Source organism: Rhizobium indigoferae, assembly GCF_034554815.1.
In the GTDB taxonomy this organism is placed as follows: domain Bacteria; phylum Pseudomonadota; class Alphaproteobacteria; order Rhizobiales; family Rhizobiaceae; genus Rhizobium; species Rhizobium leguminosarum.
The window spans coordinates 3,433,134-3,490,458 of record NZ_CP140635.1 but is presented as its reverse complement, the minus strand read 5'-3'; the positions used below and the strand labels follow the sequence as shown (position 1 = coordinate 3,490,458).

The window sequence follows — 57,325 nt, the reverse complement described above, 5'->3', positions numbered from 1 at the left end:
TATATTTTTGATATCCACATTTCTATTATTGCTTATTTTTAACTCATGAAGACTTTTTAATAAGCACCTGTCTTCAATCGTACAATCTATCTTCGATTCCGTCGAGATTTTGATTTCGATTGCTGATGTATTTTTGTTTTCAACTAAATGTAGACTTGATCTTTACGCTATCTCTCTGGGATGTTATTTGACACCCACATTAAGACAATATAAATGATGCAGTGCAGCATTTCCTATGGTTATTCGAGTACTCGGAGTTATGCTCATGGATGGGGCGACACACGCATCAGCTCGCAGGGCCGGCCTCGGCAAGACGGCGATATCGGCTAACGGCAGCATTCATCTCAACAGCCGCATCGTCATCGACGACGAATTTCTTTCCTGCCGGTCGAGCGTCCGGCGTTTCCGGCGCGGCGAGGTCATCGCCGGGGCCGGCGTCCTCGTCGATACCTTCGCTCGCGTGCATTCGGGGGTGGTCAGCGCCAGCACGATGCTGCCCGACGGCAGGGAATTCATCGTCGAGATCATTCCGAAATCCGGCCTCATCGGCGAGCTCGAGGTTCTGCGCAGGCAGACGTTGAGTCTCGAATACCGAGCCGGTTCCAACTGCGAACTGCATTTCTTCGAAGGCCGGCTGCTGCGCGACATGTACGCCAGCGATCCCTGCTTTCGCGAAAAGGTCTTCTCCAGGGCGCTGGCGCGTATTTCAGAGCTCGAACTCCGGATCATTGCAAATGCGGCGTCGAGCCTGCAATCGAGGCTGGCCAGCACGCTGCTGCGGCTCTCCGCTGTTTACGGAAAAGATGCGGCAAACAGCGGGGACGAACTGATCATCTCGCAAAATGACCTGGCCGCAACGCTGCCGGCGTCTCGCGAGAAGGTCAATCAATGCCTGCGGCGCCTGCGGGAAAGCAAGATCATCGACGGGGGGCAGGGCAAGATCCGCATTCTCAACCGCAAGGCGTTGGAGGCCTGTGCCAACGGCGCGGTTTCGGTGAAGTGATGCGCCCATCGCTTCCCGGGGTTCTCCGATCTGCCACAAGCGTCGGCCGCTTTCCCGGCCCCGGCACGACAAAGATCGATCGCGTGGTCATCATCGACGACTATTCGGTGGCCAGAGGCGGTGCGACGGCGCTGGCGGTGCTGTCCGCCAAGCTTTTTCGGGGGCTCGACATCCCCGTGACCTATATTTGCGGGGATGACGCCGCCAATGCGGAGCTTGTCGCCATCGGAGTCTCAATGGTCGGGCTGAACAGCCGCGACCTGCTCAGCGCCGAGCGTGCGAAGGCTTTCGTGACCGGCATTCACAATGGCGCCGCCGTTCGTATGGTCGCGAACTGGATTGCCGCAGAGGACACCGCCAATACCGTCTACCATGTCCATGGCTGGCACCAGATCCTGTCTCCCGCGATTTTCAAGGCGCTGGTGCCGGTCGCCAGACGATGCGTGGCTCACGCGCATGATTTCTTCACGGCCTGCCCCAACGGCGCCTTCTTCGACTATCAGGCGCAGGAAATCTGCCTTCGACGCCCGCTCGGCGGAAGCTGCATCGCGACGGCCTGCGACAAGAGAAGTTATTCGCACAAATTGTGGCGGGTTGCCCGCGGCTCCAATATCCTCCGGCTGCTGAAGGATCAGGCCGATTTCGGCCGGATCATCCTGCTGCACGAGAAGATGGCCGGCTTTCTCGTCGGCGCCGGATATCGGCCCGAACGGCTGACGACGATCCGCAATCCCGTCGCTCCGCTATCCATCAAACGCATCGAGGCGGAGGCCAATGAGGAGTTCGTCTTCATCGGGCGGTTGGATGAGGAGAAGGGCATTGAGGACGCCGTGGCCGCCACGCGCAAAGCCGGCGTCAAGCTCTGCGTGATCGGGGACGGGCCGCTGATGCCGCTGGTCGCAGCTTCGGGAGATCACGTCAGGGCCGTGGGCTGGCAGTCGCATGCGGAGATCGGCCCGACCATCCGCAAGGCGCGCGCCCTGTTGATGCCGTCGCGCTATCCCGAGCCGTTCGGCCTCGTCGCTATCGAAGCGGCCAGGAGCGGTCTGCCCGTCATCATGTCGCGCAGCGCCTTTCTCGCCGAAGAAATGCAAAGAGCCGGCATGGCGCTTGCCTGCGATACGGCTGACGAAAGCGCCTTTGCCGATACTTTGACGAGATTTGGCCAAATGCCGGCGCATGAGGTCCGCGCCATGAGCGAGCGGGCTTTCCGGCTGTCGCCGGATCTCGCCTCGACACACGAGGAATGGCGCGACGCGCTTCTTGCCGAATACCAAAGCCTGATTTCGACGAATGCGGTTCCCGAGCTGACAGACGGTGTGGCGATACAAGGAGTATTGAGTTGACTCTTAAAGCAACAACCTCTCTTCCCGACGCGAGAGCATTTCTCGGCGATGCGCCGGTGATGGCGAAAAGACGTGTCACGGAGGCCGGAGGCGCGAGCGATACCAAGCAGCTTCGTGTCGCCATCGTGCATTATTGGCTGGTTTCGATGCGCGGCGGCGAGAAAGTCGTCGAAGAGCTGTGCCGCATGTTTCCGCAGGCCGACATCTTCACCCTCGTCTGCAACCGGGATCGCATTAGCGATTTTCTGAAGACGCGGAACATCCGCACGTCCTTCCTGCAGAAGATCCCCGGCGCGCAACGGCATTATACCAAGATGCTGCCGCTGATGCCCTTCGCGCTCGAGCAGTTCGATCTGCAGGACTACGATCTCGTTCTGTCGAGCGAATCCGGACCCGCCAAGGGCATCATCACGCGCGCCGACGCGCTGCATGTCTGCTACTGCCACTCGCCGATGCGCTATATCTGGGATCAGTTCCATGTCTATCGTCATGGCCTGCCCTGGGTGGGTCGCGCCTTGATGTCGATCACTGCGCCCATGCTGCGCGCCTGGGACGTGACGACGTCCTCGCGGGTCGATGTGTTCGTTGCCAATTCCGATTATGTCGCAAGCCGCATCCGCCGCTTCTACGACCGGGAATCCATCGTCATCCATCCGCCCGTTGCGACTGACGATTTTGCGGTGGGGAAGGGAAAAGGCGAATTCTATCTCTATGCGGGACAGCTGACTACTTACAAGCGGCCGGATATTGCCGTTCGTGCCTGCACCGAGGCCGGGCGGAAGCTGGTCGTGATCGGCGAGGGAGAGCAATTGGCTTATCTGAAGTCGATCGCCGGACCGACCGTTGAGTTTCTCGGCCATCAGCCCTTCAACGTTCTGCGCGACCACCTGTCGCGATGCCGCGCCCTGTTGTTTCCGGGCACGGAGGATTTCGGCATCCTTCCGGTGGAAGCCATGGCGTCAGGGCGGCCGGTCCTGGCTTTCGACGCCGGCGGCGCCAGAGAAACCGTTTCCTCGCCGCAGGTCGGGTTTCGCTTCGGGCAGCAGACCACGGAAGCTCTGTTGGAAACGATGGCGGCGTTCGAAGAGGTGGAGGACGACATCGATCCGCATGCAATCCGTGCGCACTCGCTGAAATTTTCTTCCGCCGTGTTCCGCGACCGTCTGTCCGGTCTCATCGAGCAACAACTGTCCACCCATGGCGACCGATCCGCCGACGTCTTCAGAAGACGGCCGGGCTGATGGGAAGGACGGAGCTGCCTGTCTTGCCGCTGCGACCGAAACCGTCTCAATCCGCTGACGAGGAATAGAAGATAGATCATGTCAAGCGTATCTCAGAGGACGGCGACGGCGAGTATCTGGACCATCAGCGGAAAATTCCTGGCGCGACTGCTCGATTTCGTCAGCCTCCTGATCCTCGCACGGCTTTTGAGCCCAGCGGATTTCGGCCTGGTCGCCATCGCGACCTCGGTCCTGGTCATCGTCGAGACAATCCTGGACCTGCCGCTGACGCAGGCCCTGATGCGCCAGCCGTCGCCTTCGGACGATATGTTTGCCACGGCCCTTACCCTCAGCCTGCTTCGAGGCGTGGCTATCAGCACGCTGATGATGATCATCTCCTGGCCGATGGCTTTGATCTATGACGATTCCCGGCTTTTCTCTCTTGTCGCCGTGCTCTCCATCGCGCCTGCCATGCGCAGTGTGATCAGCCCGCGCATGGTTCTCTTCATGCAGCGGTTCGATTTCAAACGCGAGTTCGCACTCGATCTCATCACCAAGGGGTCGACGCTGCTATTCGGTGTCGGGGTGGCGGTCGCGACCGGCAGCTATTGGGGGCTGGCGATCGGCGCGGTTGCAGGCCCGACCGCCGCGGCGGTCACCTCCTATGTCTTTGCGCCGATGCGACCGAGGTTCAGCCTTTCCGAGTGGAAGCACTTTCAGGACATGATCAGCTGGAACACCGTCTCGCAGGTGCTGAGTTCGATCAACTGGCAACTGGACCGGCTGCTTTTGCCGCGCTTTACCGGTTTGTCGACGTTCGGCGCCTTCAGCGTCGCCGACAATATCGCCGGTATTCCATACCAGACCTTCGTCGGGCCATTGTTGCGCCCGCTGATGGCGGCATTCTCGACCGTCGACGACCGTCGTAATCTGATCGCTGCCTATCTGAAGGCGACGAACGCGATCACCTTCGTCGCAGCGCCCATCCTCATCGCGCTCGCCCTTCTTGCCGAGCCGGCCGTGCGGATCATCGTCGGCGAGAAATGGGCATCCGCCGCGCCGATTCTGCAATGGCTGTGCATCGTCAGTTTGCTCGGTCTTCCCACGAACATGATGCCGCCATTGGCTATGGTGTTGAACAAAACCCGCTATCTCGCTCTCCGGATGTTTGCCGAGTTCGCTGTCAGGGTTCCGGTCACCATCCTGGGCATTGCCTATTTTCAGGTGGCAGGAGCACTGGGCGCGCGGATCGTGGCGGTGCTTGTCGCCTATGCCGCATCGCTCATCATCACGCGACGGCTGATCGGCGCGACGTTTGCCGCTCAGTTGCACGCCTTTTTACGGCCTCTGGCCGCAAGCTTGCCGATGATCGCTTTCCTGCTGTGGATCGAGCCGATGCTCTCCGCCATGCCTGTCGGCCTCAACCTTGTCGTCAGCCTGGCGCTTTGCGGCGGGGCGGCAGTAGCGATCTTCTGGGCCTTCGCGTTGCTGCTGTGGCAGATTCTGGGAAGGCCCGACGGCATCGAGACCATTGTCGTCCAAAGGCTCATGCCGCGACGAAACGGGGTTCTCACCTTTTGATCGAGACAAGTGTAGTCCAACGATTGGTTTGGCGTTTTCGGAGGAGCAGAATGCGTTACGGGATATCTTCTAAGGCCCTGGGTTTGTTCATCGTTCTCGGTCTGGGGGCGTTGCCCGGCCAGCCCAGCGTGGCTCAGCAACCACTCAATATCAATGCGTATCAGCTAACGTTCGAGGAGAGTTTCGACAGTCTCGACGTCTCGGCCTGGGGAGAGAGAAGCTCCCGCTGGATCGCCCATACGCCCTGGAACGGCGATTTCGGTGACGCCCGTTTCACTGATCCGGCCCCCGGCTTTCCGTTTACCACCGATCAGGGAATTCTGAAGATCGAAGCGCGCAAGGAGGCCGATGGAACCTGGCGCTCGGGCCTGTTGTCGTCGGTGAACCCGAAAGGCGAAGGATTCTCGCAGCAATTCGGTTATTTCGAAGCACGGATGAAGCTGCCGCCGGGCAAGGGCGTCTGGCCAGCCTTCTGGCTCATCGGGCTCGACCGGTCGAAATACACCTCCGAGATCGACGTTCTGGAATATTATGGACGCGCGCCCTACGAATTCAGTATGGGCTTTCATATCTGGCGTCAGAGCCAGGGCGGCCAGAACACCACTGGTGGCCATTGGCAAACCGTCCAGGACGGAATTCTGAACAGCGAATACCACACCTACGGCGTCGATATCCAAGCTGACAAGACGAGCTTTTATCTCGACCGTCAGTTCATCTGGAGCTTCGACACGCCGAAGGAGTTCCACATGCCGTTCTATCCGCTGGTGAACCTGGCACTCGGCTCGGGTTGGCCGATCGATGAAACGCCCAATCCTTCCATTCTGCTTGTCGACTATATTCACGTCTACCAGCGCAAGCCCACCGACGCGGCAAATTGAAAAGCCGGGGATAGCCGTTCCGTCGCTAACGGCCGCAGCTGAGGCCGGTTTGCGGGTCGAAGAGATGCATTGCTTCCTCGTCGAAAAAGAGGGTGAGCTTTTCGTTGTCGCGGATTGGCGTGCGTGGCGGCAGGCAGGCCATCAGGCGCTGATTTCCGGCAAGGGCGGTGACGACGAGTTCCGGGCCGGTCAGCTCTGCCACCTCAAGGATTGCCTCGATCGATGGGCCGGTGCCGTCTGTGCGAAGCGCCTCGGGACGAATGCCGAGGATCAGTTCGCGGTCATTGCCGGCCATCTCGCGGAAGCGGGCGGGCAGGGGCAGGCTGGCATCGGAGCCTGAAAGCGCCAGGCGGCCGTCACGCACCGTTGCCTTCAGCAGGTTCATCGGCGGCGCGCCGACGAAGGTCGCGACATAGAGCGTTGCCGGATGGTTGTAGATCTCCTCCGGCGTGCCCAGCTGCTCGATGCGGCCGTCGCGCATGACGGCGATGCGGCTTGCAAGCGTCATTGCCTCGATCTGGTCATGGGTGACATAGACGACCGTGGTCTTCAGCATCTGATGCAGCCGCTTGATCTCGGTGCGCATCTCCATGCGCAGCTTGGCGTCAAGGTTGGAGAGCGGCTCGTCGAAGAGGAATACCTCAGGCTTGCGCACCAGCGCACGGCCGATCGCGACGCGCTGGCGCTGGCCGCCGGAAAGCTGGCTCGGCTTGCGGTCGAGGAGATTTTCGATCTGCAGGAGCTTTGCGGCATCGCGCACGGCATTGTCGCGCTCCGGCGCCGGCACCTTGCGCATTTCCAGGCCGAAGCCGATGTTCCGGTGCACCGTCAGATTGGGATAGAGCGCGTAGGATTGAAAGACCATGGCGATATCGCGATCCTTTGGATGCACGCTGAGCACCGAGCGGCCGCCGATCCTGACATCGCCGCTCGTCGCCTCGGCAAGGCCGGCGATGATGTTCAGCAGGGTGGATTTGCCGCAGCCGGAGGAGCCGAGCAGCACCAGGAACTCGCCGCTTTCCAACGAGATGTCGATACCTTTCAGCGTGTCGACATCGCCATAGGTCTTGCGGATGTTCTGAATTTCGAGCGCGCTCATCGCACAGGCTCCTCGGGAGATGACGGGCCGCCATAGTTGCGGGGAAGGGTGGATATGGCGCGCGAGGCGACTGCGGTTCCCGCCTGCAGGCAAGAAATCAGCGGCTCATCGCTTGCGAGCGCGGCGAGAAAGGCGGCGTTGAAGACATCGCCGGCGCCGATCGTATCGACGACCTCGACGACGGGTGCAGCCACCGAAACCAGCAGGCCGTCCGGCCCGATCGCGAGAGCGCCGTCCGGGCCGCGCTTGACGACGATGATCGCACCCTCCGGCATATGCGACCTGATGTGACGAGCCGCCTCGACCGGATCGGCAATGTCGGCAAGTGTCGTCGATTCGACCTCGTTCAGCAGCGCGATACCGCTGCGAGAGAGCCATGCGCGTGTCGCTGCGCAATTCTCGTCTGTCCAGCCGTCGAGCGGCCAGCCGGTATCGAGCGCGACGGTGATGCCATGGCTGTCGGCCCAGTCGAAGAAGGCGTCATAATCCGCTGTCAGGTCATCGGTCAGGAACGAGCCGCAGAGAAGGGCGTAGCCGCCCTGCAGCCTAGCGCCGTCGATGACCGCGAAGACATCTGCCAGGCTGAAGCGCGGCAGGTGGCCTTTTGTCGTGAAGAAGGTGCGCTCGCCGTCCGGGTGGGTGATGCCGACGGAGAGCGTCGTTTTCTCAGGACGTACCGGCCACTTGTCGGAACGGTGGCCGAAGGCTTCGCTCAGCCAGCGGCCGAACTGGTCACGGCCGATATTGGCGGCGATCTCGAATTCGACACCAAGCGCTTGCCAGGCGAGCGCGCTGTTGCCGGCAGCTCCGCCGACCCGTAACTCATCATGATCGACGATGATTTCCGTCCCGGCCTTTGGCCAGGGGGCGGCCGGTCCAAGGATCAGGTCGATGTTGACGTTGCCGATGACTGCAAGCGGCCGCATTCATTCGCTCCGGGTGATCTTGGTGGAGCGGACCGGCGTTCCGGCATTCTCCACGCGGGCGTCGGCAAAGGCGATCATCAGCCGCTGGGCGACCGGCAGCATGGCGAAGATCGCAGCAAGACCGGTTGCCCGGGCGAATCGGATCGTCACAGCGCCGGCGACCGACGCTTCGCCCGAGGCGTCGAAAAGGATGACGGGGGCGCCGGTCTCGACAGCGGATGTCGCCATTGCAGTCACCAGGCCGGCCGTCTCGTCGAAGCCGCGGAACAGCACGACGCCAATCTCCGGCCCCAGCATTTCCATCGGCCCGTGGCGCAACTGGCCGCCTTCGAGCGAGAAGCAGGGACGGCGCGACAGTTCCGTCAATCCGAGCGCAAGCGCCTCAGCGATACCCTGCAGCCGGCGGCCTGACGTGACGATGGTCGCGACATTTTGGAGCGCGGTGAGCGCGGCGGCGATGTCATGGTCTTCCGGCGCCTTGAGGGCGGCAATCGCGGCGTCTGGATCTTCGCCGAGGGCGGCGAGGATTGCCAAATGCAGGGCGAAGGTCACCGTCAGGCTCCGGGTCGCGGCGAAGGCAAGCTCGGTGCCGCCGGCGCCAATGAGTGACGGGGCGATTCTCGCGAGGAAGGAGTTGCCTTCGAGCGTCAGGCCGAAGGCCTCCTCCGTGCCGCCGGTTTCGTTGAACCATCGCAGAACCTCGGCGCTTTCGCCGGATTGCGAGGTGACGAAGATCGTCCTGCCGGCGATCGGCAACGGCTGGCCGAGCTGCTCGGACAGCGGCAAGGCGAGGGCATCGATGCCGCGTGCACGGTAGAGCGGCTCGACGGCGCGGTTGACGGCGTGCGAACCGCCCATGCCGATGAGCAGCAGCCTGCCGGTCTTCTTCAGCGAGGCGGCGGCCTTCGCCGCCATCGGCTGGGCCGCTTCATAGGAAGCGATCGCATCGGCATGTTGGCGGGCCATTTCGCGATCGATCGCGGCAAGCCCGGCCGGCCGGGTTCTTTCTGCTGTCATGTTTCATCCCTTGACGCCGCCGCTGGTGAGCCCCGAAATCAGGGCGCGTTGCATGACGAGACCGATCAGCACCGGGGGCAGGGCGGCGAGCACGCCTGCCGTCGCGATCAGTCCATAATCGGAAACGCGGCCGCCGGCGAGATCGGCGATGGCGACGGTCAGCGTCTTGGCGCGCTGGTCCGAGGTGAAGAGCAGCGCATAGAAGAATTCATCCCAGGCAAGCAGGAAGGCAAAGAGGCTTGACGTCGCCATCACGGGGGCGGCGAGCGGCAGCGTGATGATCCGCAGCGTCTGGAACAGGCCGGCGCCGTCGATCATCGCGGCGGATTCGATCTCGCGCGGGATGGAATCGAAACCCGATTTCATCAGCCAGGTGGTAAAGGGCGCGAGAATTGTCAGATAGACGAGGGCGAGGCCGAAGACGTTGTTCAGCATGCCGAGATGGGACAGACCCATATAGAGCGGTACGGCGAGCGCGACCGGCGGCAACATGTAGGTGGCGATCACCATCGACAGCGACCAGCCGACCGAAGGTGTGCGCGACACAGCCCAGCCGGCCGGAATGGCGAGCGCGATGGCGGCGATCGTCGCCATGCCCGCCACCTCGATGCTGTTGCGCAGCGACGAGGTGAAGGCGGCGCCGGCGCTGTTTTCGATCGTCGAGAGCAGTACGCCGTAGCGAGAGAAATCCACCGTCTGCGGCCACCAGCGCAGCGGCTTTGCGGCAAGGTCGGCGGCCGGCGAGATGCTCATGATGAACAGCCACAGGATCGGCGCCAGGATGACAGCGGCAAGCAGCAGCGCGCAGAGATGAATGAAAACAGAAAAGAGTGGGCTCTGGCGTTCCATCAGGCCGCACTCCCGGCAGTCTTGCGCACCAGAGCGGCGTAGCCGGCAGCAAGCAGCGTCACCAGCAGCGTGACGATCAATGCGAGTGATGCCCCCGAGCCTGCCCGCTGGAAGGAGAAGGCTTCCTGATAGACCAGAATCGACAGCGTGCGCGTGCTGTTGGCCGGGCCACCGCGGGTCATGACCCAGATGATATCGAAGACCTTGAAGGCTTCGATCGTGCGCAGCACCAGGGCCACCATCAGCGGGCCGGCGAGATAGGGCAGGATGACGAAGCGGAAGCGAGCGTAAGCGCCGGCGCCGTCGACCAGCGAGGCGGCGGTGATGTCGCGCGGCACGGCCTGGAGTGCGGCCAGTGCGATCAGCGCCACCAGCGGGAAATTCTTCCAGCAGTCGGCGACGATGAGGGCCGCCAGCGCCGTGCCCGGTTCGCCGAGCCAGGAGCGGTAAGCCTCCAGCAGGCCGAGTTGCGTCAGCGCGGCGTTCAGCGCGCCGTATTCGGGATTGTAGATCAACCGCCAGAGCGTGGCGTTGACGACGGTCGGCAGTGCCCAGGGCAGTATCATCAGGGCGCGAAGCGCGGTGCGGCCGCGAAACTGCTGGTTCAGCAGCAGGGCAGCAAGCACGCCGATCACCATTTCGGCGGCCACCGAGACGATCGCGAACCATGCGGTGGTGATCAGGGTGCGCTGGAAATTCGAGCCTGAGATCAACTTCGCGTAATTGTCGATGCCGACGAAGTTTCCTTCCGTGCCGACGAGCTTGGCGTCGGTGAAGGAGAGGCCGACGGTATCGATCAGAGGCCAGCCGATGACTGATATCATGACCACGAGAAGCGGCAGCATCAAAAGCCACGCGCGGGTTGTCAGCCAAGTGCCCGACATCAAGGCGACCCTTCTTCATTCACAGGTTATCGAGATCGAACCGGGCGACGGCGGGCGCCGCCCGGGGTTTCGTGCTTTGCTCAGAGGCCGCTATTGTCGGCGGCCGACTTCAGCGCATCCTCGGGAGAGGACTGGCCGAGCAGCGATTCCTGGATCGCCTGCTGCAGCGCGGTCGAGAGCTCCTGATATTTCGGCGTCGTCGGACGCGGATACATGGCCGCAAGGCCGATCTTGGCGGCGGAGATCAGCTCTTCCTGGCCCTTGGTGACGGCCGGGTCCTCATAGGAGGACGCCCAGATCGGCAGGCTGAGCTTGGCATAGGCATTCTGCGTCGCTTGCGACGTCATGAAGGTGATGTATTTCCAGGCCTCATCAGGATGCTTGCTGGCCGAGGTGATGCCGAGGCCCATCGAGCCGTTGACGGCCGAAGCCTCGCTCTTGCCGGCAACACCCGGCGCCGGCACGACGCCGACCTTGCCTGCGACCTTGCTGTCTTTCGGATCGTTGGCCATGTTGTACATGTAGGTCCAGTTCAGCGCGAAGGCGGCATCGCCGTTTTCGAAGACCTTGCGGACGTCCTCTTCCAGGAATTCCTTGGAATTCGGATTGGTCAGGCCGGAGGAATAGCTGGAGACCATGTATTTCAACGCATCGAGGCCGCCGCCGGTCTGGAAGGCGGGCTTGCCGTCCTTCAGGAAATCGCCGCCAAAGGCGCTGACGAGCGTGGTGTAGTCGCAGATCGCGGCTTCGGCTTGCGACCAGCTCCAGGCGATCGGCGTGGCGAGCAGGCCCTTGTCCTTGATCGTCTTTGCCTGTTCGGTCAGTTCGTCCCAGGTCTTGGGCGGGGTCTTGATGCCGGCCTTTTCGAGGATTTCCTTGTTGTAGAACAGGTATTTGGTGTCGAGGATCCACGGCATGCCATAATATTTGCTATCATATTGCACAGTGGTCCAGGCGCCCGGCAGCACGCCTTTCTTCATCTCGTCGGTGACGCGAGAGGAGACGTCGACCAGCACCTTGTTGGTGGCATATTCGGCCGGCCAGATGACGTCGAAGAGGACGACGTCGTAGCCGCCGCCGGAACCTTGCGCCAGCACCGTCTTGTCGTGCAGGCCTTCATAGGGAACGAATTCGAGGTTGACCTTGATGTCGGGGTTCGCCTTGGCGAAGGCGTCGGTCATGGCGCGCACATCGGCCTCGCTATAGGCGGCCTGCGCCATGAAAAGCGCGTTCAGCGTGGTTTCGGCGAAAGCGGGCGGCGCGAGGGATGCGCCGATCAAGGCCGCACCCAGAAGCGTCTTGTTAAAGGATTTCAGCATTGCAGCCTCCAGTTTTTGACATTTACGCATTGCCGAGGGCGGTCCTCCGCCATCGGTGTTCGAGAAGGCACGCGCAAAAACGTGCCGGTTTGTCGTCTCGGAGCGTCGTCGGAGCGCCTTGCGGGCTCCTGCGTTCCCTGGAACTCTCCGGTTCCTTATTAAGTCAAGTGTCTTGACTTATTACTTCTTCAACATTCTATTGGAGTCAAGAGGGAATTGCACATGAATGACAGCCGCCCGATCCGGGCCAAGAGCGGCACCAATCACGAAGGCACCAGCGCGCATAATCGGCGCGTGATGATCGATGCCCTGAGGATCAACGGTGCGCTTTCACGCGCTGATCTGGCGCGGGCGACGCGGCTGACCAAACAGACAGTGTCGAATATCATCGAGGAACTCGAGCGCGACGGTCTGGTCAGTTCGCAGGAGGCGGTGAGAAGGGGCAGGGGCCAGCCGTCGACACCCTACGGCCTGGTGCCCGAGGGCGCCTTTGCGATCGGCCTGCAGATCGACCGGCATGTGACGCGGGCGGTCGCCGTCGATCTCGTCGGCAGCGTTCTCGTGCGTGATGAGGCCGGCCTCCCACCAGGCGGTCCGTCGAACGGGACGAAGGTCATCCTCGATCTCGTCGCCGGCGTGCGGTCAAAACTTGCCGGGATCGTCCAGCAGTCGGAAAAGCGGCTGGTCGGTCTCGGCGCCGCCATGCCAGGGCCCTTCGGGGTCGCCGGCAGCGGCGACGATCCGTGGATGATGGAGACCTGGCAGAAATTTCCGTTGTTGGAAACGCTGACTGCCGGCACCGGGCTTGATGTCGGCCTGCAAAACGATGCGGCGGCGGCGGCGACCGCCGAGCGCATGGTGGGAGCCGCCCATGGCCTCGACCATGCCGTCTGCCTCTTCGTCGGTTATGGCATCGGCGCCGGCCTCATTCTGAACGGCGAGCTCTACCGCGGCACCAACGGCAATGCCGGCGAGATCGGCATGGCACTGTTGTTTGCCGACGGCAAATCGACGCCGCTCGAACATCGCGCTTCGCTCGCCTCGCTCTACCAGCATCTGTCGATCGATCCCGCCGATCCGGGCCTTTATGCACGGATCAACGATCTCGCCTTGAGGGGCGATCAAAGCATCCACGCCTGGGTCGAGGCGGCAGCAATGGATCTGCGCTGGAGCATCCATCTCCTTGAGACGCTGTTCGATCCGCAGACGGTGATCCTCTGCGGCAGCGCGCCGGAAGCGTTGGTGAACAGGTTGATTGCGGCAATCGGCCCGTTGCTGCCCTCGATCGCCGAGCGTCGTGGCCGGACGCTGCCGCGCCTGCAGCCCGGCATGGCCGATCCTTGGTCGGTGGCGCTTGGTGCTGCCGCCGGACCGATCAGCCGTGCATTCGATCCCCGTTTTGCGGCGATCCTGAAGGATTCCCTTCAATCCTGAGGCCTAAATCCTAAGGTTGCACACCAGTGCAACGGCAAAAATGTCAGCGTTTTTGCAAGTTTCGTTACAGCGGAGTAGGTGAATAACGGCACTCCGTCGTAATATAAATAAATATTAAATATCCCCTAAGAATCCATTGTTTCGAATATAGGTGTAATTTATTGACTGCATGCTGAAGCAATCGGCGAAATTTCTCTAAATATTTCCCCGAGATTGGCGAATAACGACTGTATGAAGGTTTTGTGACAACTGGATTTCGATCATTTCATGTCATGTAATATTCATTGGCCGCGGCAATTTGAACCAGCTAATAGGGCGTGCGCTGAAAGTGCGCGTCCCTTTTACGTTCGAGGTTCTCATGCAAGCCAAGCTTCTCGGCGCCGTTGGCGCCCTTCTCGCTACAGCGTTTCTTGCTGGTCCCGCTGCCGCCGCCGATAAGACCAAGATTGACTTCTGGTTCGGTAATTCCGGTGACATTGCAAAGCGTGTCCAGGAACAGTGCGATCGCTTCAACCAGTCGCAGGCCGACTACGAAGTCGTCTGCACAAGCCAGGGCAGCTACGACGCTTCCCTGCAGAACACCATCGCTGCCTTCCGCGCCGGCAAGCAGCCGACCATCGCCCAGGTCTCCGACGCCGGCACGCTCGACATCATGCTCTCCGGCGCCTACTACCCGGCCAACAAGCTGATGGCCGACATGGGCTACACGGTCGACTGGAACGACTATTTCTCCGGTATCTCCGGTTACTACGCGACCTCGAAGGGCGAGATGTACTCCTTCCCGTTCAACTCCTCGACCGCTCTGCTCTACTGGAACAAGGACGCCTTCGCCAAGATCGGCAAGGATCATGCCCCGGCAACCTGGAAGGAAGCAGGCGAAGACCTCAAAGCTCTGAAGGATGCAGGCTATGCTTGCCCGCTCGGCTTTGACATCTCCAACAACGAAGTTTGGCAGTATATCGAGCAGTTTGAAGCCGTAAACGGCGAAGCAATCGCCACGAAGAAGAACGGCTTTGAAGGTCTCGACGGCGAGCTGGTGTTCAACAAGAACCCGCTTCTCGTCAGCTACGTCAAGGACCTCAAGTCCTGGTACGATAACAAGCTTGCCGTCATCAAGAACAAGGCTGTCGGCCAGACCTTCGTCGAAGCTTTTGCCGCTGGCGATTGCCAGGTAATCCTGACCTCGGTCGGCGACCACGGCAATGTTGGCCGCACCGCCAAGCAAGGCATGAACTGGGGCGTTGCCATGCTCCCGACCTACGGCGACGCCACCCGCCACAGCTCTTATGTCGGCGGCGCTTCGCTCTGGGTCCTGAAGGGTCATTCCGACACTGAATACAAGGCTGCCGCTGCCTTCTTCAACTTCATCGCAAAGCCGGAAGAAGCTCTTACCTGGTCGACGGTTACTGGCTACATCCCGGTTCGTAACTCCGGCTTCGAATATCTGAAGAAGCAGGGCTTCTACGACAAGGCTCCTTATGCCGGCCGCGAACTCGCCATTCAGAGCCTGACCGCTTCCCCGGCTGGCGACGCGGCTCCGCACGGCATCCGCCTCGGTGGCCTGCTGCAGGTCCGCACCGAAATCGCCAATGGTCTGCAGGCAATCTTCGTCAACAATGCCGATGTCCAGGCTTCGCTCGACGGCGCTGCCGAACGCGGCAATACGCTGCTGCGTCGCTTCCAGCAGACCTACAAGAACGTTCAGCTCCCCTGATCGCTTGATATGAGCCGCACCCGGCCCGCGTTTCGCGCGCCGGGTGCGTCTTTGTAAGTTCTTTAGTCGGCCGCGGATGCGAACTCCCCGCCCGCGCCTAAACCCAACCAGGCCGAAAACGACCACTCATGGAAAAGCGAGTCACTTTCTCCTCAACGACGATCGGACTGCTCTTTGCATTTCCGATGCTGTTGCTGATCTTCGTCTTCTTCTATTGGCCGAGCGCACAGGCGCTCTATTGGGCGTTCACGCTCGAGCAGCCATGGGGCGGCGGCAATGCCTGGGTCGGTTTCGACAATTTTAGACAGCTGCTCACCGATCCGATCTATTGGGATTCGATCACCCGCAGCATGACCTTTGGCTTCAGCTCGACGGCCATTGCCATGGGGCTGGCGCTCATCCTGGCGCTTTTGACAGATCGTGAACTGCGCGGCCACAAGGTCTACCGGTCCGTCTTCATCTGGCCTTACGCAATCGCCGCCCCCGCTCTTGGCCTCGCCTTCCGTTTCATCCTGGCGCCGGAGGCCGGCCTTCTGTCGGTTATCAACCACGTCTGGCCCGGCCTCTGGAACCCCGCACTCGATGGCAAGGATGCGATGATCGCCGTCATTGTTGCCTTCTCCTGGAAATATATCGGCTACAACTTCATCTTCTTCCTCTCGGCGCTGCAGGGTATTCCGCGCTCGCTGATCGAGGCCGCCGCAATGGACGGTTCGGGGCCGATGCGCCGGATCTGGGATATCCAGCTGCCCCTGCTGACGCCGACGCTGTTCTTCCTGCTGGTCATCAACATCACCGAGAGTTTCCAGGATTCCTTCGGTATCGTCGACGTCATGACGCAGGGCGGCCCGGCGCGCGCCACCGAGCTCATGGTCTACAAGATCTATTTCGACGGCTTCAGAGGTCTCGACTATTCGGGCGCCGCAGCGCAATCCATCATCCTGATGGTGCTCGTTGTCCTTCTCACCATCTTCCAGTTCCGCTTCATCGAGCGGCGCGTGCACTACAAGTGAGGTCGCGGTCATGATCGAACGCACGCCGATATTCAACTTCATCTGCTATACGCTTCTCGCGCTCGGCATGGTGATCGCGCTTCTGCCTTTCGCCATCGTCATCATCGCGTCGACGCTTGATCTGGAGACGGTCAATCGTGTGCCGCTGCCGCTCACTCCGGGCTCGCATTTCTGGGAAAACGCTGAGACGGCCTGGGTTCGCGCCGATCTCGGCAACAAGCTGTTCCACAGCATCATCTTCGCCGGAACGGTCGGCGCCGGCAAAGTCATGCTGTCTTCCATGGCAGCTTTCTCGATCGTCTACTTCCGCTTCCGTGGCCGGTACGTGATTTTCTGGATCATCTTCATCACGCTGATGCTGCCGCTGGAAGTCCGCATCGTGCCGACCTATTCGATTGCGGCCAACGCGCTGCAGCCTTTCCAGACGATCCTCGACTTTACCGGCATAAGCTGGCTCGTTGCACAGATCACCGGCTTCCAGATCAAGCTCGAATGGGGCCTGCTGAATTCCTATCCCGGTCTCGTTCTGCCGCTGGTCGCAACCGCGACCGGCACCTTCCTATACCGGCAGTTCTACCTGACGGTTCCCGACGAGCTTGCTGAGGCCTCGAAGATGGACGGATCGGGCCCGGTCCGGTTCTTTTGGGATATTCTGCTGCCGCTTTCGCGGCCAAACATGATCGCGCTCTTCACCATCATGTTCGTCTGGGCCTGGAACCAGTATCTCTGGCCGCTGCTGATCACCACCGATCCGAACTTCGGCATCGCCGTGACGCAGCTCAAGACCCTCATCCCGTCCGAATTCGGTCTGCCCGACTGGAACGTCGCCATGGCCGGAACCCTGATCATCATGTCGCCGCCATTGATCCTCGTCATTCTGATGCAGCGCTGGTTCGTACGCGGCCTTATCTCCACCGAGAAGTGAAGGAGTATTCCCTTGGCACCGATCTCCATTCGTGGCGTGAAGAAAAACTACGGCAAGAATCCCGTCGTTCACGGCGTCGATCTCGACATCCAGTCCGGCGAGTTCATCGTCATCCTCGGCCCGTCCGGCTGCGGCAAGTCCACGCTGCTGCGCATGATCGCCGGCCTCGAGGAAATCACTGGCGGTGAAATCGCCATTGACGGCCGCGTCGTCAACCAGCTGGAACCGCGCGAGCGCGGCTGCGCCATGGTGTTCCAGAACTATGCGCTTTATCCGCATATGAGGGTTGCCGAGAATATCGGCTACGCATTGAAGGTGGCCGGCGTCTCGAAGGCGGAGCGGAGTCGGCGCATCGGCGAGGTAGCCAAGGCGCTCAGCCTCGAACCCTTCCTCGAACGCTTGCCGGCCGCTCTTTCCGGCGGTCAGCGCCAGCGCGTCGCCATGGGCCGCGCGATGATCCGTGAACCGAAGGTGTTTCTCTTCGACGAACCGCTGTCGAACCTCGACGCCAAGCTGCGCATCGCCATGCGCGCCGAAATCCGCCGCTTGCACCGCCGCCTCGGCGCCACTTCGATCTTCGTTACGCATGACCAGACCGAAGCGATGACGCTGGCTGATCGGCTGGTGGTGATGAATGGCGGCAGGGTGGAGCAGGTCGGCACGCCGGAAGAGGTCTATCATCATCCGGTCTCGCGCTTCGTCGCGGGCTTCGTCGGCACGCCGGCGATGAACCTGCTCGAGGGCACGATCAATGACGAGGGCGTTTTCGTCTATGATCAGAGCCGCAAGGTCGCGCTGCCGCGCGAACGCGCTGCACCGCTGAAAGGCAAACGCGTCGTACTCGGCATGCGCGCCGAAGCCGCCCGGCTGGTGGCCCCGGATGCGCCCGGCGCCCTCACCGCAACGGCCGATTTCATCGAAGAGCTCGGCGCGAGCCGCGTCGTGCACGCCGATTTCGACGGGCTGCCCTTTGCGGTGGCGCTGACCGAGGCCGTGAAGGTGAAGTCGGGAGATCCGATCGGCATCGCGATCGATTACGACCAGATCCACCTCTATGCCGCCGATACCGGCCGGATCATCGAGAACCCTGTTATGAAAGGCGCAGGCGCCGTCCACGCCTAAAGCGGTCTGCGATGATCCTTGCAGAGCGTTCGGCGGCTGAGGATGTCAGCCGCTTGCTCGAACGTGAATTGCCTATCGGTGGATCGGGTCGATCCACGCGACGTCTTCCGGCTTTTCGACCGGCTCGATGTCGAGATTGACGACGACCGGTTCCTGGCCTGAGCGGACGAGCACGCATTCCAGCGTCTCGTCGCGGCTGGCGTTGATCTCCTGATGCGGCACAAAGGGCGGAACGTAGATGAAGTCGCCGGGACCGGCCTCGGCAGTATATTCCAGATGCTCGCCCCAACGCATGCGGGCCTTGCCCTTGACCACGTAGATGATGCTTTCGAGATCGCCGTGGTGATGGGCGCCGGTCTTGGCATTGGCATGGATCGTCACCGTTCCCGCCCAGATCTTCTCGGCGCCGGCGCGCGCATTGTTGATCGCCGTCGCGCGGTTCATGCCCGGTGTCTGTGCGGTGTTCGGATCGAGCGAATTGCCGGGAATGACCTTGACGCCATGTTCCCGCCAGTCGACATGATGCTGCTCGTGGTCGTCGCTCATGCCTTGCCTCCAGCTTCGATTTGGTCAGTCTAGGCCGGCGCCGGGCGGCGGCCAAGCGGATGCCGCTGGGCTGTTGCACAATATCTCGGCGCCCCGATAGCTTCTATGCACAAAGGAAAGAACGGACCCGATGAGCCATCTCCCGCAGATTGATTACGACACCGCTTCGGAAGAGGTTCGTGCGGCGCATGACGAGGAAATCAGGCTGCGCGGACGGATGACCAACATGAAGCGCACGCTGCTGCATTCGCCGGCCGCCCATCGCATCTATGCAGAGTGGTTCACGCTGCGCGCCGAACTCGACCCCGCGATCAACGACCGGGCGATCTGGATCTTCTCGCATGCGATCTCGAAGGCGGCGCAATCGAAGATCGCCATCACCTTCTTTCGCCGGGCGCTGATCAACAAGGGTTTCAATCCCGACGCGCTGGAGCTTTCCGACGAAGAGGCGCTGCTCTACGCCTTCGGCAAGGCGATCGTCGCCGATTCCAACGCCGTTCCGGCTGAACTCTGGGTAAAGCTGAAAGAGCGCTACGAGACCAAAGTGCTCGTCGATCTCGTCGCCTTCGCCGGCATCATGCTGGCCACCGCCGTCTTCAACAATGTCGTCGAGGTCGATTTCGATCCCGAGCTTGAAGCCTTCGCCGAAGGTGCCAGCTCAGCCTAACCGCCGAGCGAAGCAATCGCGGCCTTGACTGCGCCCACACCGGGCCTGGTCGGCCGGTATTCCAAACCGACGGCGCCGTCATAGCCGTTGGCGAAGATCCAGCCGAGGCGCGGAGCAAGGTCGATGCCGCCGGAACCCGGTTCGTTGCGGCCTGGGTGATCGGCGACATGGACGTGGATGATACGGTCGAGGCGGCCGTTCAGCACCTCTTCGGTACGTTCGTCCATCACTGCGGAATGGTAGATGTCGTAGACGATGCCAATCTCGGGGCGGGCGACGTCATCGATGATATCGAGGCCTTCTCGGGTCGAATCGAGGAAGTAGCCGACATGGTCGATGCGGATATTGAGCGGCTCGACGCCGAGGCGGAGACCGCTGCCTTTGAGGATATCGGCGCCGGCTCTCAGCGTTTCGGTGACTGCCCGGCGCTGTTCTTCGCGAGTCAAGCCCGGGAGATCGTCACCCGCCTGTGCGATCAGCACCGGCGCGCCAAGACGTTTCGCGACAGTGACGGATTCAGCCAGGCCTTTCAGCCAGGCCTGCCGGTTGGCGGCGTCGGTCAGCGCGATCATCGGTTCGGCGACGAGGCTGGTGACGGCAAGGCCGGTTTCCTTCAGCGCTGCCTCGATCGCGTCCAGATCCTTGTCGGTCCAGCGCCAGAATTCGATCGCCGTCAGCCCGGCCGCATGGGCGTGGCGGATGCGATCGGGAAAGCTGTCGCCTTCTTCGGCAAACAGCCACTCTATGCACGCCGAATAACGTCGCATGAAAACTCCTCCCAAGTGTTGATGCAGGCATGCGACAGATCGGAGCTTGCCGCAAGAGGCGTTCGGGCGCTTGACGCCGGGATTCATTGGCGAAACACTCAGCCCATCAGGCCGGGATCTCCGGCCGTTTGCGGAGGAAGACATGGATCTCGGATTGAAGGGAAAGACTGCCGTCATAACAGGTGCGTCGATCGGCATCGGACTGGCGATCGCCGAAGGACTGGCGGCTGAGGGCGCCAACCTCGTGCTGGCAGCGCGCGGCGGCGAACGGCTCGAGGCGGAAGCCGCCCGTATCGCCGAGACATACGGGGTCAGCGCCGCCGCTGTTGTCGCCGATGTGGCAACGGTTGCGGGAACCGAGGCGATCATAGCGGCGGCGGCCGAAAAAGGCGGCGCCGATATCCTCATCAACAATGCCGGCACCGGATCGAACGAGACGGTGATGGAGGCACCCGACGAGAAGTGGCAGACCTATTGGGACTTGCATGTGATGGCCGCCGTCCGGCTGGCGCGCGGCATCGCCCCGCAGATGAAGGAGCGCGGCGGCGGTGTGATCCTGCACAATGCCTCGATCTGTGCCGTTCAGCCGCTTTGGTACGAGCCGATCTACAATGTCAGCAAGTCGGCGCTGATGATGTTTTCGAAGACGCTCTCGACCGAACTCATCAAGGACAATATCCGTGTCAACTGCGTCAATGCCGGCCTGATCCTGACGCCCGACTGGATCAAGACCGCCAAGCAATTGACGGCCGAAACCGGCGGCAACTGGGAAGGCTACCTGCAGAGCGTTGCCAACGAGCACGCCGCCTCCAAACGCTTCGGCAAACCGGAGGAGCTGGCAAACGTCTTCGTCTTCTTGAGTTCGGAGCGCGCGAGCTATTGCATCGGCTCGACCTACTTCGTCGATGGCGGCATGCTGAAGACGATCTGACCGAGACTGCCGGCAGGGCGTGCGGCGGCCGGTCTTTCTCAGGGCTGCCGGGCGTTTCTGTGGACGTTGCCGATACAAGCTATAAATAATAGCTATTTTGTTGTATGTTCACGCTTTTGACGCTATTTGCCTGCTATTGGCAGGATAAATACTGCGATTTCTACAAGGCGACGACGATGCTGACGAAAAAGGGAAAATACGGGCTGAAGGCGCTGGTCGACCTGGCGCGGCTGGCGCCGGGCGAGACTGCCTTCATCAATGACATCGCCGCCCGTAACAATATCCCGAAGAAGTTTCTCGATACCATCCTGCTCGAACTGCGCAATGTCGGCATCCTGCGCTCGAAGAAGGGACCGGGTGGCGGCTATTCTCTGTCACGGCCGGCCTCCGAAATCCGCATCGGCCATGTCATCCGCACGCTCGACGGACCGTTGGCGCCGATCCGCTGCGCCAGCCGTACGGCTTACGAGGCCTGCGACGACTGTGCTGATCCGGAGACCTGTCAGGTGCGGCGCTCGATGACCGATGTTCGGGACGCGATCGCCGCCATTCTCGACAATATGACCCTCGAGCAGTTCGTCGCCGACGGCGGCCGCATCGAAGGCGCCAAGGAACAATTCCCGATCTCCGCCGCCAGCTGATTAGGCGCCGCCGAGCTTCGACATATATTCACCTGCGGTATGCACCAGCTTATCCCGCGGCAGCGATAGCGCGTGAATGCGGGCATTGCGCCAATGGCGGTCGAGATTGAGGCCGATGCCGGCCGATATTTCTCCTGCAAGTTCGAACAGGGCGTTTGCGGTGTCGAGCGCTGTTTCCCCGGCAAGGATTGCGGCGGCCGAGGCGGAAAAATGCGCGTCCGCCATCGCTGCCTCCATAGGATTCACCTGGGCGATGTCGAGTTTGCGGCCAGCCCGTTCCAAGGCTGCCGCCGTCGCTTCGATGCGGATGGCGCGCTCGCCGATTCGGGGGAGGATGGTCGCGCTGCGATCGCCAATCGCGGCCATCAGGTCGCTCCATGCGGCCCGCGCGATGCCCAGGCTGACGCCGGCCTTGAGCAGCAGGCCGAGCGAGATGCCGATCGAATATCCGGAGGAGGGGGCAGGGGCAATCGCATCGGCATTGACGTGAAGCGTGCCGACGATCGCGGTCGCTGATCCATTGGTGCGCTGGCCGAAGCCGTCCCAATCGTCGACCACCTGCACGCCTTCATCATCGCGTGCGAGATAGAGCGTCACCGGGCGGCTGGGCGGGACGGTGGCGGCAGCGGCGATCCAGTCGGCGAATAGAATACCGGGCGCCTGCCGCGTGCGCCCGCTCAGGCGGTAGCCCGGACCTTCGGCGGTAAGCTCGGCCCCATCGGTGAAGGTAGCGGCCGAAAAGCGGTCGCCGAGCAGCACACGGGCAAACAGCGATGCCTTCAAATCCTCGGCAGCCTGGGTGCGGAGCGTTTCCAGTGCGCAAAAGTGATTTTCCAGCGCCTCGCCGATCGAGGCATCGCCCTCGGCGATGATTGCAACGATTTCGGCGAGCAGGGCGTTCGACACGTCGAGCCCTTCATGGTCAGGCGGTACGGCGATTGCCGTCAGCCCCGATACCGACAGCGCATCAAGCTCAGCAAAGGGCAGGATGCGGTTGATATCGCGCTCGCTCGCCTGACGCCGGAATGCGGCGGCGAGATCGCGGGCCGTGGATATCGCCTCCTCTTCGCTTTCGATGCGATGCGCGGGAGGCCTCAGGCTCTCATGAAATTGCGATACCGTTCCCATCGGTCACTCTTTTCTCTATGGGTATAGGAGTGAGGGATTGCCCCGCGAATGATAAGGCCGGTTTTTCTACAAAACCCGTGTGCTTTGAATTTTCTTACCAGCTTGATTGCCCTGTTCTCCACGCTACTTACGGTGAAGTGGGGCTTCCTTAATCGAGAAATATGATGAGCGACTCTCGTGCTCGCAACAGCGAGGTTTCGAAAATGGCACGCCAGCCGAGACCGCGTCTGACGCTGGATATTGCCGCTATCCCAACCTATGCGATCGGCGATATTCACGGTCGGTACGATCTGCTTGTGAAAGCCGAGGCGGCGATCCTGCGCGATGGCGGGCAGTTGCCCGGGCGTAAGCTGATCGTCACGCTCGGCGACTATATCGACCGCGGCCCGGAATCGTCACAGGTCATCGCCCATCTCATGGAGCCACCGCCGGATGGATTCGACCGCATCTGCCTTGCCGGCAATCACGAAGTCGCCATGCTCGACTATATCGACGGCTGGATCTCCTATGACGATTGGATGCAGATGGGATCAGCGGAGCTGCTCAAATCCTATGGCCTCGATCCGGAGCACCTGCCGCTGGTTTTCCCCACCGGCGCGAAGCTCGATGCCTTCATCCGCCAGTCGCTGCCGCGTACGCATATCGATTTCATGCGGGCGATGCCTGTCCTGCTGGAAACCCCAAGCGTGATTTTCGTGCATGCCGGTATCAATCCGAAACTGCCGCTCGACAGGCAGACGGACGAGGATCTGGTCCTCATCCGCCAGCGGTTTCTCGAAAGCCGGGTGCCGCTACCAAAACTCGTCGTTCACGGCCATACGCCGAACGACGAACCCGATATACGGCCGAGGCGGCTCAATATCGATACGCGCGCCTACCGCAGCGGCAGACTCACCGTCGCCCGCTTGTGGCAGGGCAAGGTGCATCTGTTTTCGACCTGACTTCCGTTTCCTCAGCCGGGTGGGATCGTCTCAGACGACCCCTTCCTTGACCGGCTCTGTCTTCGCTGGCTCTACAGCGGCCGGCCGCTTGCGGCGCCAGCCGCGCAGCACGACGTAGAAGACTGGCGTCAGGAACAGGCCGAAGATCGTCACACCGAGCATGCCCGAAAAGACGGCGGTACCGAGCGACTGGCGCATTTCGGCGCCGGGGCCGGTGGCGATGGCAAGCGGCAGAACACCGAAGATGAAGGCGAATGCCGTCATCAGGATCGGGCGCAGGCGAAGATGGCTGGCCTCGATAGCCGCCTCCACCGGCGACTTCCCCTCGTCTTCCGCTTGCCTGGCGAACTCGACGATCAGAATGGCGTTCTTGGCCGCAAGGCCGATCAAGACGATCAGGCCGATCTGCGTCAGGACATTGTTGTCCATTCCCCTCAGAGAGACCCCGATCAATGCCGCGAGCACCGCAAGCGGGACGATGAGAATGATCGCCAGGGGCAGAACCCAGCTTTCATATTGCGCCGCCAGCGCCAGGAAGACGAAGACGACGGACAGGGCAAAGATATAAATGGCGGTGTTGCCGGTGTGGGTCTCCTGATAGGCAAGTTCCGTCCATTCGAAGGTGGTCCCCTGCGGCAGGATCTTCGCCGCCAGCGCTTCCATCTTGGCGATGGCATCGCCTGTCGACGTGCCCGGCGTCGGATTGCCCTGAAGCGGCACCGAGACGTACATGTTGTAGCGCTGGACAAGCGCCGGGCCGCTGGCATCCTGGATGTCCATCAAGGTTCCAAGCGGAACCAGCGCGCCGGTCGCCGACCGGACCTTCAGGGCAAGGATGTCTTCCCGGTCCATGCGGTATTGCCGGTCGGCCTGGGCGCGAACCTGGTAGACGCGGCCGAACGCATTGAAATCATTCACATAGGCGACGCCGAGATTGATGGAAAGGGCGTTGAAGATATTGGGAATCGGCACATTCAGGAAGCGCGCCTTGTCGCGGTCGATCGCCAGGAAATATTGCGGGCTTGCATCGGAGAATGTCGTAAAGACGCCGGTCAGCCCCTCGGTCGTTGCCGCCGCACCCATCATCTGCCGGGCGAGGCCGAGTACGCGCGTCATGTCGGCGTTCTCGAGATCGGAGATCTGCATCTTGAAGCCGCCGGAATTGCCGACGCCACGCACGGATGGCGGTGGGATGGCAATGATGAAGGCTTCCTGGATGCTTTGCAGCTTTCCGTAAAGCTCGCCGATGATCTTGTTGGCGTTCTCCCCGCCCTCTTCACGTTCGGCAAAGGATTTGAACGGGACGAAGACGACGCCGGCATTCGAGGCATTGGTGAACGTTGCCCCGCTGAAGCCGGCAAATTGCACGGCATTGCCGACGCCGGGCACGGTGCGGGCGATATCGCCCACCTGTTTGACGACGGCATCGGTACGCGCGAGCGAGGCGCCGTCCGGTAGCTGTATGACGATGATGGCGTAACCCTGGTCCATGGTCGGGATAAAGCCCGCGGGGACTTTCGTGCCCATGTACCAGGTCGCTCCGAGCAGGCAGACGAAGGTGACCATTGCGGCTGTCAACCCAATCCAGCTGCTGACCAGATGCCGAACGGTCCATGAATAGCCGGAACTCAGCCGATCGAATCCATGGTTGAAGCCGTTTGCAAGCCCCCTTCCCAGACGGGATGCGACATTCATGCGCTTGGTTTCATGGTCATGGGTTTTCAGCAATATACCTGCGAGCGCGGGCGACAGTGTGAGCGAATTCAATGCGGAAATTGCAGTGGTGACCGAGATCGTGACCGCGAACTGCCTGTAGAACTGGCCAGAGATGCCTGGAATGAAGGCTGTCGGCACGAACACGGCGATCAGCACCAGCGAGATGGCGACGACGGCGGTTCCGACTTCGTCCATCGTGACGTGAGACGCCTGCTTCGGCGTCATGCCGCGTGCCAGATTGCGCTCGACGTTTTCCACCACCACGATCGCGTCATCGACGACGATACCGATCGCCAGTACGAGACCGAACAGGGTGAGCATGTTGAGCGAGAAGCCGAAGGCGAGCAGGACGGCGAAGGTGCCGATCAGCGATACCGGGATGGCAATGATCGGAATGATCGCGGTTCGCCAGGATTGCAGGAAGACAAGAACGACGATTGCCACCAGGATGGCTGCTTCTGCAATGGTTCTATAGACCTCGGTGATCGAATCCGAGATGAACTCGGTCGTGTCGTAGACGATACGATATTCCAGACCCGGCGGGAAATTCTGGGATATGTCCTTCATGAGCGTCTGGACTTGATGGGCCGTGTCCAGGGCGTTGGTTCCCGGCCGGGCGAAGATGCCGAGAGCAACTGCGGGATCGTTGTTGAGATAACTGTTGGTGACGTAATCCTGTGCGCCGAGTTCGATCCGGGCGACATCCTGCAACTGCACGAGCCGCCCCGATGTCGTCGATTTCACAATGACATATCGGAACTCGCGCACGTCGGAGAAGCGGCCCTCCGTTCGCACCGTATATTCGAATGCATTCTTGCCGGTGACGGGTGGGGCACCGATCTTGCCGCCTGATACCTGGACGTTCTGATCTCTCAAAGCGGAGACGACGTCATCGGATGTCATCCCGTAGGCGGAGAGCTTTTCCGGATCCAGCCAGATTCGCATCGAATACTGGCGTTCGCCAAAAATCTGCACGTCGCCGACGCCGTCAAGGCGCACGAGAACGTCGCGGATGCGGTTGCGGGCGTAATTCGAGACGTAAAGCTGGTCATAGCGGTGCGACGGCGACAGCAGGTGCACCACCATCATCAGATCCGGCGAGCTTTTGTCGGTGGTCACGCCAAGCCGCTGGACTTCCTCGGGAAGACGGGGAAGGGCGATGGAAACACGGTTCTGGACGAGCACCTGGACCTTGTCGAGATCGGTGCCGAGCTTGAAGGTGATCGTCAGCGACATGGCGCCGTCGGCGCTGGAGTAGGAAGACATATAAAGCATGTCTTCGACGCCGTTTATTTGTTGTTCAAGCGGCGTCGAAACGGTATCGGCGATCGTCTGCGGGTCGGCACCCGGATAAGAGGTGCGCACGACGATCGTCGGCGGCGCTATCTCCGGATATTGGGATACCGGCAATTGCGTGTAGGCAATGCTGCCAACAACGAGAAAAAGGATCGAGATGACGGCCGCAAAGATCGGCCTGTCCACGAAAAAATGAGCAAATCTCATTGTCCGCTCTCCGCGCCGGCGGTTTCGGGCGGAGCGTCCTGCCGTTCCCGCGGCAGTTCGGTCATCTGAGGCGTGATCTTTGCGCCCGGCCGGGCACGCATCAGGCCGTTGACGATGATCGTCTCGGTGCCGTCAAGGCCCTCGCGTATGACGCGGTAGCCGTAGAGACGCGGTCCGGGCCTTACGGGCTTGGTCGACACCGTGCCGTCTGTCCCGACGACATAAACGACGCGCTCATTCTGGTCCGAGCCGATGGCCTCGTCGGGGACGAGAATGGCCTGGTAGGTGTTGGAGGCTTCGACCTGTATGCGACCGAAGAGGCCGGGCTGAAGGACGAGATCGGGGTTAGGGAAGCGGGCACGGAGACGAATGGTGCCACTCTCATTGTCGACCCGGTTCTCGGCGAAATCGAGCTTTCCCTTGAATGGTTTGGCACTGGGATCCGAGATCGTGACGGATACATCCAGTCCGCCACCGCCCTGCTGGAGTTCCTTGCCCAATTTGCGCGCCGTGTCGGCGAAATTCAGCAGGCGGCGTTCATCGACGTCGAAATAGAAATCGATCGGATCGAGCGAAACGATCGTCGTCAGCACAGTCTGGTCGGTCTGCACGAGGTTGCCGGCCGAGATCAGCCGGCGGTCGATGCGGCCGCTGAGCGGCGCCTTGATCTCGGTATATTCCATGTCGAGAGAGGCGCGGTCGGCTGCGGCCTGTGCGCCGCGGACATTGGCCTCAGCCGAATCGAATTCCCGCCGGCGATCATCCAGTGTCTGGGCCGACTGGCTGCCGCTCGCAGCAAGCGATTGCGCGCGTTTATACTGCGCATCGGCAAAGACCAGGGCCGATTGCGCCGATTCGAGTGATGCCTTTGCCTGATTGAGCGCGGTTACGAACGGCCGCTGATCGATGACGAAGAGCAGGTCGCCCTGCTTGACCAATGCGCCGTCCTGGAAGTGGATTTCCTGCAGGTAACCACCGACGCGCGAGCGAACGGAGACTTCGTCGACCGGCTCGAAACGGCCGATGAACTCGTCGCTGTCGACGACATCGCGAACGACCGGCTTGGCGACGGTGACGGGCGGGGGCGGTGGGGCGCTCTGGGCCAGCGCGGGGAGAGGCATGAATGCGGCAATACAGCCAAGCACTACCATCTGTCGAAGCGCGTAAGTCATACCGGTCCTCCAATCTCGACGGCCGATTCACTGCCGCCAACCTCAAGATGAAGTGATGCTGTTCATGTCTTGCTGCTTTGAACGAGGGGCTCTGCCCCCGTGATTCCCCCGGCGTTCAATCCATTGGAAAAGGAAGGCCGGCACGCAATGCACATCAGAAAAATCGTAACCCTATGGAATTGGACTATAAACGGCAGCGGCGAAAAATTGCAAATGCCAATTGGTAACGATTCCGGAATCCATCAAAACGTCACAGAAGCCATCAGCTCTCGACGATCTCATCTCTGCCGGGCGGCAGAGCGGGGAGTTCGGCCCAGTCGAGCTCCTGAGAAATTGAAAGATATCGATCTCGTCGGCGCGGCGCATCGGACGGCGAAAGGGAGGAGCCACAGGATATGCTTGACCGGTCTGCGGCATTTTAGTCGCTGCCGCTGAATCTGCGGTCCATGCCCTTGTGCGACACGCATGCTCAATATATCTACCGATATTATAAGTTTGCTTATAAATAACGGCACAGGTTTTCATGAACGCCACTCCCACCCTCGGTTTCCTTCTCCACGACGTCGCACGGCTGCTGCGCAAGCGGTTTGAGCAGCGCGCGAAGTGCCTTGGGCTGACCCGGTCGCAATGGCAGACGCTTGCCTATCTCTCGAACAATGAAGGCATCCATCAAGGTGGCCTTGCCGAAATCCTCGAAGTCGAGCCGATCACGCTGGTGCGCATTCTCGACAAGCTCGCCGAACGCGGGCTGATCGAGCGCCGCCAGCACCCGACCGACCGACGCATCTGGCTTCTCTACATGCGCGACGAGGCGCACCCGCTGCTCGCCGAAATGCGCGAGCTCGGCGACACCACCCGTGCGGAAGCGTTGCAAGGCGTCTCGGCCGAGCAGCGCGAGCAGCTTTTCCACATCCTATCCGTAATGAAGACGAACCTGGTTCAGGCATGCCGGAGCCCGGTTGACGAGAATGAGACGAACGATGGCTGATCAATCCCCCCTCCGCGTCGTTGCCGACGCCAGTGCCAAGAACCCTGTCGAAGAAAACCAAGAGAAACAGCAGGAAACGGTAGCCGAAGCGCCTTCATCCAATTCAGCGCCGGCTGCCGCCGTGGCTGCGCCTGGCGGCAACAAGGTCCGCCGCCGGCGCAGTCTCACGCGGCCGATCCTGTTTGCCTTGCTGCCGGTGGCGCTCGTCGTCGGCGGTTATTATTACGTCAATGGCGGCCAGGTGATGTCGACGGACAACGCCTATATCCAGGCCGACATGGTCGGGCTTACCACCGATGTCTCGGGTATCGTCGACCAGATCAACGTGCATGAGAACGAGGCCGTCAAGGCGGGGCAGGTGCTCTTCAGCCTGCGGTCGGATTCTTTCAAGATTGCGCTCGATGGCGCCAAGGCGCAGCTCGGCGCGCAGCGCAACCAGATCATGAATCTCAAGGCCAGCTATCAGCAGTCGCTTGCCGAGATCACCCAGGCGCAAGCCGACCTGCCCTATTATCAGGATCAGTTCGACCGGCAGCAAAACCTCGTCAACAACGGCAGCGCGACGCAGTCGGCCTATGACGAAGCCAAGCACAATCTGGAAGCCGCGCAGCAGAAGGTTGCCGTCGCCAAGGCGGAAGCCGCAACGACACTCGCCCAGCTCGGCGGCAATGCCGACCAGCCCGTCGAGGAAAACCCGCTCTACCTGCAGGCCAAGTCGCAGGTCGACAATGCCCAGCGCGAACTCGACCACAGCGTCGCCAAGGCGCCATTCGACGGCATCGTCACCAATGTCAACGCGCTGCAGGTCGGTTCCTACCTGCAGGCTTCGCAGCAGGCCTTCTCGCTTGTTGCCACCGACCATCTGTGGATCGCCGCCAGCCCGAAGGAAACCGAACTCACCTACGTCAAGCCCGGCCAGACGGCCGAGATCTATATCGACACCTATCCTGGCGTGACATGGAAAGGCAAGGTTGAGAGCATCAGCCCGGCCTCCGGCTCCAGCTTCTCACTGCTGCCGGCGCAAAACACTACGGGCAACTGGGTGAAGGTCGTCCAGCGCATTCCGATGCGCGTCAGCATCGAGGACACCGAAGGCAAGCCGCCGCTGCGCGTCGGCATGAGCACGGTGGTCGATGTCGAGACCGGCCATGCCCGCGGCCTACCTGATCTCGTCAACAAGCTTCTGGGTCGGCCTCAGGGCAAGGATCATGAGTAACGCTTCCGCTTCTCCGGCGACGCCGATTGCCAATCGCGGTGCGATCACGGCTTGCGTCATTCTCGCCGTCATCATGCAGGCGCTGGACACGACGATCGCCAACGTCGCGCTGCCCTATATCCAGGGCAGCGTGTCGGCCTCTGCCGACCAGATCAACTGGGTGCTGACTTCCTATATCGTCGCGGCGGCAATCATGACGCCGCCGTCGGGCTTCCTCGCCGCCAAGTTCGGCCGCAAACGTGTGCTGCTCGTCGCCATCGCCGGCTTCGTGGCGGCCTCCGTTCTCTGCGGCCTGGCGCAATCGCTGAACCAGATCGTCGCCTTCCGCCTGCTGCAAGGCCTGTTCGGGGCGTCGCTGGTGCCGCTTTCCCAGGGCATCCTCCTCGACATCTATACGGTCGAGGAGCGCGGCTCGGCCATGGCCCTTTTCGGCGTCTCGGTCATGGTCGGGCCGGTGCTTGGGCCCGTCATCGGCGGCTGGTTGACCGACAATATCAGCTGGCGCTGGGTATTTTATATCAACGTGCCGATCGGCGCGCTCGCCTTCATGGGCATCGTCGTCTTCGTCACCGAGACCAAGAGGGATCTGCTCGCCAAACTGGACTGGTTCGGCTTCGGGATGATGAGCCTCGGTATTGCCGCGCTGCAGCTCTTTCTCGACCGCGGCGAGCAGCTTGACTGGTTCTCCTCGGGCGAGATCGTCGTCGAGGCGCTGATTTGCGCTGCCGCCTTCTATCTGCTGGTCGTGCACACGCTGACGGCGGAGAAATCCTTCGTGAACCCGAAGCTGTTCCTCGACCAGAACTTCTCGATCAGCATGATCTTCATCTTTGTGATCGGTATTACCTATCTCGCCTCACTGGCGCTGATGACGCCCTATCTGCAGACGCTGATGGGCTATCCCGTCATTACCGCCGGCATCGTAATGGGGCCGCGCGGGCTTGGCACCATGCTCTGCATGTTCATCGTCGGGCGGCTGGTCGGCAAGGTCGATACGCGCGCGTTGCTGGCGCTCGGCTTGGGGCTCACCGCATGGGCGATGTATGACATGACCGGCTGGACACCCGACGTCTCGCAATGGACGATCGTCTCGGTCGGCTTCATCCAGGGCGCCGGTCTCGGCTTTCTGTTCGTGCCGCTGACAACGATCGCTTTTTCCACGCTGCCCGCCCATATGCGCGGCGACGGCACCGGTCTCTACAACTTGTCGCGAAACATCGGCTCGGCGGTCGGCATCTCGATCGTCTCGGCGCTGATCGTCGAGAACACGCAGAGCAATCATGAATCGATCGCGGCCTATGTGACGCCGTTCAACCACGCCTTCAATGCGGTGGCTGCGCAGGGGCTCAGCCCGGTGACGGCGGCCGGCCGCGCCTCGCTCAACGAGGTCATCACGCTGCAAGCGACGATCATTGCCTATATGGACGATTTCAAGCTGCTGATGCTGATGTCGCTTGCGGTCATCCCACTGGTGCTGCTGCTGCGCAAACCGAAGGCAGCACCTGCCGTCGACCACAGCGCCGTGATGGAATGAACTCCAGGCGTTGCCGCAATTCCGGACGGAAAACTGCGTCGCGCTTTTCGGCATCATGCTCTAGCGGAACGGCTTGCTGAGATAACGCGATCCCTGAATGCCGAAGCGCCATGGTGCTTCGGCATTTTTCGTGATGCCGATGCGTTTTCCCGAGACGATCGGCACCGGTGCGGACGGCGTGATCGCATAGGGCGGACGATCGAGCAGCCTGTCATTGATCTCGATATCGATGCCGAGTGCCTGGCAGAGCTTGCCGGGGCCGCTGCAGAGCGACGTCAGCATATCGGTGCCGCGCCGCTCGATCATCACAGGGATTCCCGTTTCGGGCTCCAGGGCGCGGATGAGTGCAGCCGAACCCGGATGGCAGACGAAATTCAGGCACCAGTACATCCCGTAGATACGGTAAATATAGACGTTGCCCGGCTTGCCGTACATGGCGCCGTTGCGCTTGGTCGGGCCGCGGAAGCTGTGCGAGGCCTCGTCATCGGGGAAATAGGCTTCGGTCTCGGTGATGCGTCCGCCGACGCCGTCCACGGTCAGATGGCAGCCGAGCAGGTCGAGAGAGACGGTGATCGCATCGCGCTCGAAAAACTTCCTGAGGCTTTCGCCGGTGAGCGTGCCGGCGCCGATTGCGCCTGATATCGTTCCACCATCGGTCATATCAGACGCAGATAACATTCAGCGCGCTTATCGTCATCCCAAAACCGTTTCATGCGTTTGCGCGACAGGGATCAGCGGCCGGCATTCGGATCGCGCATCGGGATCGAGGATGATGTGACGGAGACCGGGTCGCTCGCGGGGAAGGAGTCTTCCAGACCCTCCTCCAGCTCTTCCTCGAGCAAAGCGGGGTCCTTGCTGCGCGCGCCGTCGCCATGGGCAGGTTCGATCGCTGCGGCAAGCAGGGCCTTGGCACGCAAGACGGCAATTTCCGACGTCAGTTCGGGCGTGCTGCGCAGCGTCACGGCAATGTTGTTTTCGCCTTCGCCGCCGAATTCGACGACGAAACCGTCTTCCGTCTGGTAGACGGTGATATCGTTGAGTGCCATGGCCGTTCTCCGAGGGCGCTCATATTAGCAAGGCGCATTTTAGTGAAGCGCGTTTTCGGAATTTTGTCGAGCGAAGACCTTCACCAGCCAATCGATGAAGACGCGCACGCGCGGCGAAAGCTGTCGGTTACGGGGGTAGAGCAGGGAAACCGGTGTCGGGGTCAGCGGAAAATCCTGCAGTACGCGGACCAGCGTGCCCGCGACAAGGTCGTTTTCGGCGTGATAGCGCGGGATCTGGATCATGCCGAGGCCCATCCTCGCCGCTGAAATATAGCTTTCGGCGGCGTTGACCGCGACGGTGGCGGGAATGGAGATGTCACGCACCGTGCCGTCGACGATGAATTCGAGCGGCAACAGGCTGCCGGTGCTGCTGGAGCGGAAGCCAACCATGCGATGGCCGTCAAGCCGGTCAGGGTGCTGCGGCAGGCCATGGGTGGCGATATATTCAGGAGAGGCGAGTGTCACCTCATCGAGCATGGCAACGCGCCGGGCGACCATGTCGCTGTCTTGCGGCGTGCCGACGCGCAGCACGCAATCGATGCCTTCGCGCACCAGATCGACCAGCCGGTCGCCCTCGCTCATGTAGAATTCGATCTCGGGATAGGTCTCTAGAAAAGACGGCAGGCTCGGCAGCACGAAATGCCGGGCGAGCGTGCCGTGCACATCGACGCGCAGCAGGCCCTTCGGCTTGGCGCCGGCGAAAGCGCCTTCGGCATCTTCGATATCGGCAAGGATCGACAGGCAGCGCTGGTAATAGGCTTCGCCGTCGAGCGTCGGGCTGACATGGCGTGTCGTGCGCTGGAGCAGACGCACGCCGAGGCGGGCTTCGAGCTGCTTTATCGCATCGGTGACGGTCGAGCGCGGCAGGCCGGTGTCTTCGGCAGCAAGCGTGAAGCTGCGGCGTTCCACGACGCGGCAAAACACGCGCATGGCATCAAATCTGTCCATCTAGTTGTTCGTAATTCCCGGATAGTGATGCCGGATAATGCCTGATTATCCGCAGAATGAACAGGCGCATCTTCTCCTCATTGAAAACGCGCTGCGGCGCAGGATGAAGGAGAAGGACAATGGCTTCCAAAGAAAACGGCAAGGTGGCACTGGTCACCGGTGCTTCCCGCGGCATTGGAGCGGCAGTCGCCCGACGCCTCGCCAAGGACGGTTTCACCGTCGTCATCAACTATTCCGGCAATGCCGCTCCGGCCGAGGAATTGGTCCAGGAGATCGAGCAGGCCGGCGGCAAGGCGCTGACGGCGAAAGCCGATGTCAGCGAGGCCGAAGCCGTCCGCCGCATGTTCGATGCCGCGGAAGCCGCTTTCGGCGGTGTCGATGTGCTTATCAACAATGCCGGCATCATGATGCTCTCTTCGCTTGCCGAGGCCGATGACGCCAATTTCGATCGGCAGATCGGCGTCAATCTGAAGGGCACCTTCAATACGCTGCGGGAAGCCGCCAAGCGGCTGCGTGACGGCGGCCGGGTCGTCAACTTCTCGACGTCGGTCGTCGGCCTGAAGCTCGAAACCTATGGCGTTTACGCTGCCACCAAGGCTGCCGTGGAAACATTGACGGCGATCATGGCCAAGGAGATGCGGGGCCGCAACATCACGGTCAACGCCATCGCACCTGGCCCTGTGGCCACCGACCTTTTCCTCAACGGCAAGTCGGACGAACTGATCGCCCGCATGGCGAAGATGAACCCGCTGGAACGCCTCGGCACACCTGAAGACATCGCCGCTGCGGTTGCCTTTCTTGCCGGCCCGGACGGCGGCTGGATCAACGGCCAGACGCTGCGCGCCAATGGCGGCGTGATCTGATGAGGGCTGGCGGCTGTCTCGATGCCGCCGCCAATCTCAAACTTCCACTTCAACCAACCCCAATCGAACCCAGAAGGAATAGGATCATGAGCAAGCAAGTCATTATCATCACCGGCGCTTCCAGCGGTTTCGGCGCTCTTACCGCCCGCGCCCTCGCCAAGGCCGGCCATACCGTCTATGCCGGCATGCGCGCCACGGAAGGCCGCAACGCTCCGGCCGTCGCCGATGCGGCTGAATTCGCCAGGGACAATAACGTCGATCTGCGCTCGGTCGAACTCGATGTCGCCTCTGACGCCTCGGTTGTATCCGGTATCGCCAGGATTTTCGCCGATGCGGGCCGCCTCGATGTCATCATCCACAATGCCGGCCATATGGCCTTCGGCCCGGCCGAAGCCTTCACGCCGGAACAGTTCGCCGAGCTCTTCGACATCAACGTGCTTTCCACCCAGCGCGTCAACCGCGCGGCACTCCCCTATCTGCGCAAGCAGGGCACAGGCCTGGTGGTCTGGGTATCGTCGTCGAGCAGCCGCGGCGGCACGCCTCCCTACCTCTCGCCCTATTTCGCCGCCAAAGCGGCGATGGATTCGCTTGCCGTCTCCTATGCCAGCGAGCTTACCCGCTGGGGCATCGAGACCTCGATCATCGTGCCCGGCGCCTTCACCAAGGGCACCAACCATTTCGCCCATTCCGGTTCGCCGGATGATACCGCCCGCGCCGCCGAATATAATGAAGGACCCTACAAGGGCGTGCCGGAACAGGCGCTGCAGGGCCTGGCAGCACTCGAACCTGCTAACGCCGTGCCGGCACGGTAGCCGTCGCCATCGTCGATGTCGTCGGCAAGCCGTTCGGTACGAGGCCGTTCCGCGTCCATATCGATCCATCCGAGGACGGCGCGGAGATCGTCAACGGCGTCGCCGACCGTGTCCGGGCGGAATTGTTCCGCCGCATCGGCCTCGAGGACCTGCTGAAGCCGGCTGCCAGGAATTGAAATCCCGCCCGCCGCTGGCGCGGGAACATGGGAGCCGACCCGTTATCGCAATTATGTGAACGTGATTGCGGAATTTTTCCTTACAATCCTGCGGGGAGTGCGTATATCTGTTTTATCGCGAGAGAGTGGAATTCCCTGCCGCTCTCTTCCGACCTCCAAAGCCTGCCGCGCCCTTGCTATGGTGCGACAGGCTTGATGTTCAAAGTTGTACATTGCGGCCCGTCGAAGGTTTCCCCTGCCTTCCGGGCCGTATTTGTCTTGGCGCTCAGACGTCGTTCAATCTCGCCTCGACCAGAAGCTTCACCAGCCAGTCGACGAAGACGCGCACCTTGTTGCTGAGATGGCGGTTCGGGGGGTAGACGACGTAAAGCGGTAGCGGATCGCGACGCCAATCCGGCAGCGCGCGGACGAGTTCGCCCCTTGCCATCGGCTCGCGCGCCATGAAGATCGGCACCTGCGCGATGCCGAGGCCCGTCAACGCAGCTGTCAGATAGGTGCGGCTATCGTTGACCGAGGCGATGTAACGCGGACTGGTTTCGATCACCTCGTTGTGCCGGCGAAATTCGAAGGGCAGTGTCCGGTTGTTCTGGGCGCGGAAATAGTTGACGGAGTAATGATCAGCCTCCAGATCCTCGGGCCGCTCGGGCAGGCCGAATTTCTGGATGTAGCTCGGCGCAGCACAGGTGATCATCTCGACTTCGGAGACGCGCCGCGCAATCAGCGACTGGTCGGCCGGCGTGCCGGCCCGTAGCGCGCAATCGACATTTTCCGCAAGATAATCGACCGTGCGGTCGCCGACACCGAGGTCGATACGGATGTCGGGATAACGCTGATAGAAATCGCAAAGAGCCGGAACGACGATCCAATCGGCGAAAGCGCCGGCCATCTCGACACGCAGCCGCCCGCTCGGCAGGCTCTGCGAATTGGAGAGGCTGCCATCAAGCTCTTCCAGTTCCGAAATAATCTGGGCGGCGCGTTCGTAATAAAGCGCACCGTCCGTGGTCACCATCACCCGGCGCGTGGTACGGTTCAAAAGCTTGGTGCGCAAATGCGCCTCCAGACCCTGGATGAGATTGGTCACCGTCGCCTTGGGCATGGCGAGCATGTCGGCGGCGCGGGTGAAATTGCCCGTCTCCACGACGCGAATGAAGACGCGCATTGCCGAGAGCTGATCCATCGGTTTCAAATCCGCAGTTTGCGTTGCACCATTGTTCGAAATCTGGAACAGTGTTATCGCGATATAGCTTCTTATTCCTTGGTTGGAATAACAATATCTTTTTTGTAGAAAATGCAAGCGGCAGGCGTTGTCTGCTTGTGGCCGATGCAAAAGAGACCGGAAGCATGACGGTGGAATGGAAAGATATGATGCTGGACAAGGTGGCCATCGGCCCCGTTTCCGCACGCATCTACCAGGGCGCCGATTACGGCAAGGGTCCGCCGATCGTGCTTTACCTGCATGGCGGCGCATTTCTGGACAGCGACAAGAATGTCGACCGGCCGGTAGCGATGAGTCTCGCCAAGGCCGGCGCGATCGTCGTTGCTGCCGATTACAGCAGCCTGTCCGGCAACATATTCCCGCAAGCGTTGGAAGTCTCCTTCTCCGTTTTCACCTATCTCGCCAACAAACGCGCCGGTCTTGGCGACCGCAAGTCGCTGCTTTTCGTCGCCGGCGAAGAAGCAGGCGGCAATGTTGCCGCCGGCGTGGCGCTGAAGGCGCGCGACCAGATGCCGGACGCGCTCGACGGCCAGGTCCTGATTTCGCCGCTGCTCGATCCCTTCATGGGCACGTCCTCGATCCGCAAGGCCGAAGCCATCGGCATGCGCCAACGCTGGACGGAGGGCTGGAGCCACTATCTGAGCGGCGGCGGTTGCCACCCTTATGCGGCGCCTTGCCTCTGTTCGCGTATTTCGGGCGTCGCGCCGGCGCTGATATTCACTGCGGAGGACGATCCTCTGCACGACGAGACAATTGGTTACGGTGCCCGCCTGAAACAGGCCGGCGTCGGTGTGCGTCAGCATGTCCTTCCCGCCGGGACGGGCTGGCCCTCGATTTATGGTGGGAAATCCGACGGAGCGCCGGACTGGCAGGAAAACGTCAGCCGCCATTTCGGAAGCTTCCTTCGGGACGTAAGCGTTCAACCGCAATTGCATTGAAGAAGACCTGATATTTCGGCGGCCTTGAGCCGCAAGGAGAGTACCGATGACGTCCAGAAAGAAGCGCTGGGCCCTTGTGGGCGCCGGCATTGGCCTTGTTGCGTCCGTTTCCGGCGCCGCATTGTTTTTCGAACTGCCGATGAGCACGACCGCCACGGCCGCCTCCGCCCCTGCACAGGCTCCCGCTGTGCCGGTGACGGTTGCCGTCGTTGCGGCGCGCGATGTGACGGCCTGGGAGAATTTCTCCGGCCGTCTGGAAGCCGTCGACCGTGTGCAGGTGCGTTCCCGTGTTGCCGGCGCCATCCTGTCGGTGGCTTTCCGCGAAGGGGCGTTGGTGAAGCAGGGCGACCTGCTCTTCACCATCGACCCGGCCCCCTACCAGGCGAGCGTGGCGCAGGCGCAAGGCCAGGTCGCTTCGGCCGAAGCCAAGGTCAGCCTGGCGCAGACCGAACTCGACCGCGGCCGCAGGCTTTCCGACAACCGCACCATCTCCCAGAGCGATCTCGATCAGCGCCAGAGTTCGCTGGCCGAGGCTCAGGCGGGGCTGCGTTCGGCGCAAGCTGCCCTGCAGTCGGCCCAGCTCGATCTCGATTATACTGAAGTGCGGGCTCCGGTTTCCGGCCGCATCGGCAAGATCGAGGTGACCGCCGGTAACCTCGTCGCGGCCGGTTCGACCTCGCCGGCGCTGACGACGCTCGTTTCTGTCGATCCGATCTATGCGAGCTTCAATGCCAGCGAAGAGATGGTGACGCGCGCGCTTGCCCAGCTTCCGCAGACGGATAGCGCCCTGCCTGCCGTCGAGCAGATCCCGGTCGAGGTCGGCACGCTGACCGACAGCGGCACGCCGATCAAGGGCAGGCTGCAACTGATCGACAACGAGGTCGATGCATCAAGCGGCACGATCGGCGTGCGCGCCGTCTTCGATAATCCGGGCGGGCGTCTCATCCCCGGCCAGTTCGTGCGGGTGCGCATGGGCCAGCCGAAGGCCGAGAACAAGATCGTCATCAGCGACCGTGCCGTCGGCACGGACCAGGACAAGAAGTTCGTCTTCGTCGTCGATGGTGAGAACAAGGTCGCCTATCGGCAGGTCCAGCTCGGCACGCTGGCCGACGGCCAGCGTGTAGTCGAAAGCGGCCTCAACGTCGGCGAAAAGATCGTCGTCAACGGTCTGCAGCGCATCCGTCCAGGTGCAGTCGTCGCACCTCAGATGGAAGAGAAGGTCGCGACCGCGCAGTAAAGACTTTGCCTTCCCCTCCGGGGGAAGGCCAATACCCGAAATGATATGACCCGCCGGCGGCTCCCAAACCGCCGGAGAGGGACGTTGCATCCATGTTCACCCCGGAGAGGGCTTTGATATGAACATCTCCAGATTCTTTGTCGACCGCCCGGTCTTTGCCGGCGTTCTTTCGGTCCTCATCCTGGTTGCCGGCCTGATCGGCCTGCGCGCGCTGCCGATTTCCGAATATCCGGAGGTCGTGCCGCCGTCGATCGTCGTGCGCGCCACCTATCCCGGCGCCAACCCGTCGGTCATCGCCGAAACGGTGGCAACGCCGCTCGAAGAGCAGATCAACGGCGTCGAAGGCATGCTCTACATGGCCAGCCAGGCGACATCGGACGGGGTGCTCAACGTCACCGTCACCTTCAAGCTCGGCACCGACCCTGACAAGGCACAGCAGCTCGTGCAGAACCGCGTTTCGCAGGCCGAACCGCGCCTGCCGGCGGAAGTCCGCGCGCTCGGCATCACGACAGTCAAGAGTTCGCCCAACTTCATCATGGTCGTGAACCTCGTCTCCGACGGGGACAATCACGACATCACATATCTTCGCAACTACGCGACCTTGAACGTCAAGGATCGTCTCGCCCGCATTGCAGGCGTCGGTCAGGTACAGGTCTTCGGCGCCGGCGACTATTCCATGCGTGTCTGGATCGACCCGCAGAAGGCCGCCGAGCACAATCTTGCCGCCAGCGACATCAGCAGCGCGATCAGCTCACAGAACATTCAGGCCGCCGCCGGTATCATCGGCGCGTCGCCGAGCCAGCCGGGCGTGGATCTGCAGCTCAATGTGAATGCCCAGGGCCGCCTGCGCACGCCTGAGGAATTTGGCAACATCATTGTCAAGACGGGCGCCAGTGGCGAGATCACCCGCCTTCGCGATGTCGCCCGCATCGAGCTCGGTGCTGCGGACTACACCCTGCGTTCGCTGCTCGACGGCAAGCCGGCCGTCGCCGTTGCTGTCCTGCAGGCGCCGGGTTCGAACGCGATCGAGATCGCGGACAATGTGAATGCGACCATGGATCAGTTGCAGCTCGCCATGCCTGAGGGCGTCAAGTACGAGATCGTCTACGATACGACGAAATTCGTGCGGGCCTCGATCGAGAAGGTTATCGACACGCTGCTCGAGGCCATTGCGCTCGTCGTCCTCGTCGTCATCCTGTTCCTGCAGACGTGGCGCGCCTCGATCATCCCGCTGATCGCGGTTCCGGTGTCAATCATCGGCACCTTCGCAGTCATGTATGTCTTCGGCTTCTCGATCAACGCGCTCAGTCTGTTCGGCCTGGTGCTCGCGATCGGTATCGTCGTTGACGACGCGATCGTGGTGGTCGAAAACGTCGAGCGTAATATCGAACATGGCCTGTCGCCACGGGCTGCCACCTACAAGGCGATGAAGGAAGTCTCCGGTCCGATCGTCGCGATCGCGCTGGTCCTCGTCGCGGTCTTCGTTCCGCTCGCTTTCATCTCCGGCCTGTCGGGTCAGTTTTATCGCCAGTTCGCGCTGACGATCGCAATCTCGACCGTCATCTCGGCCTTCAACTCGCTCACCCTGTCTCCGGCGTTGGCAGCACTTCTCCTGAAGGGCCATGATCAGCCGAAGGACTGGCTGACGCGGTTCATGGACGCCATCTTCGGTTGGTTCTTCCGCGGTTTCAACCGTGTCTTCGGCGCGGGCTCGAATGCCTACGGCAAGGGCGTGGGTGGTCTCTTGTCGCGCAAGAGCATTGTCATGGTGATCTATCTGGCACTGGTCGGTGCGACCTACAGTCTGTTCAGCTCGGTTCCCGGCGGCTTCGTGCCGTCGCAGGACAAGCAGTATCTGATCGGCTTCGCCCAGTTGCCGGATGCCGCAAGCCTCGACCGCACGGAAGACGTCATCAAGCGCATGACCGACATCGCGCTGGCGCAGCCGGGTGTTGCCAATGCGATCGCCTTTCCGGGCCTATCGATCAACGGCTTCACCAACTCCTCGAATGCCGGCATCGTCTTTGTGACGCTGAAGGACTTCGAGGAGCGCAAGACGCCAGATCTCTCGGGCGGCGCAATCGCCATGGCGCTGAACCAGAAATTCGCAGTCATCCAGGATGCCTTCATCGCCATGTTCCCGCCGCCGCCGGTCAATGGTCTCGGCACGACGGGCGGCTTCAAGCTGCAGATCGAGGATCGTGCGGGCCTCGGCAACCAGGCGCTCGACGAGGCAACCAAGGCAGTGCTTGCAAAGGCTTACCAGACGCCTGAACTCGCCGGGCTGTTCTCCAGCTTCCAGATCAACGTGCCGCAGCTCTATGCCGATCTCGACCGCGCCAAGGCCGAGCAGCTTGGGGTTTCCGTCACCGACGTCTTCCAGACGCTGCAGATCTACCTCGGTTCGCTCTATGTGAACGACTTCAACGCTTTCGGCCGCACCTACAGTGTCCGCGTGCAGGCCGATGCGAAATTCCGCGCCCAGCCGGAAGATATCGGCCAGTTGAAGGTCCGCTCGGCATCGGGTGAGATGATCCCGCTTTCGGCCCTCCTGAAGGTGGAGCCGAGCACCGGTCCGGAGCGTGCGAACCGCTACAACGGCTTCCTCGCTGCCGACATCAACGGCGGTCCGGCACCGGGCTTCTCGTCCGGCCAGGCGCAGGCGGCAATCGAGAAGATCCTTCACGAGACCTTGCCTGCCGGCATCGACTTCGAATGGACGGATCTGACCTATCAGCAAATTCTCGCCGGCAATTCGAGCATCGTCGTCTTCCCCCTGGCGCTGCTGCTGGTCTTCCTGGTGCTGGCCGCCCAGTATGAAAGCCTGACGCTGCCGCTTGCGATCATCATGATCGTGCCGATGGGCGTGCTGGCCGCGCTGACCGGCGTCTGGCTCACCGGTGGAGACAACAACATCTTCACCCAGATCGGTCTCGTGGTGCTTGTCGGTCTATCAGCGAAGAACGCGATCCTTATCGTGGAATTCGCCCGCGAACTGGAGTTCGAGGGAAGAACACCGCGGGAGGCCGCGATCGAGGCCAGCCGCCTTCGCCTTCGCCCGATCCTCATGACCTCGCTCGCCTTCATCATGGGTGTCGTGCCGCTCGTCGTCTCTACAGGCGCCGGCGCGGAGATGCGCGCGGCCATGGGTGTCGCGGTCTTCTCGGGCATGATCGGCGTGACCTTCTTCGGCATCTTCATGACGCCTGTCTTCTACGTGCTGCTGCGGCGGCTGACGGGCAACCGTCCGCTCGTCCAGCACAAGCCGGACGAACACAAGGAAGAAGAGGCGGAGGTCATCCGGCTCGCGGCGGAATAAACGGAATTCAACCTTCCTTTGTCGAGTAAATCGGGCGGGAACTTCGGTTCTCGCCCGTATCGTTTTCAGAGCATGATGCCGAATACTGTGCGCGGTTTTGGGACGACATCATCCGCATCTAAGGACACACCACAAAAATGCGTTACGTCCGTCAAAACGGTTTGCATCGGTGGGCGAGGGGACTATCAAAGACGGACAACAGTTGGGAGGACTGAATGACAGGTTCGAGAAAAGGTGATGAGGGCAGGCGGATCGCCTTTCTCGGCACCGGCCTGATGGGAGCGCCGATGGCTCGCCGGCTGCTCGGCGCGGGTTTTGCGGTCACCGTCTGGAATCGCGATCCCGGCAAGGCCGAGGCGCTAGCGGGAGATGGCGCGGTTCGCGCGGAAACACCGGCGGATGCCGTTGCAGGCGCCGATGTCGTCATCACCATGCTGACCAACGCCGAGGCGGTGAAGGACGTGTTGTTCGACCGCGGAGCGGCCGATGCGATGACGCCTGGCGTTACCGTCATCGACATGAGTTCGATTGCCCCGCATTTCGCCCGTGACCATTCGGCGAGGCTTGCCGACCGCGGCGTCGATCACGTCGATGCGCCGGTATCTGGCGGCGTCGTCGGGGCGGAAGCCGGTACGCTGGCGATCATGGCGGGCGGCGACGAGGACGTGATCGACCGGCTTGCGGATGTCTTTGCCCCGATGGGGCGGGTGACCCGCGTCGGTCCAAGCGGGGCAGGCCAGCTTGCCAAGCTCGCCAACCAGCAGATCGTCGCGGTGACGATCGGCGCCGTCGCCGAAGCGATGATGCTGATCGAAGCGGGCGGTGGCTCGCCGGCGGCGTTCCGAGACGCCATTCGCGGCGGCTTTGCCGAGAGCCGTATCCTGGAACTGCACGGCAAGCGCATGGTCGAACGGCAGTTTACTCCAGGCGGTTCGTCCAGCAATCAGCTGAAGGATCTGAACGCCGCCATGGAGGCGGCCAAGACCCTGTCGTTGACGCTGCCGCTGACGGCGGCGGTGCACGCCGAATTCAGCGAATTCGTCGCCAACGGCAATGGTGAAAAGGATCACAGCGCCCTGCTCCTCCATCTCGAAGAGAAGAATGCCCGGCCGGGAGGAAAGAAGTGACGGACAGCCATTCGCCGAAGCGGCGCCTGCGTTCGCAGGACTGGTTCGACAATCCCGATCATATCGACATGGCAGCGCTCTATCTCGAGCGCTTCATGAATTACGGCATCACGCCGGAAGAGCTGCGCTCCGGCAAGCCGGTCATCGGGATTGCCCAGAGCGGCAGCGATCTCACGCCCTGCAACAGGGTGCATGTCGAGCTTGCCAAGCGCGTGCGCGACGGCATTCGCGATGCCGGCGGCATTCCGATCGAGTTTCCGACGCATCCGATCTTCGAGAACTGCAAGCGCCCGACCGCCGCACTGGACCGCAATCTAGCCTATCTCGGCCTCGTCGAAATCCTCTACGGTTATCCGCTCGACGGTGTCGTGCTGACCACCGGCTGCGACAAGACCACGCCTTCGGCGATCATGGCTGCTTCGACGGTCGATATTCCGGCAATTGTGCTCTCCGGTGGGCCGATGCTTGACGGCTGGCATGAGGGAGAGCTGGCGGGCTCCGGCACGGTGATCTGGCGGATGCGGCGGAAATATGCGGCAGGCGAGATCGATCGGGAAGAGTTTCTTCAGGCGGCGCTCGATTCTGCGCCTTCCGTCGGTCACTGCAATACGATGGGTACAGCTTCAACGATGAATGCGCTGGCCGAGGCGCTCGGCCTTTCGTTGACCGGCTGCGGCGCCATTCCGGCCGCTTACCGCGAACGCGGCCAAATGGCCTACCGTACCGGGCGGCGCGCCGTCGAAATCGTGTTCGAGGATCTGAAGCCGTCGGATATCCTGACGCGCGAGGCTTTCCTGAATGCGATCCGCACCAATTCGGCGATCGGCGGCTCGACCAACGCGCAGCCGCATCTGGCCGCGATGGCGAAGCACGCCGGCGTCGAACTCCATCCCGACGACTGGCAGGTGCATGGTTTCGATATCCCGCTGCTGGCCAATGTCCAGCCGGCCGGCGCCTATCTCGGCGAGCGCTTCCATCGCGCCGGCGGTACGCCGGCGATCATGTGGGAACTGCAGCAGGCCGGAAAGCTCGATGGCAACTGTCGTACGGTGACGGGCAGGACGATAGCCGAGAACCTACAGGGCAAGGAAGCGCGCGACCGCGAGGTCATCAAGCCGTTCGCTGAGCCGCTGAAGGAGCGGGCGGGTTTCCTCGTGCTCAAAGGCAATCTCTTCGATTTCGCGATCATGAAGATGAGTGTGGTCTCGGAGGATTTCCGCCGGCGATACCTTGAAGAACCCGGGCATGAGGGCGTCTTCAAGGGCAAAGCGGTGGTTTTCGACGGTTCCGAGGACTATCACAAGCGCATCAACGATCCCAAACTCGGCATCGACGAAAACACCATCCTCGTTATCCGGGGCGCCGGGCCGATCGGCTGGCCTGGTTCGGCTGAGGTCGTCAATATGCAGCCGCCGGATCATCTCCTGAAGCGCGGCATCCGCAGCCTGCCGACGATCGGTGACGGCCGCCAATCGGGCACGGCCGACAGTCCCTCGATCCTCAACGCCTCACCGGAAAGTGCCGCCGGCGGCGGCCTCGCCTGGCTTCGTAGCGGGGATATCATCCGCATCGACTTCAACCACGGGCGCTGCGACATGCTGGTCGATGACGCAGAGATCGAACGGCGCAAGAGCGACGGCATCCCGCCCGTGCCGGCGGATGCGACGCCGTGGCAGCAGATCTATCGCCGCTCGGTGACGCAATTGTCGGACGGCGCGGTGCTGGAGGGGGCGACGGAATTTCGTCGGATTGCGAAAAACCCGCCGCGGCACAATCATTGAACTTGAGTTGCTAAAGACTGCGAGCCCCTTGATCCAAAAGGGGAAGTCGTAACGAACAGTTCACCTAGTCACTAGTTCGGTCACTAGGACAAGGCTTCATTAATGCCGGCTTGAGACCATATTGCCGTTATACAAGCTTCTAAGGCTGGGACCGCGTTGCCAGAGAACAAAGCCACACGATCCGAACGAGAGTTTCAGGATCTTCTGCGTCGGCTCGAACTCGCTCTCGACGCATCCCAGATTGGTGTCTGGGAGCATAGCATCGAGCAGGACGGGATCTTGTGGGATGCGCAAATGCATCGTCTCTATGAGACCGGCGAGACGTATCGTCTTGTGCCGGCTTCGCTTTGGTCGAATGCCATCCATCCCGATGATCGTGAGCGGGCCGAAAGCGACTTCGAGCAGGCAATCGCGACGCGCGGCGCCTATAACTCACAATTCCGTATCGTGCTGCCGAGCGGCGAAATCCGACATTTGCGTTCGCGGGCGCATTTCTATGTCGATGCGGAAGGTCTGCCCTCCTTCATTGGCGCCGAATGGGATGTGACTGCCGACGTAATGCTCAACGCGGAACTGGCGCGGCAGAAGGTGGTGGCCGAGGCGAGGGCGCTGGCGCTTGAGGAAAGCAATGCCCGCATCGAGCATGTCGCCGATCACGACTATCTCACCGGCTTGCCGAACCGGCGCCTTCTCGACAAGCGGCTGGCGGAGCTGCCGGCCGACAAGAGCATCACGACGCTCGCGGTGCTGCATCTCGACCTCGACCAGTTCAAGCAGATCAACGACAGCCACGGTCATGCGGCAGGCGGCGCAGTGCTCAGGGCAGCAGCCCTTCGAATCACCGCTGCCATTCCTGCAAATGGCATGGTCGCCCGCGTCGGCGGCGATGAATTCGTCATCGTGCTGGTCAATTTTACCGATCTCACTGAGCTGAGGCTGATCACCGAGGATGTCCAGCGACGGCTGCGGAAGAAAATCCGTTTTGGCCAGGAGATGCTGCAATCCGGCGCCTCGATCGGCGTTTCCTGGAGCGGCGATCGGCGGGCGCGCAACCTGCTGGCCGAATCCGACCTGGCGCTGTACCAGGCCAAGAAGCTCGGACGGAACCGCGTCGAATTTTTCACGCGGCAATTGCAGGAGGATCTGCGCTCCAAGCGTCGCCTCGCCGAAGAGCTGAAGCTCGGGCTGGAGCGCGGCGAGATCCTTCCCTATTATCAGGTGCAGCTCGACGCCCGGACCCGGGAAGTCATCGGCTTCGAGGCGTTGGCGCGCTGGAAACATCCCGAGAAGGGCGTCCTCGCCCCAGGGGTATTCCTGAAGATCGCCGACGAGCACGGACTTGCGGCGGAGATCGACGCGGCGATCCTCAAAAGCGCTCTCGAAGACCGGCTATTCTGGCTGTTGCGCGGCCTTGCGGTTCCGCGCATCGCTGTCAATATTTCCGCCTCGCGGCTTGCCGATCCGGCGTTGCTCGACAAGCTGAGGAAACTCGACATCCCGCCCGGCGTGATCGTTTTCGAACTGGTTGAGACGATTTTCCTCGACGACAGCGACGAAAAACTGCTCGATCATATCGGCGATATCAAACAGATGGGCATCGACATCGAGATCGACGACTTCGGATCGGGCCATGCTTCGCTCATCGGTCTCGTCAAGCTGCGGCCGAAGCGGCTGAAGATCGACCGGCAGCTCGTCACCGAGGTCGTCAGCTCGGCCGAGCAGCGGCGCGTGGTGGGTTCGATCGTGGAAATCGCCAAGGCGCTTGATGTCGAGGTGATCGCCGAGGGCATCGAGACCGAGGCGCATGCCGTCGTGCTGGCGCAGCTCGGCTGCGACGGCCTGCAGGGTTATGCGTTCGGTTATCCCGCACCGGCGGCAGATACAGACCGTCTTTTCTCATCGATGGCGAGCGGGATCGAAAAGCAGAAGACCGCAATGGGCGGCTGAACGGTCGGTGATCCGTTCGCGGGCGACCGTGGTCGCCGCCGTTTTCAACGGCGCCTTTGCCGCGTCGCGGAGGAGATTTCGGCCGAAATGCTTTCCTCGCCTTTCAACTTGGCAGGCGGTATCTTTTCGGCGCGGCGTTTTATTTGCATCGGCAGGAAGATAATTGGCGCACAAGTAATTTTCTTGAGCTTGCAACGGCATTGTTTCATGGTAATTCGGAAACGAAGATTTCTGCATTGCATCGAAAAATGATTATACGCGTCGTCAAGTCCATGAGCGCGGCTCTCCATCATTCGCAGGTGCAATCGGGGAACTGGGACCTGACAATTGCTTCGCCTTTGCCGGGATGGACTTGCGGGACATTCAATCTAGGAAAGTCGCATGAATTCGGAATTTGCCGTTCGTTCGATGCGGCCCGGCGAACTGGAACTCGTGCTCGAATGGGCGCGTCAGGAGGGCTGGAACCCGGGCCTTGACGATTCGCTTGCGTTCCTCGAGGCCGATCCGTCAGGATTTTTCGTCGGCTCGATCGGTGAAGTCCCCGTCGGTTCGATCTCGGTCGTCAAATATGGCGAGAGTTTCGCCTTCCTGGGCCTCTACATCGTCCATCCCGATTTCCGTGGCAAGGGTTACGGCAAGGCGATCTGGGAGGCGGGCATCGCCAGCGCGGGAGACCGCACGATCGGTCTCGACGGTGTCGCCGCACAGCAGGAAAACTACCGCAAGGCCGGCTTCGAACCCGCCTATTCCACCATTCGCTACGGCGGGGTCGCCAGCTCCCTGCCAGTCTCGACGCTTGTCGCGCAGTCGGTGCTGGATTCACGTCTCGAAGGCCTGCAGCGCTATGATTCGGCGATCTTTCCGCAGCCGCGGGATGCCTTCCTCACCTCCTGGTGCACCGGCCGTAAGGGCCGCCGTTCGGCGGTGGTGCGCAAGAGCGGTAAGATCCGCGGCTACGGCACGATCCGCCGCTGCTACGAGGGCTACAAAATCGGCCCGCTCTTTGCCAATGATGCCGATAGCGCCGCGGCGTTGCTTGCCGAATTGATCCCGGAGGCGAAGGGGGCCGCGGTCTTCATCGATATTCCCACGGCGAACCACGAGGCAGTCGCGCTTGCCGAAGGCCTCGGCCTTCAACCGGTGTTCGAGACGACGCGCATGTATCGCGGGCCGGCGCCGGCCATCCCGCTGAAGCACGTCTTCGGCGTGACAACGTTGGAACTCGGTTAGGCTCTAATCCATGGGTGAGGCGGGCACGGTCTGTGCCGACGCTTTCGGACGGCCCTTTTCGGCGATCGCGATGCCGCCCAAGGTGAGCACCAGCGCGATCACATGGAAGGACTGCAGCCTCTCCCCGATCAGGGCGACGGAGAGCAGCGTTCCGAACACCGGCACGAGATTAATGAAGAGGCCGGCCCGGTTGGCGCCGATTGCGACGACGCCCTTGATATAGAGGATCTGCGCGACCAGCGAGGGGAAGATCGCCGTGTAGAGAGTGATGACCCAGCCGGCTTGGTCCGGCCACTGCGCAGCGCCGCGGCCGACCTCCCAGAGGAGCAGCGGCAGCGAGGTCAGCATCGCGCCGAGCGCCGGGACCGCCATCAGCGTGCGCCAGTCGAGCGGCGGCTTCCAGCGCAGGAAGATCGTGTAGACCGAATAGGCGGCAATGGCGATCAGCATCAGCCCGTCGCCGCGGTTGAGGCCTAGTTGCAGCAGCGTTGAGAGGTCACCATGCGCGGCGGTCAAAGCGACGCCGATCAGCGTCATGCCGAAGCCGAGACATTGCGCCAGCGAGATGCCGGTGCGAAAGAACATGAAATTCAGCAGGAAGATCAGCATCGGGATGCCGGCCTGCTCAATGGCGACGTTGATCGCCGTCGTATATTGCACGGCCGAATAAAGCATGGCGTTGAAAAGGGTGTAGCCGATGACGCCGTAGAAGAGGAGCAGCGGCAGGTTCTTCCTGACCACCGGCCAGTCCTTCCGCAATTGCGGTACTGAAATCACAGCGATCACCGCCACGGCCAGGAACCAGCGCAGGAACGTCAGCATCATCGGGCTGATATGCCCAAGCGCGAGTTTGCCGGCGACGGAGTTGCCGCCCCAGCAAAGGGTGGCGATAACGAGGCAGATATAGGCCGTGGCTTGCAAGAGCGTTCTTCCCGTCTTTCCGCGATCGCCGTGCGGCGTTTTGTGAGGGGAAATAGCCTGTCGGCTGCTGATTTGTCACGTAAAAAGCCCAATCTACTGTGACAACAGGGTCGCTTTCCAAAAAACAAAGCTTTATAGATGCGCGGGTTTGAGCAGGTGCGCGGTTCCGCGCCGGTAACAGGAAGAGTTGGATGACGAACGTAGTCGTGGTCGGTTCGCAATGGGGTGACGAAGGCAAGGGCAAGATTGTCGACTGGCTTTCGGAGCGTGCAGATATTGTCGTGCGCTTTCAGGGCGGACACAATGCCGGCCACACGCTCGTCATCGACGGCACCAGCTACAAGCTCTCGCTGCTGCCGTCCGGCGTCGTGCGTCCCGGCAAGATGGCGGTGATCGGCAACGGCGTCGTCGTCGATCCGCATGCGCTGATCGCCGAGATTGAAAAGCTCGCCGGTCAGGGTGTGACGATCACGCCCGAAAATCTGCGTATCGCCGACAATGCGACGCTCATCCTGTCGCTGCACCGCGAGCTCGACGCGATGCGCGAGGATGCGGCATCGAACAGCGGCACCAAGATCGGCACGACGCGCCGCGGCATCGGCCCGGCCTACGAAGACAAGGTCGGCCGTCGCGCCATCCGCGTCATGGATCTTGCCGATCTCGATAGTCTTTCCGGCAAGGTCGACCGTATTCTGACGCATCACAACGCGCTTCGCCGCGGCCTCGGTGTCGCCGAAGTCAGCCACCAGGCGATCATGGACGAACTGACCTCGATCGCCGATCGGGTACTGCCTTTCCGTGATACGGTCTGGCTTTTCCTCGACAAGGAGCGTCGCAAGGGCTCCCGCATCCTCTTCGAAGGCGCGCAGGGCAGCCTGCTCGACATTGATCACGGCACCTATCCCTTCGTCACCTCATCGAACACGGTGGCCGGTCAGGCCGCCGCCGGTTCAGGCATGGGGCCCGGCTCGCTCGGCTATATCCTCGGTATCACCAAGGCCTATACGACACGCGTCGGCGAAGGCCCATTCCCGACCGAGCTGAAGGACGCGATCGGTGAGTTCCTTGGCGAAAAAGGTCATGAGTTCGGTGTGGTGACCGGACGCAAGCGGCGCTGCGGCTGGTTCGACGCTGCACTCGTGCGTCAATCGATTGCCACCAATGGCATCACGGGCATCGCGCTCACCAAGCTCGACGTGCTCGACGGTCTCGAGGAATTGAAGATCTGCGTTGGCTATATGCTCGACGGCGAACAGATTGATCATCTTCCGGCAAGCCAGGGAGCGCAAGCTAGGGTCGAACCGATCTACATCACGCTGGAGGGATGGAAGGAATCGACCGTCGGCGCCCGCAGTTGGGCGGATCTGCCGGCACAAGCGATCAAATATGTTCGCCAGGTCGAAGAGCTGATCGGGGCGCCTGTCGCGCTCCTGTCCACCAGCCCGGAGCGGGATGATACGATACTTGTGACCGATCCGTTTGAGGATTAAGCTCACGGGTCACTGTGGAGGATGGTTCGGTAGGGTACCGGACTTCTTGAGAAAGTACTGATGGCGGATTTTATTGCAGTCATTCGGCGGGCCGTTGACGGCTTGGCTGAAAATACCCCCGAGATGCGGGTGAAAGTCTACGAACGTGCCCGCGGCGCAGTGCAGCGGCAGCTCGAGAATATGAAGCCGCGTCCGCCGGAAGCCATGCTGCAACGCCAGCTCGAAAAGCTCGAGGCCGCCATCCGCGAGGTGGAAGGCGAACACTCCGAGGCGCTGCCGCTCGATGAGCCGGTCGCCGCCGTCGCCGCGCTGGAATCGGCGGAAGAGCAAACTCTTCACGACGAAAGCGAACGGGCGCCTGCGCCGGAGACGGCTGTCGAGGAGCCGGTTGACGAAGCCTATGCGGAACCGCAGGCGGCCGAGGCCGCCGACGAGCCCGATCACGTGGAAGCCGCCGCGCCAGAGGACGCTGAGGAAGAGGTCGCTGCCGAGGAGCCCCTTTCCGCGGAAGAACCTGTTCCCGCCGAAATCCCTGTTGCCGCCGAGACAGCGGTTTCGCCGGAGACATCCGGTCCCGCCGAGACATATTGGCATCCCTCGCATGAAGAGGAAGCGCCAGCCGAGGAATGGCATGCTAGCGAGGCGCGCGACGTCGCTGCCGAAGACGTGTCGGCCGAACATGACGGCTGGGAGCCGCCTGCCGCGCATCGCAGCGAGCAAGCCGACGAAGACCGTGCCGACGAGCAGCATCCCCTGGAAGCTGACGAGATCGCGGCCGAGCCGGTGGCGGTGGACAACGAGGAGCCGGAGGCCGAGGAGGCTTACGAGCCCGTCGAGCCGTTGCCGCCGACCACCCGCGGCATAGACCATGCATCCAACCGGCTGGTGGAGCCGGTCGCCGATTTGGATCGTCAGCAGGAATTCGTCGAGCACAGCCGCGAGGAGCCGTTGCAGGCCGATGCTGCGGCGCATTTCGACCCGGTCTGGGCCGAGCCCGTTGCCCAAACGCCGGCTCCGCCGCCCAAGGATGCGGAGACCGAATGGGCGGAAGAGGAACTCAGGCAATATTCGCAGGCGGCGCCGGTCACCGCGGATGCCTCGGCGCGCGCCTTCGAAGAGGTGATATCAAGCCTCGAAAATGCGGCCCCCGCGGCCGTCATGCCGGCCGCCAAGGAAAGTTTCTCCTGGGAGACAGCCGCCTTCGACGATCTGCCGCCGATCGAGGCCGGCAGCAATAAGAAGGCGCCGGTTGCCTCCCATTTCGACGATGTCGATATCTTCGCGGAAGTGCACAACGGCAAGCCCGCGGCTGCTAGCGGCGCGCCGAGCGAGGACTGGCGCGAGGCGAAGGCGCTGCGCGGCTACGACCGCCGCGGCTCGGTCGCCGCTGATGACGATGACGCCAATCCGTCGATGGATATCGATCAGATCGTTGCCTCCAAGCTGCAGGGCAAGAGTTTCCGTATGGAGCCGAAGCGTCGCCGCTTCGGCATCGGTACCGTGATCACGCTCATCTTCGCACTCATCCTGATTGGTGGCGGCGCCTATGCCGGCTGGATGAACAGAGAGGCGCTAGTGGCGATGGTCGACGGGCTCGTCAGCTCGGCACCGTCGCAGGCGACCAAGAACGAGGCGGCAACACCGCCGGCTAGCTCGGCGACGCCTGCCCAGCCGGGCGCGGTGACGCCAGCCCAGCCAACCACACCAGGAGCGCAGAATACCCCAGCGACGCCGGCTCAGCCGAACCCGCAGGGAGCGGCAATGAACAATGACGGCGCTGCGGCCAATTCGAAATTCACCCAACGGCTGCTGACCGATGGAACCGAGGTCGACAGTGGACCGGCGACTGTGCCGGGAACACCGACTGCGGAAGGAAAATCGGTCGCCGAACAGAATGTCGCGGCAGCAGATACGCCGCCTGCCAGCGCGCAGGGCGATGTGGCACCCGCCGAAACGCCGACGCCAAACGGCCCGGTGGCATCGCCGCAGCAGACCCCACCCGTCGGTTCGTCGGAAAAGATGTTCCTCTATGAGGAGCGTATCGGCCAGAGTTCGCCGACGGCGATCGAGGGATCGGTCGTCTGGAGTGTGCAGCACGAGGCTGGCCAGGACGGCCGGCAGGAGGCGACGGTGCAGGGCAACGTCACCGTTCCCGAACGCAATCTTTCGGCTCTCGTCACCTTCAAGCGCAATTCCGATCCGTCACTGCCGGCAAGCCATCTCGTGGAGATCGTATTCTCGGTGCCGCCGAATTTCGAAGGCGGCAGCATCGACAGCGTCCAGCGCATCTCGATGAAGCGCACGGAGCAGGACCGCGGCGACGCGCTGATCGCGGTTCCGGCCAAGATCACCGACGATTTCCATATGATCGCGCTCAACGATTACCCTGATGCGCGCAAGGCCAATCTCGACCTGATGTCGACCCGCAACTGGATCGATATTCCGATCACCTACCGCAACGGCCGCCGCGCGCTGCTGACGATGGAAAAGGGCGGTACGGGAACGGACGCCTTCAATACCGCGATCAAGGAATGGACCGCGCTCGGGGATGTGTCGACGAGTCAGTGAGGGTTTCTTCAGCAAAGCCAGCATTCCGGACCTTTGGGGTGGCGCTGAGACTGCGGTACAAAAGTGAATGAAAATGAAAAGGCGGGCCGCAAGGGACCCGCCTTCTTCAATTGTATCGCGCGGCAGGCTTATGCCGTGGCTTCGACGACGCGGACGGCCTTGGCGCGTTCCAGGGCTTCCTTGCGGACCGCGTCCTGCACCTTTTCGAAGGCGCGGACCTCGATCTGGCGCACGCGTTCGCGGCTGATGTCGAATTCGGTCGAAAGGTCTTCCAGGGTCACTGGATCCTCGGCGAGACGGCGAGCCTCGAAGATGCGGCGTTCGCGCTCGTTCAGCACGCTCATCGCTTTCGCCAGCATGCGCCGGCGGGTGTCGAGCTCATCCTGTTCGATCAGCACGTCTTCCTGGCTGTCATGGTCGTCCACCAGCCAATCCTGCCATTGGCCGCTGTCACCTTCGGCTGCCTTGATCGGTGCGTTCAGCGAGGCGTCGCCGGAGAGGCGGCGGTTCATCGAAATGACCTCCTCCTCCGAGACGTTCAGCTTGGTGGCAATTTCCGATACGTGCTCCGGCTTCAGGTCGCCGTCATCGATTGCCTGGATGCGGCCCTTCAGCCGGCGCAGGTTGAAGAACAGGCGCTTCTGGTTGGCGGTCGTGCCCATCTTCACCAGCGACCACGAGCGCAGGATATATTCCTGGATCGAGGCCTTGATCCACCACATGGCATAGGTGGCGAGGCGGAAGCCGCGCTCGGCATCGAATTTCTTGACGGCCTGCATCAGGCCGACATTGCCCTCGGAGACGACTTCGCCGATCGGCAGGCCGTAGCCGCGATAACCCATCGCGATCTTCGCGACGAGGCGAAGATGGCTGGTGACGAGCTTGTGGGCGGCGTCCCGGTCACCATGCTCGGCATAACGCTTGGCGAGCATGTATTCCTGCTGCGGCTCCAGCATCGGGAACTTGCGGATTTCGTCGAGGTAACGATTGAGACCGGCTTCACCGGCGGTAATGGACGGCAAGGTATTTCGGGCCATAGTGCACCCTCCTAAAGTGAATTCCGGTTCCCGATGGAAACGCGTCCTCGCGTTAAAAAGGCAAACCGGGACGTGCGGCTCTCTCCGAGCCCGCACTAAGTCTATATACAGATAAGTGTGGCGAAACGGCGGTTCAAGGTGCCGCTCACGCAGGTGTGAGTTGGAAGACGGGCATTCAGAGCCGCCTTTATCGCCGCAGCGCCTCGACCAATTCGACCATATCATCTGGCAGCGGCACCTCGAAATGCATGATTTCGCCGGTGCGGGGATGCTCGAATTGCAGCATGAAGGCATGCAGCGCCTGACGGCCGAAACCGTTGACGACCTTGCGGATCTCTTCGGGCAGAAGATTGGCCTTGGTCTTGAAGCCGGCGCCGTAAACCGTATCGCCGAGCAGCGGATGGCCGATATGGGCCATGTGGACACGGATCTGGTGGGTGCGGCCGGTTTCGAGGCGGCACTCGACCAGCGAGGCGAACGCGGTCGCGTCCGGCTTCTCATGGAAGCGCTCGATCACCTGGTAATGCGTGATCGCCTCGTCGGCGTCCTGACTGTCAGGACGTTTGACGGCGCGGCGCGTGCGGTCGCCGGTGGCGCGGCCAAGCGGCGCGTCGACTGTGCCAGACAGCGTGCGGGGCCGGCCCCAGACGACTGCCTGGTAGGCCCGCTCCAGCGGCATGGTGCGGCCGTGGTCGGCAAATTGCAGCGAGAGGTGGCGATGGGCAATATCGTTCTTGGCGACGACCATGACGCCTGTCGTGTCCTTGTCGAGGCGGTGGACGATGCCGGGGCGGCGCACACCGCCGATGCCGGAGAGTGTATCGCTGCAATGGTGGATCAGCGCGTTGACCAGCGTCCCCGTCCAGTTGCCGGGGCCGGGATGGACGACGAGGCCGGAAGGCTTGGAAATGACGATGACGTCGTCGTCCTCATGGAGGATATCAAGCGGGATGTCCTCGCCCTGCGGCGTCGGGTCTTCCGGCTCGGGCAGCGTGATCTCGAAACTATCGCCGGTGCGCACCTTGCGTTGCGGGTCGGTGACGGGTTGGCCGCGCAGAAAAACCTGGCCATCCTTGATCAGCGTCTTGATGCGGCTGCGCGAAAATTCCTCGCCGACCTGCGCCGTCAGCCAGGCGTCGAGCCGGCCTTCGGCGCTTTCATCGGCGGTCAGGACTTTTCTATTGCCGGCGGCTTGTTTAAAGGGGTCGCTCAAGACGCTTCTTCTCCGACGTATTTTTTAGAACGGGACGCACAGATGACAGCAATCGAGCCAGACGACCAGGAAGAGAAGCCCCTTGATCCGGCGATGGAAAGTGTCCGGCGCAAGATGGTCCGCCTGCAGATCGTTTCCGGCGCCATCATGTTCGTGAGCCTTATGGCGGTCTTCGGCGCGGTTGTCTACAAGGCGATGCACAGCGAGCCGAAGGAGACGGCGTCCGCTGTTGCCGCCTCCGGCGTGCCCTCAGACGCGCCGCTTGCGGCAACCGTTTCCCTGCCGCTTGGCTTCAAGGTGCAGTCCACATCCCTTTCGGCCGGGCAGATCCTGTTCTACGGCGAAACGGTCGAGGGCAAGAGCAAGGCGCTGGTCTACGATCTCAGGACCGGCCGCACCGTCGCCGACGTCACCGTCGCGGGCAATTGAGGCCGGCATGGCCGCCGTCCCGATCGACATCGACAGCGCCGACGATCCGCGCGTCGCCGAATTCCGCGATATTCGTGAGCGCGACCTGACGGGCCGAGAGAACCGCTTCATCGCCGAAGGCACCGTCGTGCTGCGCATGCTCGCCGAGGCGCATGCGGCCGGCCGCGGCTTTTTCGCCGAAAAGATCCTGCTGCTGCGCAACCGCGTCGAGGGCGTCCGGCCCATCCTGGAGCGGTTTCCGGCCGATGTGCCGGTCTATGTCGCCGGGGCCGATGTGCTCGACGGCGTCGTCGGTTTCCATCTGCATCGCGGCGTTCTCGCGCTCGGCCGGCGGGAGGATCGCGGGGAAGCTGCCCTTCTTGACGCGCTGCCGGAGCAGGCGCTGGTGCTCGTCGGTTGTGGCATTTCCAATCACGACAATGCCGGCTCGATGTTTCGCAATGCGGCTGCCTTCCGGGCCGATGCGGTGCTGCTCGACGAAACCTCCTGTGATCCACTCTACCGCAAGGCGCTGCGTGTCTCGGTCGGTTCGGTGCTGGGCGTTGCGCACCGTCGCGGCGGCAAGGCGCTGGATGTGCTTCTGGCGCTTGCCGAACGGGGCTTTGCCATCTGGACGCTTTCGCCGCACGGCAAGACCGATATCCGCGCCATTCCGGCCTCGACGCGTATGGCGCTCGTCGTCGGCACCGAAGGCGAGGGGTTGCCGGAGGCGCTGCTTGCGCGGTTCCAGAGCGCGCGCATTCCACAGTCGGAGGAACTCGACAGCCTCAACGCCGCGACGGCGACGGGGATCGCACTGTTTTCCATGGCCTCGGCGATGGGCCGGATCTAACGCATGCCTTCTCAAATCGAAATCGATTTTCAGGGTTCTGCGCCAATTCAAAAATGATGGCGCGCCGCGCTAAGGCGTCAGCGCGCGCGATCGGCGATGATCGCGGCCGCCCTGT

Annotated in this window: 48 protein-coding genes and 1 pseudogene (1 of these 49 running past the window's edge); 30 read left to right on the top strand and 19 right to left on the bottom strand. The window is 61.9% G+C overall.

Going from position 1 to position 57,325, the window contains the following annotated elements:
• The first annotated feature begins 265 nt into the window (after positions 1-265).
• The 5 genes from U5G49_RS17420 (at position 266) to U5G49_RS17400 (ending at position 6,028) form a co-directional block, all read left to right on the top strand.
• A complete protein-coding gene (locus U5G49_RS17420) occupies positions 266-1,003 on the top strand; it encodes a Crp/Fnr family transcriptional regulator (protein WP_112904837.1) in 738 nt (245 codons plus the stop codon).
• On the top strand, positions 1,000-2,349 hold the full coding sequence (locus U5G49_RS17415) for a glycosyltransferase family 4 protein (protein WP_193444988.1): 1,350 nt from the start codon (positions 1,000-1,002) through the stop codon (positions 2,347-2,349). The genes U5G49_RS17420 and U5G49_RS17415 overlap by 4 nt, the downstream gene beginning before the upstream one ends.
• Positions 2,346-3,590: a glycosyltransferase family 4 protein gene (locus tag U5G49_RS17410; protein WP_047619003.1), complete on the top strand. Its 1,245-nt coding sequence runs from the start codon at positions 2,346-2,348 to the stop codon at positions 3,588-3,590. The genes U5G49_RS17415 and U5G49_RS17410 overlap by 4 nt, the downstream gene beginning before the upstream one ends.
• A 78-nt stretch (positions 3,591-3,668) precedes the next feature.
• Positions 3,669-5,150 carry a lipopolysaccharide biosynthesis protein gene (locus U5G49_RS17405; protein ID WP_168300147.1) on the top strand — a complete coding sequence of 494 codons (1,482 nt, stop codon included), beginning with the start codon at positions 3,669-3,671 and terminating at the stop codon, positions 5,148-5,150.
• 50 nt (positions 5,151-5,200) lie between these two features.
• Complete coding sequence (locus U5G49_RS17400) at positions 5,201-6,028, top strand: glycoside hydrolase family 16 protein (RefSeq protein ID WP_112904825.1); 828 nt, start codon at positions 5,201-5,203, stop codon at positions 6,026-6,028.
• 25 nt (positions 6,029-6,053) lie between these two features.
• Here the strand turns inward: U5G49_RS17400 and U5G49_RS17395 are convergent, their stop codons facing one another.
• The 6 genes from U5G49_RS17395 to U5G49_RS17370 form a co-directional block, all read right to left on the bottom strand.
• A complete protein-coding gene (locus tag U5G49_RS17395) occupies positions 6,054-7,127 on the bottom strand; it encodes an ABC transporter ATP-binding protein (protein ID WP_193444989.1) in 1,074 nt (357 codons plus the stop codon).
• Positions 7,124-8,053, bottom strand: coding sequence for a PfkB family carbohydrate kinase (locus U5G49_RS17390; protein ID WP_193444990.1), 930 nt, complete (start codon positions 8,051-8,053; stop codon positions 7,124-7,126). The genes U5G49_RS17395 and U5G49_RS17390 overlap by 4 nt, the downstream gene beginning before the upstream one ends.
• On the bottom strand, positions 8,054-9,070 hold the full coding sequence (locus U5G49_RS17385) for an SIS domain-containing protein (protein WP_193444991.1): 1,017 nt from the start codon (positions 9,068-9,070) through the stop codon (positions 8,054-8,056).
• Between the two features lie 3 nt (positions 9,071-9,073).
• Positions 9,074-9,919 carry a carbohydrate ABC transporter permease gene (locus U5G49_RS17380; protein ID WP_012758755.1) on the bottom strand — a complete coding sequence of 282 codons (846 nt, stop codon included), beginning with the start codon at positions 9,917-9,919 and terminating at the stop codon, positions 9,074-9,076.
• Positions 9,919-10,803 (bottom strand): carbohydrate ABC transporter permease, encoded by an 885-nt coding sequence (locus U5G49_RS17375; protein ID WP_193444992.1) that lies wholly within the window; start codon positions 10,801-10,803, stop codon positions 9,919-9,921. The genes U5G49_RS17380 and U5G49_RS17375 overlap by 1 nt, the downstream gene beginning before the upstream one ends.
• 80 nt (positions 10,804-10,883) lie before the next feature.
• Positions 10,884-12,122: an extracellular solute-binding protein gene (locus U5G49_RS17370; RefSeq protein ID WP_112904815.1), complete on the bottom strand. Its 1,239-nt coding sequence runs from the start codon at positions 12,120-12,122 to the stop codon at positions 10,884-10,886.
• A gap of 222 nt (positions 12,123-12,344) precedes the next feature.
• Between U5G49_RS17370 and U5G49_RS17365 the strand changes: the two genes are divergently transcribed.
• The 5 genes from U5G49_RS17365 to ugpC all read left to right on the top strand — a co-directional run bounded on the left by U5G49_RS17365 (position 12,345) and on the right by ugpC (position 18,330).
• Complete coding sequence (locus U5G49_RS17365; protein ID WP_193444993.1) at positions 12,345-13,556, top strand: ROK family transcriptional regulator; 1,212 nt, start codon at positions 12,345-12,347, stop codon at positions 13,554-13,556.
• 358 nt (positions 13,557-13,914) lie between these two features.
• Complete coding sequence (locus U5G49_RS17360; protein WP_018243350.1) at positions 13,915-15,270, top strand: extracellular solute-binding protein; 1,356 nt, start codon at positions 13,915-13,917, stop codon at positions 15,268-15,270.
• A 128-nt stretch (positions 15,271-15,398) separates the two neighbouring features.
• Positions 15,399-16,283 (top strand): carbohydrate ABC transporter permease, encoded by an 885-nt coding sequence (locus U5G49_RS17355; protein WP_047618979.1) that lies wholly within the window; start codon positions 15,399-15,401, stop codon positions 16,281-16,283.
• Positions 16,284-16,293: 10 nt separating this feature from the next.
• On the top strand, positions 16,294-17,208 hold the full coding sequence (locus U5G49_RS17350; RefSeq protein WP_193444994.1) for an ABC transporter permease subunit: 915 nt from the start codon (positions 16,294-16,296) through the stop codon (positions 17,206-17,208).
• A 12-nt stretch (positions 17,209-17,220) separates the two neighbouring features.
• Positions 17,221-18,330, top strand: coding sequence for a sn-glycerol-3-phosphate ABC transporter ATP-binding protein UgpC (gene ugpC, locus U5G49_RS17345; RefSeq protein ID WP_193444995.1), 1,110 nt, complete (start codon positions 17,221-17,223; stop codon positions 18,328-18,330).
• Between the two features lie 72 nt (positions 18,331-18,402).
• Here the strand turns inward: ugpC and U5G49_RS17340 are convergent, their stop codons facing one another.
• Complete coding sequence (locus U5G49_RS17340; RefSeq protein ID WP_018446918.1) at positions 18,403-18,876, bottom strand: cupin domain-containing protein; 474 nt, start codon at positions 18,874-18,876, stop codon at positions 18,403-18,405.
• A gap of 130 nt (positions 18,877-19,006) precedes the next feature.
• Between U5G49_RS17340 and U5G49_RS17335 the strand changes: the two genes are divergently transcribed.
• Positions 19,007-19,543 carry a carboxymuconolactone decarboxylase family protein gene (locus tag U5G49_RS17335; protein WP_193444996.1) on the top strand — a complete coding sequence of 179 codons (537 nt, stop codon included), beginning with the start codon at positions 19,007-19,009 and terminating at the stop codon, positions 19,541-19,543.
• Here the strand turns inward: U5G49_RS17335 and U5G49_RS17330 are convergent.
• Positions 19,540-20,310: a TIM barrel protein gene (locus U5G49_RS17330; protein ID WP_193444997.1), complete on the bottom strand. Its 771-nt coding sequence runs from the start codon at positions 20,308-20,310 to the stop codon at positions 19,540-19,542. The two genes, U5G49_RS17335 and U5G49_RS17330, sit on opposite strands and share 4 nt — an antisense overlap.
• A 142-nt stretch (positions 20,311-20,452) precedes the next feature.
• Here U5G49_RS17330 and U5G49_RS17325 point away from each other — a divergent pair, with 142 nt between their 5' ends.
• The gene (locus tag U5G49_RS17325) at positions 20,453-21,241 is read left to right on the top strand and encodes an SDR family NAD(P)-dependent oxidoreductase (protein ID WP_112904803.1); all 789 of its coding nucleotides are present in this window, start codon (positions 20,453-20,455) and stop codon (positions 21,239-21,241) included.
• A gap of 176 nt (positions 21,242-21,417) precedes the next feature.
• Positions 21,418-21,882 carry an RrF2 family transcriptional regulator gene (locus U5G49_RS17320; protein WP_026188508.1) on the top strand — a complete coding sequence of 155 codons (465 nt, stop codon included), beginning with the start codon at positions 21,418-21,420 and terminating at the stop codon, positions 21,880-21,882.
• Here the strand turns inward: U5G49_RS17320 and U5G49_RS17315 are convergent, their stop codons facing one another.
• Positions 21,883-23,010 (bottom strand): monooxygenase, encoded by a 1,128-nt coding sequence (locus tag U5G49_RS17315; protein ID WP_193444998.1) that lies wholly within the window; start codon positions 23,008-23,010, stop codon positions 21,883-21,885. It abuts the gene before it with no gap.
• Between the two features lie 164 nt (positions 23,011-23,174).
• Here U5G49_RS17315 and U5G49_RS17310 point away from each other — a divergent pair, with 164 nt between their 5' ends.
• A complete protein-coding gene (locus tag U5G49_RS17310; RefSeq protein WP_193444999.1) occupies positions 23,175-23,951 on the top strand; it encodes a metallophosphoesterase family protein in 777 nt (258 codons plus the stop codon).
• 30 nt (positions 23,952-23,981) lie between these two features.
• Here the strand turns inward: U5G49_RS17310 and U5G49_RS17305 are convergent, their stop codons facing one another.
• Both U5G49_RS17305 and U5G49_RS17300 read right to left on the bottom strand, forming a co-directional pair.
• Positions 23,982-27,170, bottom strand: coding sequence for an efflux RND transporter permease subunit (locus tag U5G49_RS17305; RefSeq protein WP_193445000.1), 3,189 nt, complete (start codon positions 27,168-27,170; stop codon positions 23,982-23,984).
• Positions 27,167-28,342: an efflux RND transporter periplasmic adaptor subunit gene (locus U5G49_RS17300; protein ID WP_112904798.1), complete on the bottom strand. Its 1,176-nt coding sequence runs from the start codon at positions 28,340-28,342 to the stop codon at positions 27,167-27,169. Before U5G49_RS17300 ends, U5G49_RS17305 begins: the two co-directional genes overlap by 4 nt.
• A 523-nt stretch (positions 28,343-28,865) precedes the next feature.
• Between U5G49_RS17300 and U5G49_RS17295 the strand changes: the two genes are divergently transcribed.
• From U5G49_RS17295 to U5G49_RS17285, 3 genes are read left to right on the top strand one after another with little or no spacing between them, the layout of a single operon-like run.
• Entirely contained in the window at positions 28,866-29,330 is a 465-nt protein-coding gene (locus U5G49_RS17295; protein ID WP_003542422.1) for a MarR family winged helix-turn-helix transcriptional regulator, read from the top strand.
• The gene (locus tag U5G49_RS17290) at positions 29,323-30,546 is read left to right on the top strand and encodes an HlyD family secretion protein (protein WP_193445001.1); all 1,224 of its coding nucleotides are present in this window, start codon (positions 29,323-29,325) and stop codon (positions 30,544-30,546) included. The genes U5G49_RS17295 and U5G49_RS17290 overlap by 8 nt, the downstream gene beginning before the upstream one ends.
• The gene (locus U5G49_RS17285; protein WP_018243336.1) at positions 30,539-32,080 is read left to right on the top strand and encodes a DHA2 family efflux MFS transporter permease subunit; all 1,542 of its coding nucleotides are present in this window, start codon (positions 30,539-30,541) and stop codon (positions 32,078-32,080) included. The genes U5G49_RS17290 and U5G49_RS17285 overlap by 8 nt, the downstream gene beginning before the upstream one ends.
• 60 nt (positions 32,081-32,140) lie before the next feature.
• Here U5G49_RS17285 and U5G49_RS17280 read toward each other — a convergent pair whose 3' ends face one another.
• Genes U5G49_RS17280 through U5G49_RS17270 form a run of 3 tightly spaced genes read right to left on the bottom strand, consistent with a single transcriptional unit; the run spans position 32,141 to position 34,074 of the window.
• The gene (locus U5G49_RS17280; RefSeq protein WP_193445002.1) at positions 32,141-32,758 is read right to left on the bottom strand and encodes a DNA-3-methyladenine glycosylase; all 618 of its coding nucleotides are present in this window, start codon (positions 32,756-32,758) and stop codon (positions 32,141-32,143) included.
• Between the two features lie 53 nt (positions 32,759-32,811).
• Positions 32,812-33,126, bottom strand: a complete 315-nt coding sequence (locus U5G49_RS17275) for a hypothetical protein (RefSeq protein ID WP_193445003.1) — start codon at positions 33,124-33,126, stop codon at positions 32,812-32,814.
• 39 nt (positions 33,127-33,165) lie between these two features.
• A complete protein-coding gene (locus U5G49_RS17270) occupies positions 33,166-34,074 on the bottom strand; it encodes a LysR family transcriptional regulator (protein ID WP_193445004.1) in 909 nt (302 codons plus the stop codon).
• Between the two features lie 119 nt (positions 34,075-34,193).
• Between U5G49_RS17270 and U5G49_RS17265 the strand changes: the two genes are divergently transcribed.
• Positions 34,194-34,937, top strand: coding sequence for an SDR family oxidoreductase (locus U5G49_RS17265; protein WP_193445005.1), 744 nt, complete (start codon positions 34,194-34,196; stop codon positions 34,935-34,937).
• Between the two features lie 86 nt (positions 34,938-35,023).
• Positions 35,024-35,925, top strand: a pseudogene (locus U5G49_RS17260) (SDR family oxidoreductase).
• 265 nt (positions 35,926-36,190) lie between these two features.
• Here U5G49_RS17260 and U5G49_RS17255 read toward each other — a convergent pair.
• Positions 36,191-37,102, bottom strand: a complete 912-nt coding sequence (locus U5G49_RS17255) for a LysR family transcriptional regulator (protein ID WP_193445006.1) — start codon at positions 37,100-37,102, stop codon at positions 36,191-36,193.
• A 164-nt stretch (positions 37,103-37,266) separates the two neighbouring features.
• Here U5G49_RS17255 and U5G49_RS17250 point away from each other — a divergent pair, with 164 nt between their 5' ends.
• The 7 genes from U5G49_RS17250 to U5G49_RS17220 all read left to right on the top strand — a co-directional run bounded on the left by U5G49_RS17250 (position 37,267) and on the right by U5G49_RS17220 (position 48,720).
• A complete protein-coding gene (locus tag U5G49_RS17250; protein WP_026188507.1) occupies positions 37,267-38,079 on the top strand; it encodes an alpha/beta hydrolase fold domain-containing protein in 813 nt (270 codons plus the stop codon).
• Positions 38,080-38,125: 46 nt separating this feature from the next.
• Positions 38,126-39,316 carry an efflux RND transporter periplasmic adaptor subunit gene (locus U5G49_RS17245; protein ID WP_018446904.1) on the top strand — a complete coding sequence of 397 codons (1,191 nt, stop codon included), beginning with the start codon at positions 38,126-38,128 and terminating at the stop codon, positions 39,314-39,316.
• A gap of 118 nt (positions 39,317-39,434) precedes the next feature.
• Positions 39,435-42,635, top strand: a complete 3,201-nt coding sequence (locus tag U5G49_RS17240) for an efflux RND transporter permease subunit (RefSeq protein WP_112904782.1) — start codon at positions 39,435-39,437, stop codon at positions 42,633-42,635.
• Between the two features lie 215 nt (positions 42,636-42,850).
• The gene (locus U5G49_RS17235) at positions 42,851-43,762 is read left to right on the top strand and encodes an NAD(P)-dependent oxidoreductase (RefSeq protein ID WP_193445007.1); all 912 of its coding nucleotides are present in this window, start codon (positions 42,851-42,853) and stop codon (positions 43,760-43,762) included.
• Positions 43,759-45,543, top strand: a complete 1,785-nt coding sequence (locus tag U5G49_RS17230) for an IlvD/Edd family dehydratase (RefSeq protein WP_193445008.1) — start codon at positions 43,759-43,761, stop codon at positions 45,541-45,543. Before U5G49_RS17235 ends, U5G49_RS17230 begins: the two co-directional genes overlap by 4 nt.
• Positions 45,544-45,672: 129 nt before the next feature.
• A complete protein-coding gene (locus tag U5G49_RS17225; RefSeq protein ID WP_193445055.1) occupies positions 45,673-47,490 on the top strand; it encodes a putative bifunctional diguanylate cyclase/phosphodiesterase in 1,818 nt (605 codons plus the stop codon).
• A gap of 381 nt (positions 47,491-47,871) precedes the next feature.
• On the top strand, positions 47,872-48,720 hold the full coding sequence (locus tag U5G49_RS17220; protein ID WP_028733261.1) for a GNAT family N-acetyltransferase: 849 nt from the start codon (positions 47,872-47,874) through the stop codon (positions 48,718-48,720).
• A gap of 3 nt (positions 48,721-48,723) precedes the next feature.
• Here the strand turns inward: U5G49_RS17220 and U5G49_RS17215 are convergent, their stop codons facing one another.
• Positions 48,724-49,641, bottom strand: coding sequence for a DMT family transporter (locus tag U5G49_RS17215; RefSeq protein ID WP_018243321.1), 918 nt, complete (start codon positions 49,639-49,641; stop codon positions 48,724-48,726).
• A 191-nt stretch (positions 49,642-49,832) separates the two neighbouring features.
• Between U5G49_RS17215 and U5G49_RS17210 the strand changes: the two genes are divergently transcribed.
• Together U5G49_RS17210 and U5G49_RS17205 are read left to right on the top strand one after the other, a co-directional pair.
• Entirely contained in the window at positions 49,833-51,131 is a 1,299-nt protein-coding gene (locus U5G49_RS17210) for an adenylosuccinate synthase (protein WP_018243320.1), read from the top strand.
• 60 nt (positions 51,132-51,191) lie between these two features.
• Complete coding sequence (locus U5G49_RS17205; RefSeq protein WP_193445009.1) at positions 51,192-53,699, top strand: ribonuclease E domain-containing protein; 2,508 nt, start codon at positions 51,192-51,194, stop codon at positions 53,697-53,699.
• Positions 53,700-53,827: 128 nt separating this feature from the next.
• On the opposite strand, the gene rpoH is transcribed toward U5G49_RS17205, so the two are convergent.
• Positions 53,828-54,736, bottom strand: a complete 909-nt coding sequence (gene rpoH / locus U5G49_RS17200; RefSeq protein ID WP_018243318.1) for an RNA polymerase sigma factor RpoH — start codon at positions 54,734-54,736, stop codon at positions 53,828-53,830.
• Between the two features lie 187 nt (positions 54,737-54,923).
• Positions 54,924-55,949: an RluA family pseudouridine synthase gene (locus U5G49_RS17195; RefSeq protein WP_018446896.1), complete on the bottom strand. Its 1,026-nt coding sequence runs from the start codon at positions 55,947-55,949 to the stop codon at positions 54,924-54,926.
• Between the two features lie 42 nt (positions 55,950-55,991).
• On the opposite strand from U5G49_RS17195, the gene U5G49_RS17190 reads away from it, so the two are divergent.
• Both U5G49_RS17190 and U5G49_RS17185 read left to right on the top strand, forming a co-directional pair.
• Positions 55,992-56,378 (top strand): membrane protein, encoded by a 387-nt coding sequence (locus U5G49_RS17190; RefSeq protein ID WP_047618930.1) that lies wholly within the window; start codon positions 55,992-55,994, stop codon positions 56,376-56,378.
• 7 nt (positions 56,379-56,385) lie between these two features.
• Complete coding sequence (locus U5G49_RS17185; protein WP_130758900.1) at positions 56,386-57,210, top strand: TrmH family RNA methyltransferase; 825 nt, start codon at positions 56,386-56,388, stop codon at positions 57,208-57,210.
• Between the two features lie 77 nt (positions 57,211-57,287).
• Here U5G49_RS17185 and U5G49_RS17180 read toward each other — a convergent pair whose 3' ends face one another.
• A protein-coding gene (locus tag U5G49_RS17180) for a coiled-coil domain-containing protein (protein ID WP_193445010.1) crosses the window boundary here: on the bottom strand, positions 57,288-57,325 show its end. Its footprint extends 1,123 nt past the window's final position; 38 of the gene's 1,161 nt are visible here — the last part of the coding sequence; its start codon lies beyond the right edge, outside the window — the gene reads right to left on this strand; its stop codon occupies positions 57,288-57,290.

Excerpts from the sequence above, each read along its gene's own strand:
- U5G49_RS17420 (WP_112904837.1), top strand. The coding sequence starts at position 266 with ATGGATGGGGCGACACACGCATCAGCTCGCAGGGCCGGCCTCGGCAAG.
- U5G49_RS17405 (WP_168300147.1), top strand. The coding sequence starts at position 3,669 with ATGTCAAGCGTATCTCAGAGGACGGCGACGGCGAGTATCTGGACCATC.
- U5G49_RS17400 (WP_112904825.1), top strand. The coding sequence starts at position 5,201 with ATGCGTTACGGGATATCTTCTAAGGCCCTGGGTTTGTTCATCGTTCTC.
- U5G49_RS17395 (WP_193444989.1), bottom strand. The coding sequence starts at position 7,127 with ATGAGCGCGCTCGAAATTCAGAACATCCGCAAGACCTATGGCGATGTC.
- U5G49_RS17390 (WP_193444990.1), bottom strand. The coding sequence starts at position 8,053 with ATGCGGCCGCTTGCAGTCATCGGCAACGTCAACATCGACCTGATCCTT.
- U5G49_RS17385 (WP_193444991.1), bottom strand. The coding sequence starts at position 9,070 with ATGACAGCAGAAAGAACCCGGCCGGCCGGGCTTGCCGCGATCGATCGC.
- U5G49_RS17380 (WP_012758755.1), bottom strand. The coding sequence starts at position 9,919 with ATGGAACGCCAGAGCCCACTCTTTTCTGTTTTCATTCATCTCTGCGCG.
- U5G49_RS17375 (WP_193444992.1), bottom strand. The coding sequence starts at position 10,803 with ATGTCGGGCACTTGGCTGACAACCCGCGCGTGGCTTTTGATGCTGCCG.
- U5G49_RS17370 (WP_112904815.1), bottom strand. The coding sequence starts at position 12,122 with ATGCTGAAATCCTTTAACAAGACGCTTCTGGGTGCGGCCTTGATCGGC.
- U5G49_RS17365 (WP_193444993.1), top strand. The coding sequence starts at position 12,345 with ATGAATGACAGCCGCCCGATCCGGGCCAAGAGCGGCACCAATCACGAA.
- U5G49_RS17360 (WP_018243350.1), top strand. The coding sequence starts at position 13,915 with ATGCAAGCCAAGCTTCTCGGCGCCGTTGGCGCCCTTCTCGCTACAGCG.
- U5G49_RS17355 (WP_047618979.1), top strand. The coding sequence starts at position 15,399 with ATGGAAAAGCGAGTCACTTTCTCCTCAACGACGATCGGACTGCTCTTT.
- U5G49_RS17350 (WP_193444994.1), top strand. The coding sequence starts at position 16,294 with ATGATCGAACGCACGCCGATATTCAACTTCATCTGCTATACGCTTCTC.
- U5G49_RS17340 (WP_018446918.1), bottom strand. The coding sequence starts at position 18,876 with ATGAGCGACGACCACGAGCAGCATCATGTCGACTGGCGGGAACATGGC.
- U5G49_RS17335 (WP_193444996.1), top strand. The coding sequence starts at position 19,007 with ATGAGCCATCTCCCGCAGATTGATTACGACACCGCTTCGGAAGAGGTT.
- U5G49_RS17330 (WP_193444997.1), bottom strand. The coding sequence starts at position 20,310 with ATGCGACGTTATTCGGCGTGCATAGAGTGGCTGTTTGCCGAAGAAGGC.
- U5G49_RS17325 (WP_112904803.1), top strand. The coding sequence starts at position 20,453 with ATGGATCTCGGATTGAAGGGAAAGACTGCCGTCATAACAGGTGCGTCG.
- U5G49_RS17320 (WP_026188508.1), top strand. The coding sequence starts at position 21,418 with ATGCTGACGAAAAAGGGAAAATACGGGCTGAAGGCGCTGGTCGACCTG.
- U5G49_RS17315 (WP_193444998.1), bottom strand. The coding sequence starts at position 23,010 with ATGGGAACGGTATCGCAATTTCATGAGAGCCTGAGGCCTCCCGCGCAT.
- U5G49_RS17310 (WP_193444999.1), top strand. The coding sequence starts at position 23,175 with ATGAGCGACTCTCGTGCTCGCAACAGCGAGGTTTCGAAAATGGCACGC.
- U5G49_RS17305 (WP_193445000.1), bottom strand. The coding sequence starts at position 27,170 with ATGAGATTTGCTCATTTTTTCGTGGACAGGCCGATCTTTGCGGCCGTC.
- U5G49_RS17300 (WP_112904798.1), bottom strand. The coding sequence starts at position 28,342 with ATGACTTACGCGCTTCGACAGATGGTAGTGCTTGGCTGTATTGCCGCA.
- U5G49_RS17295 (WP_003542422.1), top strand. The coding sequence starts at position 28,866 with ATGAACGCCACTCCCACCCTCGGTTTCCTTCTCCACGACGTCGCACGG.
- U5G49_RS17290 (WP_193445001.1), top strand. The coding sequence starts at position 29,323 with ATGGCTGATCAATCCCCCCTCCGCGTCGTTGCCGACGCCAGTGCCAAG.
- U5G49_RS17285 (WP_018243336.1), top strand. The coding sequence starts at position 30,539 with ATGAGTAACGCTTCCGCTTCTCCGGCGACGCCGATTGCCAATCGCGGT.
- U5G49_RS17280 (WP_193445002.1), bottom strand. The coding sequence starts at position 32,758 with ATGTTATCTGCGTCTGATATGACCGATGGTGGAACGATATCAGGCGCA.
- U5G49_RS17275 (WP_193445003.1), bottom strand. The coding sequence starts at position 33,126 with ATGGCACTCAACGATATCACCGTCTACCAGACGGAAGACGGTTTCGTC.
- U5G49_RS17270 (WP_193445004.1), bottom strand. The coding sequence starts at position 34,074 with ATGGACAGATTTGATGCCATGCGCGTGTTTTGCCGCGTCGTGGAACGC.
- U5G49_RS17265 (WP_193445005.1), top strand. The coding sequence starts at position 34,194 with ATGGCTTCCAAAGAAAACGGCAAGGTGGCACTGGTCACCGGTGCTTCC.
- U5G49_RS17255 (WP_193445006.1), bottom strand. The coding sequence starts at position 37,102 with ATGGATCAGCTCTCGGCAATGCGCGTCTTCATTCGCGTCGTGGAGACG.
- U5G49_RS17250 (WP_026188507.1), top strand. The coding sequence starts at position 37,267 with ATGACGGTGGAATGGAAAGATATGATGCTGGACAAGGTGGCCATCGGC.
- U5G49_RS17245 (WP_018446904.1), top strand. The coding sequence starts at position 38,126 with ATGACGTCCAGAAAGAAGCGCTGGGCCCTTGTGGGCGCCGGCATTGGC.
- U5G49_RS17240 (WP_112904782.1), top strand. The coding sequence starts at position 39,435 with ATGAACATCTCCAGATTCTTTGTCGACCGCCCGGTCTTTGCCGGCGTT.
- U5G49_RS17235 (WP_193445007.1), top strand. The coding sequence starts at position 42,851 with ATGACAGGTTCGAGAAAAGGTGATGAGGGCAGGCGGATCGCCTTTCTC.
- U5G49_RS17220 (WP_028733261.1), top strand. The coding sequence starts at position 47,872 with ATGAATTCGGAATTTGCCGTTCGTTCGATGCGGCCCGGCGAACTGGAA.
- U5G49_RS17210 (WP_018243320.1), top strand. The coding sequence starts at position 49,833 with ATGACGAACGTAGTCGTGGTCGGTTCGCAATGGGGTGACGAAGGCAAG.
- U5G49_RS17205 (WP_193445009.1), top strand. The coding sequence starts at position 51,192 with ATGGCGGATTTTATTGCAGTCATTCGGCGGGCCGTTGACGGCTTGGCT.
- rpoH (WP_018243318.1), bottom strand. The coding sequence starts at position 54,736 with ATGGCCCGAAATACCTTGCCGTCCATTACCGCCGGTGAAGCCGGTCTC.
- U5G49_RS17190 (WP_047618930.1), top strand. The coding sequence starts at position 55,992 with ATGACAGCAATCGAGCCAGACGACCAGGAAGAGAAGCCCCTTGATCCG.
- U5G49_RS17185 (WP_130758900.1), top strand. The coding sequence starts at position 56,386 with ATGGCCGCCGTCCCGATCGACATCGACAGCGCCGACGATCCGCGCGTC.